The sequence below is a fragment of the Acidicapsa ligni genome, assembly GCF_025685655.1.
GTDB classification, from domain to species: Bacteria; Acidobacteriota; Terriglobia; order Terriglobales; family Acidobacteriaceae; genus Acidicapsa; species Acidicapsa ligni.
The window spans coordinates 1-57671 of sequence record NZ_JAGSYG010000001.1; the positions used below are offsets into that span (position 1 = coordinate 1).

A 57671-nucleotide genomic window follows, 5' to 3' on the forward strand; every position below is an offset into this window, starting at 1 on the left:
GAACGGAACGTGTTCTTCGGGTTGTGCTTCGACAACACCTTCGTGATCGCTGCCGTCAACGTCGTCTTGCCATGATCAATGTGACCAATCGTCCCTACGTTTACGTGCGGCTTAGAACGGTCAAATTTTTCCTTCGCCATCTTGATTCCCTCTCGTTCCTCTGCTTGAGATCTTAATTTGCAATTCCGGTCAGGCTACTGATTCGTATTTTCCGACCCTTGATCCTCTGGCTTTTTGTACACATGAGGATTTTCAACAATACCCTTTTTGAAGACCTTGCGAATTCCCTGTCGAAGAGCTATGTCCCCCTGAAGCACCAGATCCCTCACCGGCTGCTCAGGTCGGCCTCGAAACGAAGTCACATGAAAATATTCGTGATCTTCAAGCGGCCTAGCCGAAAAGTAATAATTAGAGACACAACAGCGACTGCGATCGACCTTAATCTGATTGACCGAATGCCACGATTTCTCGTGCGTGGCCATCAGCACCAACCTGTTAAACCTACTCACAACTTCCCGAGGCTCACCCTTCGGACCATCATCCCAAAGCTCCAGATTACCGCCAGACTCGTGGGTCCAATCCGGGGAGACATAGTACAGCAGATTGAGAACCCGATATGCCTGGCGATTCTTGTCATGCGAGTTGTCCAGATGAGGATTTAGAAAATTATCCTTACCCATTAAGCTGATCCCGCCAGCATACAAATGCTCATCTGGTTCCATTTCCCGGATTCCAGTTATCTCTTCCACCAACTTCAACACTCCGGGTTGCTGGAAAGCGTAAACGACTTCCTCCAGCAGCGGATTGTATTGGTTCATCTGTGCTGCAACGTACTTGTACTCCCGCAAACTTTTTTTGAGCATCATCGAACTCTTATCCGGAAATGCGGCGAATATTCGATCCGCTTCCTCCTCCGGAAGAAGGCCGTCAATCGCGCAGCTCTGGACCCGATGGCTGTGAAACTCCGCCTGAAGACGATCCTTTTCTTCGGCTAACCGCCTTCCGATGATCGCGCCATACTCAATACGATTCACACTCTGCTCCAAACCAACTTCACGATTCCAAAAAATGCAGGACAGCACAAAACCATCAATAGTACGCGTAAACCTTCAAAAACCTTTGCCGCAGCTCTACTGGAATCTTCTCGATGCGAGCCAGGTACTTCTCGCGGATCAATGCCTGATCGCTCATCGGAAGAGCCTTGTACAGATCCGGACCGTCCTTGCCCAACAGGCCTTTGTCCAGAATCAACTCAAACTGGCGAACGCGCAGTTTTTTTGCTGCTACGGTCGACAGGAAAAGGTCGGCGCGATTGGTAGCACAGGCTGCGTCAATGCGCGAAGCCAACTGCTGAAATCCCTGCTCATTCTGAACCGCAAACAATGCCTGCTCGAACATCAATCTTTTCCTTACCACTTACAAAATCTGATGAGCGAATCCGGCCCTCGGGCCAGCCGCTAAACTCTGGAGCGGGAGACCGGGATCGAACCGGCGACCAACAGCTTGGAAGGCTGTGACTCTACCACTGAGTTACTCCCGCAAATACAGCTTTTAGCTTCCAGCCGTAACTCTTCACTTCACCTCGCCGGATCAAGCTACCGCTCGAAACTACCGGCTGGAAGTTGAGAGTCAGCAGCTATCCGCTGAAACTCTGGAGCTGATGACCGGGATTGAACCGGTGACCTCTCCCTTACCAAGGGAGTGCTCTACCATCTGAGCTACATCAGCCCTACTTAAACCTGCTACTTGCCGCTGCCCCGCCGGATTTTATCTGCCTCCCGGGCCATTATGGTCCGGAAAACAAATGTTCCGATGACGAACAACGGAATCCATCGCATTTCAATCTGCCGACCAAAGACGAAGGCTGTGCCCTCACCAAAGGTAAACCAGATTATCACTGCCAGGACGCCGAACATTGCCATTGCAATCAAGAATTTCCGGTCCCGCTTCTGGACCAGCCTTACTTCCGGATCCGGCTCACTCAACATCCTGTAAAACCCTCAACGTACTGGTGCACAGGGAAGGATTCGAACCTTCGTAGTCCCAAAGGACGGCAGATTTACAGTCTGCTGCCATTAACCACTCGGCCACCTGTGCCCATCTTCTAATCCACCTTGCAACCCCCATTTTTGGCGCATCCGTAGGCATCCGGAAATCTCCGGTGATGTCGGAGTAACGCCTCTGGGGGTTCACCGCGGAGGACTGGATTTACTTAACTGAGCGTTTATTTAACCTGCTCCGCAAAGCAACCCATAAAACAAAATCAACAACTTACTGCCTCAGGCGGCTCCCGCGCCGTGATTGAGTGGAGCTGGCGAAGGGATTTGAACCCCCGACCCTCTGATTACAAATCAGATGCTCTACCAGCTGAGCTACGCCAGCCCAATTCACCAAAACATCGGTGACCTGAAACCTGGGCCGGTCCTAGGACAGGGCGGACACACCCGCTCCTGCCGCTCTCACGGCACAGAAGTCAAGATTAGCACAGGGCCACGGGTGGGGCAAACTGCACGCCTGGCACGAATGAATTTTGTGGCGCAGCGGCATGGCCATAATTCGCAGAGGGTTTATTTCACGCCTCATTTCGCGCCTTATTCGCACCAGTATCGGTGCAGATTCAATGCTTTAACCCTGCTATCTGGCTCTTCAGCTTTTATCGGAGGCAATTTTAGGCGGTAGATAAAATTGCCTCCGTCTCAGATAAAACATAGAATTCGTTGACCATCCCGTTTCGCATTTTGATTGGAGCAAAACTTGAAGCTGACGAAGTCATGCTTGCCTGTGCTGGTGTCGCTTATGGCGACCTCTTTGGTTGCACAACAAACAACAGCAGTCGCTGGAGCGCCTGCAACGCAAACGGCAGTATCTGCAGGTGTAGCTCAGCCTCACACGTTGCTGGACGGCACTCCCGTTAAACTCCGGCTGAATCAGACCATCTCTTCATCCGACGCCAAGATCAACCAGGAAATTCCGTTTGACGTTGTGGAGGACATCAAGGTCGACGACACAGTTGTTTTGCCCAAGGGAGCCACGGCGATCGGAACAGTAACCGAGGTCGATCATAAGAAAAGCATGGGCAGGGCGGGCAAATTGAATATCAGCATTTCGTACGCGAGGCTTAGCGATAACGAAAAAGTGGCTCTGCGCGCGACAAAAGATACCAAGGGAGGTGGGCATGTCGGCGCGATGACGGGCGCGATCGTAGCAACCTCGATCATCTTCTTTCCTGCTGCTCCACTCTTCCTGTTTATTCACGGGAAGGACATCACGATCCCGCAGGGAACGGAGATTACGTCTTTTGTTGAAGGGGACATGCATTTGGACATGTCAAAATTTGGCGTGGCGGCTTCGCAGGCTGTTTTGGCAGCGCCGGCGGCCGTACAGCCAAGCCTCACAATTGATTCGGCTCCATCGGGAGCAGATATTCAGATCGATGGTGCGTTCGTCGGCAACACTCCTTCGACAGTGAGTGTTGGCGTAGGAAGCCATGACATTTCGGTAACAAAGAAGGGCTTCTCAGACTGGACGAAGAAGTTGAATGTAACAGGCGGCAAGATCAACCTGAATGCCGATTTAGAAGCGCTACCGACGAAGTAAGATCCTCCATGCGCGAGGCTGACCGGCGACTGCATTTCGCCTTTTGCCTGAGCCAGTATTGAGCCTTCCGGTGCAGGTAACGCCATGCGGGATGGTAGTGTAATCCTGACGGCCACTCATGCTTAAACGCACTCGTAGAACCCTCTGGATCGTGGCTGCTGTGCTGGTGATTCTGGCAGCAGCCATCTATCTGCGCTTTAAAGCTCCACCCGAAGCAGCACGCCTGCTGCCTGAGTCTGACGGCATTGTCTATGTGAATCTGCGCCCACTGCGGGCTGTGTTGCATAAGAGCCTTAAGCCGGTTGTTCGCGCGCCTGAATACCAGTCCTTTATCGACGCTACGGGCATCGACTGGGAGCGCGATCTTGAGGAAGCCGCGGTTGCTCTGCATCGAATGAGCAATCCCAATGGGTCGAACGGGCTGGTGGCTTACTCGATGGTGCTGGAGGGCAAGGTCGATGGAAAGCGTCTCGCGGCCTACCTGGCGGCGCATGCTGCGAGCACAGAAAACTACGACGGGCATACCATCTTCAGCCTGCCGAGCGAGGGGCGCACGGTCCGCGTTGTGCAGATTGGCTATGACATGATTGCCATCTCCAACGCACCGAGCACGGAGCAGATTCACTCGATCCTCGATCGGCATCGTACTGCAGCGCTTCCCTTTTCAGGGTCTACGCTGCTGGCGGAGCATTACTCCGAAATGCCGCTGCTTTCGGTTGCGTGGGGCATGGGTCAGATTGGCCTCCCTTTCAGTGAGAGCGGCAGCCTGCGTGTGCTGGGGATGGACTTGCCCCTGGCTGCGGATACGACCTTTCTTGCTTCTATTCACTGGGCTGGCTCGCTCAAGCTGCGCGTGGTTGAGATCGCACCCACGGAGGCGACGGCCATCAGCCAGACTGCGAATCTGAATCTCCTGCTCAGCGTGGCCCAGGCAGCGACTGCCGGCCTCGCCGACAATCCGGCGAATAACGGCCTGAAGGAAGTGCTGCATACCGCCCAGATCACACAACAGCACAATCGCGTGATTGCCAACGCAACACTGCCTCAGAATCTGCCGGTCGAGCTGTTGGATGGGGGCGGCTCTGAATCCGGCTCTGGCGGGCCTCGGTAGCCTCTGCCTGATGGACGCAAAAAGGCCACGCTGCATGCGTGGCCTTTTTGCGTCTGGGATTAACCCTTGATGGTTAGGATGCTTACGGGTTATTTGCCTTGAATAACCGAGGCAGAAGCTGGAGCAGAGGCTGGTAGATTGTTGGCTTCCATCTCGGCAAAGGTTGAGCGCAGGTACTTGTGCGGGTTTACCGGCACGTTGTTGATGCGAACTTCGTAGTGCAAATGCGGCCCGGTGGAACGGCCCGTCTGCCCGACGTACCCAATGATCTGGCCGCGTGCGACGTGCTGCCCTGGGATTACGATCATTCCGGAAAGATGCGCATAAACCGTGCGCACTCCGTGGCCGTGATCGACGATGACTTCGTGTCCGTAGCCGTTGACGGCCTCTGCGGAATCCACCTGACCATCTCCGGTTGCGCGTACTACGGTGCCGGTAGGAGCGGAAATATCGAGTCCGGCATGGAAAGCACCTTCTCCGTTGAAGGGATCCTGACGCTCTCCGAATGTTGAGGTTACGCGTCCCTCAACCGGCCATAAGGAGGGCGCATCCGCAACCTGCGTCCAATCGCTCAGCCCTGAGGAGGCGTCTGCGCCGAATCCACCTTCCAGCGCGCGGGAAACACGGCCTGACAGGGCCTGGGCGCGGAGGGTATAGAACTGATCCAGCGAAAGCTTGACCTGCTGCTGATTTACATCGTCAGTCGTAGCTAGCGTAGTTGGAGTAGCAGAAGACGCTGCGACTGCGGTTGAGTGCTTTCCGAGTGGCAAGTTCTGCTTGAGTCCGTAGATGGCAGTTACTTCGCTGGCTAGAGCGCCGAGAGATGCTACCTGCACATCCCGCTCGTGGGCGACCTCGGCCATCTGCTGATAGTTTTTGCGCAGGGTCTCGCGTTCCTGTCGAATCTGGTTGAAGCTCTCTGTCTTCAACAACATGCGAGTATAAGAACCGGCCAGGCCCACGATGGTAAACGCACCCACCAGAGCGGCCGCTACGAACCCATATACATATTGGACGGGAAGCGAGATCTTGCGTACGCGGCCATCTTCATCCCGGGCTACAAAAAGAATGTAATAACGCTTACGGAGCATCCACTTTCCTCAAAGCCTTCCGTGATTCCGTCTTCCAGAACGGCTTCTCGGAACAAATTTTATCCCGCTCCAGACTGAAACCGGACATGGGCGGGTACAGATCAAGCGTAACGCGATCTCGTACACTTAATTGTAGACGAATCAGCAACGAATTTCGTTCTCGCGGCATCCAATTTGACCGCCACCTGACATCAAAGCCGTTACCAGCGTTCCGATCATTGCGATCAATCGACAGTTCAGCTCACAGATAAAGCGGTGTTTCGAACCCAATATACCGCGTAAATGGTGCAATTTAAATGAGTAAGCGCAAGGATTCATCTTCACAGCCCGGCAAACCGGCGGGAGAACTCGCTCTCCTGGCTCAAATTCGCAAACGTGCTGCTGGAATTCCTCATCGGGGCGTGCGGTTGGGTATTGGCGACGACTGCGCTCTTTTGCGGCTGCGAGCCGACGAAGAGCTGGCCCTCACCACAGATCTCTCCATTGAAGGCAGGCATTTTCGCTTGAACTGGCATCCAGCGGAGTCGGTTGGACATCGCACGCTGGCCCGGGGATTGAGCGATCTGGCCGCCATGGGAGCGCGTCCGGTGGCGGCATTCCTGTCCCTCGGCTTGCCTCGCGATCTGACGCAGTCCGCGGATGGAGCGTCTTCGTGGGTGGAGCGCTTTCTCGACGGCCTGCTTGCTCTCGCCAAGGAACACGGCGTACCGCTTGCCGGAGGCGATCTGGCTGAGTCGCCCATCGCTCTTGCGGATATCGTGTTGACCGGCGCGGTACCGAAAGAGCAGGCGCTGCTGCGCTCTGGCGCCAGACCGGGCGATCGTATCTACGTCACCGGCTCGCTGGGCGGGTCAGCAGCCGAGTTTGCAGCGTTGGCGCGGGCTCCGCAGAGCTTTGCAAGTCACACTCGGGCGACGGGGGATTCACCCCATCCCCATCTCTATCCTCAGCCGCGCATCGCGCAGGGGTTGTTGCTGCGCAAACGCGGCCTGGCATCCGCAGCGATGGACATCAGCGATGGAATCTCGACCGATCTGGCCCATCTTTGCAAGGAGTCGGGTGTCGCCGCGGAAGTGGATGCCGCGGCGCTGCCGCTTGGGTCCGGAAGAACTGGCCATGGGGCAACTTTGGAGATGGCGCTGCATGGCGGCGAAGACTACGAGTTGCTCTTCACTGCGCCCGAGTCGACGAAGATTCCCGGCAGGATTGACGGTGTCGCAGTTACTGCGATTGGCCGCATACTGCCTGCGCGTAAAGGACGAGCGCGGGTCACACTGCGAACAGGAAAAAACTCCCAGCCACTTGAACCGCATGGCTGGGAGCATTTTTCCTAAGACTTAGCGTGAGATTTAACGTCAGATTCAGCGTCGTTTACGGCAGCTCGAAATCATCGTCCTCTGAGCCTATGGGTTGACCCGGCGGAGTAGCCAGCGCTGGCGGCGCGGCGAACTTCTCCGGGTCTTTGCGAAAGCGCTCGATCTCGTCAATTGCCGCTGCCCAGTGGGCATTGGAGCTTGCAGAAGCTGCGTCTTTTGCCTGGATGTGCAGCCATGCCTCAAGTACGCCGACCTGCGCCAATGCCTCGGCTCGCGCCTGCGCGGAAGCCTGCTTGTCGGCAGAGAGCTCCAGCAGGTGACTCAGGATTACGGAGTCCACAGTAAACTGCGTCTGCCCGGCCGGGCCCTCAAGGCGCGGCGATTCCCATGTGGCTTTCAATGTTTGCCCGATCACCTCATCCAGCCCTGGCGACTTCGGATTCTCCGCGTGATACTCGACCAGCCGACTGGCGCGCGCAGGTTCGAAGAGCAACGAAGCCGTCAACTCCGCCGAGGCCTCCACTGCCCCCTGGGGATCAAACGTCAGGCCGGTATGTCCTTCAAAGGATTCGCGTGTTGTTGGATATCCTGGCGGGCGTGGCGGCAGTTGCGCGAGCAGCTCGGCGGGAAGCGTCAGAGCCTGCGGATCTAGCGTTTTCAGCACGGCGCTGAGCGCTTTACGCTGCCGCTCGGGAGTGAGCTTTTCTGTGACCATGCCGCCATCGCCGCGCACGGCATAGCGATAATCGAGTCCACCGATCAGCTTGGCTGCTGCTTCTGTTTGATAGCGGTGCAGCAGGTAGAGCGGCACCAGAGTATCTTCCAACTGCGACATTGGCTCGCCGGGGCGGACTGCATCGGCGCCGAATCGCGCGAGAGCCGCTTTGCGAATCGCCAAGATCCGCTCCAGTTCGGCGGATGCATCGGGCCCGTTATCCCATAGATGTCCGTAAGGATTTGCGCTGCCCAGTGGCCGCGAGTCCTCGTCGGTGATGAAGCGCAGCCCTTCTGCTTCGTTTTGACGGAGCAGCTTATCGAGCGCTGGCGCCTCGGCGGTGCCTGGTGCAAACTCCGAGTAGCCAAAGCGGATCGCGGCCTTGTCCCATGCGCCGATGCCGACTGCGTACGCCTTGTCCAGGGTAGGTTTGCCACTCGCATCGAGCGTGATCAATGGGTGGGGATAGTCCATCACGGATGTTCCCTGCCCCAGGGAAGACGCGGCGAAATTATGTTGCAGGCCGAGCGTGTGCCCGACCTCATGCGCTGCCAGTTGTCGGGTGCGGGCCAGGACCATCTGCTCCATCTCGGGAGGAATCGGCTTGCCGTCCAGGTACGGGGCAAGCAACGCCTCGGCAATGCGATAGTCCTGCCGCGCACGCAGGCTGCCGAGCGTGACTTGCCCTTTGATAATCTCGCCGGTGCGCGGATCGGTCACGGCCGCGCCATAGCTCCATCCGCGCGATGCACGATGCACCCACTGGATCATGTTGTAGCGAATATCCATCGGGTCTGCGCCCTCGGGCAGCACCTCTACGTGAAAGGCATTCCTGAAGCCGGCCGCTTCGAAGGCTTCACTCCACCAGCGTGCGCCCTCAACCAGAGCAGAGCGAATTGGCTCGGGAGCGCCGCGGTCCACATAGTACGTAAGCGGCTTTACGGGCTCGCTCACAGCGGCATTGGGATCGCGCTTCTCCAAGCGATGGCGTACGAGCAGGCTCTGATCCATGCGCTCATTCAGAGGAACGGAGTAGTCGCGATACTGAAGGGAAAAGAAGCCGGAGCGCGGGTCGTACATGCGCGGCTTGTATTTGTCGTCCGGCAGTTCGATCAATGAGGTGTGTTCGCGCAGAGTTATGGCATGAGGATCGGGTGTCACCTCGGCGACGTATTGTCCGTGTGGCGAGCCATCGGCGGCAAAGGTCAGGATTGATTCAACCTCAGTGTTTTTGGGGAAGTTTTTGGTGTTGTCCAGCGTGATTGCGCTGCGGCTGGCATCGACGTGATAACTCCCCTGCTTTGCGTCCTGCAGACGTTCGGCGACTCCGTGAGCATCGCGTAAAAAGAAGTCGGTTGCATCCACGAGCAGGATGCCTTTGTCTTCGGCCTCGACCTTGAAACCCCATAGAACGGACTCGGCGAACGATTCCTTTACCGCGATGCGCTCCGCGGGATCTGCGGCGCTGGAGCGATAGGTCAGGTTCGGCGCGACTAGCAGAACTTTGGGCCCGACGCGGGTGAAATGAACAACGCGGCCTTCTCCCAACTGACCACGATCGAGCCCTATGTCATTCGATCCGAGCCCATACGGCAGTTGGTCGAGCAGCAGAAAATCCTTTCCGCTTTCGGGGATTTCAAGATATAGCTTGCCGCTCTTTTCATCCCAATCCAGCGGGAACAATCCGTCTTTGCGATCGAGACCGGCGATTTTCTGAGCGAGTGTTTGTGGTGCGTCTGCGGCTGGTGCGTTCACAGCAGAAGCCAGGGATAGAAAAATCATCAAGGGCGCAGCGAGCAGGCTGGCAGAGCGCTGAAACATGAAAACCTCACTCCAATTGGACTAGGTGCAGACTAGCGCATTTGACTCATGCATAAGCGCTTTTTCCCAAACGACTCTCTGCCGGGGCCGCTTGAGGATGGCGGGTAGACGGTTCGAAAATTCATAGAAAACGGGGCCGGAAAGCTATCCATGACTATCCCGAGTGTGCCTGACGGCTTATTCTTTAGGAGGACGGTGACGATGAGCACACAGGCAGAGATAGACGAGCTTTTTAAACAGACGCTCGAAGGCGATTACGACGACGAGGACGACGAAGGTGGTCCGTGGGAAGCCATCAGCGAGCTGCAGGCAATCGCCAGCCGAGAGGTTTTCGACAAGGCAGTGCAGTGGTGCCGCAACAACAAGCCCGCGAAGCGACGGCGGGGCGTGGATATTCTCGCTCAGCTTGGCAAGACGGAAGATCATCCGGATGTTGTCTTTGCAGATGAGACGTATGACGTTGTCGTGGGCGTTCTTGAGGACGAGCTGGACCTGGAGGTTATCGACTCCTGCCTGGTTGCGCTTGGCCATCTTGGCAACCCGGCGGCGGTGCCGCTCATTCTGGAACAACGGGGCAACTCCGACCCGGATGTACGTTTTGCCGTGGCCTTTGGGCTTAGCTGTTTTGCCGACCATCCGGACGCGGTTCGCGTGCTGTTGCAGCTCATGGAAGATCCCGATCCGGATATCCGCGATTGGGCTACCTTTGGCCTTGGGGTGCAGGGCAATGCCGATACACCGGAGATTCGCAAGGCCCTGATTGAGCGCCTTGACGACGGCAATCCGGACACGCGCGAAGAGGCTGTGGCTGGACTGGGCAAGCGCAAGGAACTACGCGTGCTGCCCGATCTGATTGAGCTGCTGCAGCAGGAGGAAGTTTCCTACGGCGTGGTTGAGGCTGCATGCAATCTGCTCGATCTGCCTGAGATCAATGAGGAGTGGGGCGCTGACGAATACATCGAGGCTCTCTCCGAACGCTACGCAAAAGAACTGGAACGCTATAGTTAGTCGATCTAAATGCTCCACTGCACCGCACTGTCGATGCGGTGTAGTGGAGGGTTGAGCAAAAGATTAAGCAGGGGGGCCAGGCAATGATTGCACCTATATTTGACGGCACCTTTGCACATAGCTGGACTGCCGAGATACTGCCCAATCGGCCGATGATTCTGCCCAGCCGCCACTATGTTTATCCTGGGCAGGTCGAGGAAGTGGAGCTGGGTGCGCTGGAGATTCTGGTGCAACCTGGGGCAGGCGAGCAGCCGCTGCTGGCGACTTGTGCACTTGGCTTCAAAGACCCGGCTGCGCCTTCGGGAATTTGGGCTATGCCTCATCCGGATTGGCTTTGCGCCATTTCGGGCGGCTATGCGTACCTGATCAACGTGGGCAATCCACGCGAGTTTACGATGCTTCGTTATCGTCCGGTGTTGAAGGTTTTATGTTATTTGCCGGATGACCTGCATTCGTCGCCGGGCGGTTTGCTTCTGTTTATCGGGCACCACTCCATCCTGGCCTGGGGACGCGATGGGGAAGCATGGGAATCGGATCGACTCTCCTGGGAGGGCGTTACGATCGACCGCATCGAGGAGAATATCCTTCATGGTCAGGGCTGGGATTTGATGACCGACAAGGATTTGCCTTTTGCGCTGGATCTCACCAGCGGCAGGCGTGTTTAAGGGATCGATTTTCATTCATTGAATTTTATGTATTTCGCAAATGAGCTCTGCTAGCCTCTACACCTAGGCGCCAAGGAGCGCACCTAATTATGCCTAACGTTACTGGCCGTGCTTTCCAGGTGACCGCAGCGGGCGGTCCTTTCGAACTTATTCAGCGAGTCTTTCCTGAACCGGGCCCTGGCCATGTACGCATTCGCGTACAAGCCTGTGGAGTCTGTCATAGCGATACTGTGACCAAGTTTGGCGCTTTTCCTGGAATCTCTTATCCGCGTGTGCCGGGGCATGAAGTTGCCGGTGTGATCGATGAGATCGGAGCGGACGTACCAGTCTTCAAGATCGGGCAACGGGTGGGCCTGGGCTGGCATGGTGGGCACTGCAACTATTGCAATCCCTGCCGTCGCGGCGATTTCATCCTCTGCGAGAACCAGCAGATTGCCGGCGTTTCCTACGATGGCGGATATGCAGACTACGTGATTGCTCCGGCGAACGCGTTGGCGAAGGTTCCTGACGATCTTGCGGATGTCGATGCCGCGCCGCTGATGTGCGCTGGAATTACGACATTCAACTCTCTGCGCAAGAGTGGAGCGCGCCCCGGAGATCTTGTTGCGGTATTGGGAATTGGCGGACTGGGACATCTTGGCGTGCAGTTTGCCGCTAAATCGGGTTTTCCTACGGTGGCTATCGCGCGCGGAGAAGACAAGGCTTCGCTGGCAAAGGAGCTGGGGGCGCATATCTACATCGACAGCACAACTCAGAATCCTGCGGAAGAGTTGCAGAAATTGGGTGGGGCGGTCGTGATTCTCTCGACGCTGACGGATGCGCCTTCTCTGGCTGCCGCAGTGGGTGGGCTGGCAACGAATGGCGAGCTGCTGATTGTGGGGATTCCGTTGAAGCCGTTTGAAGTTTCTGCTGTGCCGCTGGTACTGGGGCGTCGGCGTATCCAGGGATTTCCATCGGGCACGGGCATGGACTCAGAAGATACGCTCAATTTCAGCGCGCTCACGGGGGTAAGGCCGAAGATCGAGACTTATTCGCTGGATAAGGCTCCTGAGGCTTTTGACCGCATGATGAGCGGCAAAGCGCGGTTCCGCGTGGTTCTTACAACCGGGGCGTAACGTTTCGAATAAACGACTTATAACTGTCGGGCCTTCCTGCTGAATTTCTGGTGGGAAGGCCCGATCGTTTTGGATTACACTCGGCTTCGATGGATTATGAATGATGGATAACGAACGCGTCCGGGCCTTTTGCATGGGGTTGCCGCATGTCACTGAAACGGTGAACTGGGGGCATCATCTCGTCTACTGGGTGGGCGACAAGGCCATCGGCGGCAAGATGTTTGCCATGACGAATCTGGACGGAATCGGGACGGGCGTTTTGTGGTTTCATTGCGGCGGGGAGCGCTTTCATGAGTTGCTGGAAACCGAAGGGATTATTCCCGCTCCGTACCTGGCTAAAGCATATTGGGTGACTCTCGAAGGCTGGGATATGCTGCGTTCGCGTGCGATTGAGGAAGAGCTGCGACAGGCTCATGCGCTGATTTACGAGAAGCTTCCGAAGCGCGTCAAGACGGTTCTAGCGATGCCGGAGAAGGAGCGTAACAAGCTCATTCGTGAACGCAGGAAGCTGTTGGCGGATAAGGAAAAGCAGAAAAACTAGCCTCGCGTGTGGGATGTTCCGGCGGTATGGAACTGACGTTCTCGATTTCACGTACTATTTCACGTACTTCGGGATAAGGATATTGCAGAGGCGTCCTCTGAGGACATTTACGGAAAGAAGTGCGTTATGGTCAAGTTTCTTTTGTGGTGTGTCCTGCTGGTTTTTTGCTGGCCGTTGGCGTTGGTTGCGTTGATTCTGTACCCCATCGTCTGGCTTCTGCTGCTGCCCTTCCGGCTGGTTGGAATCGCGGTGGAAGGCGTGCTTGGACTGGTGAGTGGAATCATCCTGTTGCCGGGGCGGCTGCTTCGCGCGATCTGATTTTCACGCCTGGATGGCAGGAATAAGAAGATAGGTTTGCTTCCGTCTGGCTTGCTGCTATAGCGTGGGCCTATGCATGGTGTTTCCCTCGATCTCAATAACAAAGTAGCGTTGATTACAGGCGGCTCGCGAGGAATTGGCGCGGAGACGGTGCGGCTGTTTGCCGCAGCCGGAGCGCGTGTGGCTTTCAATTACCGCAGCGCACGCGAGCGGGCTGAAGCCGTGTCGGAAGCGAATGGCGGACCAGGGCGCTGCGTGGCTTTTGAGCAGGAGCTGAGCACTCCGGCGCATGGCCGGGCGCTGGTGGAGTCTACGGTTGCAGCCTTTGACCGGCTGGATATTCTGGTGGTGAATCATGGCATCTGGCCGCCTCACGATGCTCCGATTGCCGAGATGGCGGAGAGCCAATGGAGAGAGACGCTGGCGGTGAATCTGGACTCCGTTTTTGGGCTGGTGCAGGCGGCGGTGCGACAGATGCAAGGGCAGGGCAAGGCTGGGTCCGGTGCGACGGGTGCGAGGGGACACATCGTGCTGATCAGCTCCACAGCCGGGCAGCGCGGTGAGGCGAACCATGCGGATTATGCAGTGACCAAAGGGGCATTGATCAGTCTGACAAAGAGCCTGTCGAGCGAGTTGGCGCCTTCTGGAATTCTGGTGAATTGCGTGGCTCCGGGGTGGGTTGCTACGGAGATGTCGGCGGCTACGTTGAACCATCCTGAAGCTGGGCCAAAGGCGGCCTCGGGGATTCCGCTTGGCCGCGCGGCGACGGTGAATGAGATTGCGGGACCGGTGCTGTTTTTGTGTACTCCGCTGGCGGGGTTTATCAGTGGTGAGGTACTGAATGTCAATGGTGGGGCTGTGCTCGTAGGATAGGCGGGTGAGGTCGATGACAGGAATGTCCAAAGTGTCGGCTGTGCTGATTGCACTTCTGCTGGGGGCGACGGCGATCTACGCTGCGCATAAGCCTGAGGATGAAGCTGCCAAGAATGCAGGGCAGGCTCGGGCTGCCCTGGATGCCATGGTCAAGGCGCTGGGTGGCGATGCGTGGCTGCATATGCAGAACCGCGAGATGCAGGGACGCTCTGCGGCTTTCTACCAGGGCAAGCCTTCGGGTGAGACTACGGAGTACTGGGAGATTCACACCTGGCCGGATAAGGATCGCATCGAGTATACGAAGCATCGCGATGTAGTTCAGATTTATACGGGGCAGGAGGGTTGGGAGATTCTCTATAACGGCAAGAAACAGTTGCCGAAGGAACAGGTCGAGGACTATCTTCGCCGCCGTGACCACTCGATTGAGACGGTAATCAAGCAGTGGCTGAACGATCCGCAAACGATTTTGATCTATGAGGGGCAGCGGCTGGCGGAAAGACATATGGCGGAGCAGGTCACGCTGATCTCGGCTAAGAATGAAGCGGTAACTATCCAGACGGATGTGCAGACGCATCTGCCGCTGCGGCGGACCTTTCAATGGCGTGACCCGGTTTACAAGGATAAGAACGAGGACGCAGAGGAATACGACAACTATCGTCCGGTAGATGGCTTCCCTACTCCGTATAACATCACGCGGTTCAAAAACGGAGATATGGTGAACCAGCGATTTTTATTCAAGGCTATTTATAACCAGCAACTGCCTGCGGATGAGTTCGATATAGATGCTACGGCGGCAAAGATCGTGAAGAAATAAAGTAAAGTACCGAACTCGTGCCCCAGGAAGGGTGCGTTTTGCCGGTTTTCTACAACTTTAGTGACGGCAGCTACAGGTACGTGGGATGCCCAGAGTAATCAAAGCGTAGGTACTCTGAAACCATTCTGATCGTTCCAAGAGGAAATTCCCCCTTCGTTACGTGAATTCGGTTAGTTGGACATACACATTCCATAGGCATTCTCTGTGAGCGTCGAAAGGGTTGTTTCATGAAACCGGTAACACAACAGACGCTCGGAGAGGAATTTTTCTTCCAGTCGCTCGAGTATGGTTTTCACCATGATCTGATCACAAGCCTGCCGAACTACGTCTCGTTTCGAAAGTCGTTGAAGCAGATGCTGGGCAATGCGGCGGCGGCGGGGCAGGAGATCGCTGTGCTGTGGATCGACGTGCTGAACCTGCGACGTGAGTATTCCATTGGGGGCGATGAGGGAGCGGAGCGTCTGATCCGCACGGTAGCTGATTCGTTGCGTCCGTGGGTGAATGGCGGAGAGCTCATCAGCAGGTACAGCGACCAATGTTTTGTAATCGCACTTAGAAGCGACGATCGTATTGAAGCGCGGCTGAATTGGATTGTTGAAGAGGCTTCGCATCTGCATATACGCGGTTCTGAAGGGAAGCCGGAGATCGCTGCCGGAGTGGCTTTCTTTCCCGAGGATGCGAATTCGTCTGAGGATCTGATTCGTTTTGCAAGTGTGGCTGCAGTCTCTGCCGCTGGAACGCGAGGCCGCTACGCAGTGCCGTTTCAACCAGAGATGAATGTTGCCCTGCTACAGGAACGAAGCCTCGAAAAGGATCTTCGCATTGCCTTGCATGAGCATCAACTCACGCTGGTGTATCAGCCTCAGATCGATCTTAGGACCGGAGATATTTTGGGCGTGGAGGGACTGACGCGGTGGGATCATCCGACACGCGGACCTGTCTCACCGACGCAGTTTATTCCGGTTGCGGAGCGATCGAATCTCATTCATGAAATCTTTGCGCATTCTCTGCGACGCCTGCTGATCGATGCTGCGAGCTGGCGAGCTGCCGGAGTGACGATGCCTTCTGTGGCGGTGAATGCTTCGGCTGCAAACGTACGCCAGGAAGACTTTGTATCGATTGTCGAGCGGGAGCTGGCCGCGAATCCGTTGGGGCACAATACGCAGTTGGACATCGAGATGACTGAATCTCTTTTGATGGACGATGAAGACTTGTTCAGCGAACGGCTCAAGGGATTGCGAGCTATTGGAGTCAATGTATCTCTGGATGACTTTGGCACGCGTTACACGGGCTTTAACGCGCTCAAGGGACTGCCGCTGAACACGATGAAGATCGATAAGTGTTTTGTACACGGGGTGGATCGCTCTGCGCAGGCGCAGTCGCTATGCCAGACGATTGTGGTGATGGCCAGGCAGTTGAACCTGAAGACGATTGCCGAGGGGGTTGAAGATTTTGGGGAGCTTCGTGCATTGCGAGAGATCGGCTGCAATGCCGGGCAGGGTTACCTGTTTCAGAAGCCTGTTCCTTCGGATCAGCTTTTGCGGTTTGTGCATGAGTGGCCGGAGCGTAAAAAGCAGGGCAAGTTTGCATGTGAGTTTCTCGATGTGGACGTGAATCTGCAGAATGCACCCAACACTTTTTCCGGCATCGTTTAGCAACCTTCTGCAATTGAAAACCCGGCACGATTGTGTGTCCCTTCCCTACTTCTCTGTCGGCTTTCCCTTCTACTTCCCCGTCGACTTTCCTGTCGACTTCCTTATCGTGCCGTGAAGTACGGACCTGGCGCTTGCGGGCTCGATGGCAGCCGCCATTTATAATTCCCTATTGCGCCGGTGGGCGCAGTAATCTGCCATTGGAGCCGCGTATGACGCCGGAAATCAAGACTCTCGATATTGGGCAGATCATGGAGTTTTTGCCGCATCGCTACCCGTTTTTACTGATCGACCGGGTGGTTGGATTTGAGCGCTCCAAACGGATCATTGCTCTTAAAAACGTAACCATCAATGAGCCATTTTTCAACGGACATTTCCCTGGCTATCCAATCATGCCGGGAGTGCTGGTGGTGGAGGCGATGGCCCAGGCTGGCTGCATTTTGCTGCTGTCAGAAGTGGCAGACCGGGAACAAAAGCTGGTGGTGTTTACCGGCATAGAGAAGGCCAAGTTTCGCCGACCGATTACGCCGGGGGATCAACTGCGCATCGAGGTCGATGTGCTGTCGTTCCGCCCACGCGCGGGGCGCATGGAAGGCAAGGCGTACGTGGATGGCAAGCTGGCCTGCGAGGCTACGCTGACCTGCGCGGTGGTGCCACGGCAACGCAGAGCGGGGCCAGCTGAGGGCAGTTCCTCGGAGGCTGAGCCAGCCGCGGAAGCGGTGACTGCGGAGTGAGCATTCATCCAAGCGCGGTTATCGCTGCGGGGGCGGTTGTGCCGGAGTCCTGCACAGTGGGGCCTTTTTGCACCATCGGGCCGGACGTTGTGCTGGGAGAGGACTGCAATCTGATCTCGCACGTGGTGATCGATGGTCATACAGGGCTTGGCGCGCGGAACACCGTTCATGCGTTCACGTCGATTGGGGTTTCGCCCCAGGATTTGAAGTACCAGGGCGAGCCTACCGAAACGACGATCGGGGACGACAATACGATTCGCGAATGTGTCACGGTCTCGCGCGGGACGACCAAGGGCGGGGGCGTTACGACGATTGGCTCGGGATGCCTGATTATGGCTTACGTTCACATTGGGCATGACAGTCATGTGGGGAGCAATTGCATTCTGGCGAATGCGGCTACGCTGGCCGGGCATGTGATCGTCGAGGACTATGCGACCGTGGGTGCGTTCAGCCCGGTGCATCAGTTCTGCACGGTGGGCGCACATGCGTATATTGGCGGCGGAACGATTGTTACGCAGGATGTGCTGCCTTATTCGCTGACTTCATCGAGGCGCGAGAACAAGGCTTTCGGGATTAACAAGGTTGGTCTTTCGCGGCGGGGGTTTTCTCCGGAGCGGTTGCAACTGCTGCAGAAAGCCTATCGTTTGCTGCTTGCAGCGAAGCTGAATACCAGCAGCGCCCTGGAAAAGCTTAAAGAGCTGGAGCAGTTGCCGGAGATAGAAATCAGCTCGCGCGAGGATCTCGGATACCTGATTTCGTTTATCGAGCGCAGTCAGCGCGGAGTGATCAAGTAGCCGTGCCTTCTGAATTGAAGCTGGGGCTTATTGCCGGGAATGGCCGGTTTCCTTTTCTACTGCTGGATGCTGCGCGTGCCGAGGGACGGCAGGTGGTGGTCGCGGCGATCAAGGAAGAGACCGATCCGGAGATCAATGAGCGGGCTGCGCGGGATGTGGGCATTACGGTGCATTGGCTCTCGCTGGGTGAGCTGTCTAAATTGATTGAGACATTTCAGCGCGCCGGTGTTCGCCATGCGGTGATGGCCGGGCAGGTGAAGCACAAACAGATTTTTTCGAGCATTCGCCCGGACTGGCGCCTGGCGAAGCTGTTGCTGAATCTGCGAACGCGCAATACGGATGTACTGCTGGGCGCGGTGGCGAAGGTGCTGGGCGATGAAGGAATCGAGTTGATCTCTTCGACGGCCTTCCTGGAGCCGCTGCTGGCGCAGGAGGGCGTACTGACGGACCGCTCGCCGAACGAAGAAGAGCGCAAGGACATCGAATACGGGCTGACGGTTGCTACGGGGCTGGCCAGCTTCGATATCGGGCAGACGGTGGTGGTGGCCGCGCAAGCCTGTGTGGCCGTAGAGGCCATGGAAGGCACGGACGCGTCGATTGAGCGGGCGGGTGAGCTGATGCGTACCCTGAATTCCGAGGACGCGCAGGACGCTGCTTCTACGCTGCGGCGCAGCCTCACCGTGATCAAGTTGCCCAAACCCAGGCAGGATATGCGCTTTGATGTGCCAGTGATTGGGGAGCGCACGCTGGAGACGATGATCCGCGCCGGGGCGAGCTGCCTGGCGATTGAGGCGGGGCGTACACTCATCTTCGACAGGGAGTTCCTGGTTCGCAGAGCTGCAGATGCGGGGATCGCGATTGTTGCTGTTGCTCCGCGCATGACCCTATGATGTGCCGGTGACCGAAGTGCCGTGACAAAGAGCTGTGACAAAGAAATGACAATCTTAACCGCATCCTGAGACCGGGCTGTAACGTCTTCTAAGCCTGTCGACTCATATGTTCAGCACGCTGTTGTCTGGGCATGTAGTCCGGGCGCTTTCGGTCGTTATCTGTTTCACACTTCCACCCTTCGGAGGATTCAAGCCATGAAGAAATTCGCACTGCTTTCGCTTTCCGCGGCACTGTTGTTGTCTGCTGCCGTTCTACCAGCCCATGCTGGTGATGCTTTGCAAGCCGGGACTACCGCGCCGGGCTTTACGCTGCCCTCGCAGGACAATACGCCCATCAGCCTCGCTGAGTACAAGGGCAAGTGGGTCGTACTGTACTTTTACCCGAAGGATTTCACTGGCGGCTGCACACTTGAGGCGCATAACTTCCAGCGCGATCTGGACAAGTTCAAGGCCGCGAATGCGGTGGTTCTTGGCGTGAGCCTGGATACGACCGAGAGCCACAAGGGCTTTTGCACCAAGGAGAGCCTGACCTTTAAACTGCTCGCCGACCCGACGCACAAGGTTGTGGATGCTTACGGCGTGCCGGTAAAGACATTTGAAAATCCGAAGACGCATGAGCCGGTCACGATTGCTTTGCGGCAGACCTTTCTGATCGATCCTTCGGGCAAGGTAGTCAAGACATGGCCGAATGTCGACGACGATCTGAAGAACCACAGCACGAATGTACTTGCAGCTATCGAGGCGGGCGGAAAGTAACCTCTGCTGCAACTGATTCAAGAGTGGCCATGCTGCTCGCTTTCTTCGCCGGGGACGGCAAGAGGCGGACGGCATGGCCAAAATTATTGGGCGCATATTTGTACTTGCCCGTTCCCGCCAAAATAATCGCAGACGCAAAAAAGCCCGGCGATCGAGAAAATCTCGGCCGGGCCCTTTTGCTTGCCTGGTACTACATGGATTGGTTAGGGTTGCTTACTTTGCTGCTGCCTTCTTGGCAACGGCCTTCTTTGCAGGAGCCTTCTTCGCAACTGCCTTCTTCGCGGGAGCCTTCTTTGCAACGGCCTTCTTCGCCGGTGCCTTCTTGGCTACAGCCTTCTTCGCTACGGCCTTCTTTGCAACTGCCTTCTTAGCCGGAGCCTTCTTCGCAACGGCCTTTTTCGCCGGCGCCTTTACTGCCTTCTTTGCTGCTTTCTTGACTGCCAAAGTTGTACCTCTCTTCGTTGGTTTGCTGGTGCTCTTGCCGACCGCAGCTTTTTTCACTGCGACCTTGCCGCCGCTCCTGGCACCAGTACTGCTCGTCTTTGCGGCAGACTTCTTCGTGGCCTTTTTCGCCACAATCTTTTTGGCTGCGGTCTTCTTGACCGGAGCAGCCTTCTTGGCCGGAGCCTTTTTGGCAACGGCTTTCTTGGCTGGGGCTTTCTTCGCAACAGCCTTTTTAGCCGCTGCTTTTTTCGCCGGTGCTTTTGTGGCTGCGGACTTCTTTGCAGGAGCCTTTTTCGCAACTGCCTTCTTCGCCGGAGCTTTTTTCGCCGGCGCCGGAGCCGACACGAGAACGGCAATCGGCTCTTCAACCACGATCGCTTCGATGATTTCTATTACGCTGCTCTGGACGCTTTCTTCTTCTTCGTCTTCGAGTTCGATTTCCTGCGCGGGGTTTACTTCGGTTGGTGCTGCGTTGTCGTCGAAGTCACTGCTTGCGTACATCCGGATCACTTCTGCCATGCCTTTTGCCTCCAGCGTATCCACGCTGTTTAAGTTTGTGCGGGTGCTTCACGCAAGGTTTGCGCGCATTCGCCTTCGGCGCACATTGTAGCAATAGCTTGCACGGAATTTCCAGCGATGACAAGTATGTAAGTAGCTACTTCTGTATATTTTTCTTCTTTGTACTTTTGGGAGTTTTGCTGCCCTTTTTGGAATCGCCCTGTTTATGCGCCTCTGACGCACTTTGCGTCTTGTTCGAGGACTTTGCGACTGTCTTCTTTATTGAATAATTTTCTTTCTTATTTGCTGCTTGCTTGCCTGAAGACTGCTCTGCGCCACCATACTTTGAGGCTTTGCCGTGAGCTGGAATGCTCTGCTTAGCGCCTTGCGTAGAGCGGTGATTACGATCGCGCGAATGCGGCGCGAGGTGTACGGGTTCGGTGACGCGAATGCGCTGGCCTGCGGCTACACTCGCTCCGATGCCGTGATTCCAACGACGCAAATCTTCGAGCGAAACACCGAAGCGGTCGGCTATGGTGACCAGCGTATCGCCTCTGCGCGCCCTGTAAACATCGGTGCGAGCGGCAGGTGCTGAAGGAAGAGGAACAGGAATCACGAGCGCTTCGACGCCATCGAGTGAATCGTCGGCGTGGAGTTGATTGACCGTCGCCAACTGGTCTGCACTGACGTGGAAGGTGCGGGCGATGCTGGCGAGTGTGTCTTCGCTGGACACGCGATGGTAGCGCCATTGCGCGCGGCGATCTTCCGGGATCTCGGAGATGCGCTGCTCATAGATCGCTGCGGTTCCAGAAGGAACGTGGAGATCGAAGGGCGACTCGAGCAGCGATGGAGGGGGCGTGGCGAGCCGCAGCAGGCTTGGATTGAGTAGAGCCAGCTCTTGTGGATCCGAGCCGACAATGTCGGCTACCAATCGCAGATCGACGGAGTAATTGATTTTGACCGTGTCGTAGGTGATCGGCGGATCAAGCTGTACGTCATCGAATCCGTACTGCGTGGGATTTTTAGAGATGATGATGGCCGCGATAATTTCCGGCACGTAATCCTTGGTTTGCGCGGGAAGATTATTGCGTTTGTAGAGCTCCCAAAAATCGGCATAGCCGGTCTTTTGCACGGCCTGCTGCACGCGGCCTGTGCCCCAGTTGTAGCCGGCCATTGCCAGGTACCAATCCCCCAACTGGTTGTAGATGAATTTCATATATTTGGCCGTGGCGTGGGTGGACTTCTCGGGGTCGAAGCGCTCGTCCACATAGGCGTTGCTGGCCAGCCCGTAATACTTGTCGTGAGGCATGAACTGCCACATGCCGCCGGCGCCTGAGCTGTGATTGACGACCTGCGGCTGAAAGGCGGATTCGGCAACAGCCAGATAAATGAGATCCTGCGGAACGCCCTCTTCAGCCATGACGCGCTGGATCATCGCCTTGTAGCGGCCCGAACGCTGGAGGGAATGCTTCAGCGTATTGTGGCCCTTTTGCGTATTGGCGAAAAAGTTGATGTAGCTGGCGACATAGTCGTTGATCACGAGCGGGATGTCGGATTTGGTGGTGACGAGCTCAGCCTTGGCCTTGGCGACGAGGTTGGGGTCTACTTCAAAAGTGACATCGTTGGCCACGTCGGCGGGTGTGGGTTCGATTGCCGGAGCGAAGCCGTTGCCGCGCTTCAGGGCGTCCATCTCGAGAGCGTTAACGGCGTCGAGGATGCGATTGAATTCGTCATCGAGTTGAGGGTCTGCCTTGATGTCGAGGCCGCTGGCGAGCATGGAGTCCACGGCGGTGTCGAAGTCTTTCTTAGCCTGTACCAGCTGCCCCTGACGGTAGTGCGTCTGGCCGCTTTGAAACGACTGCTCTACCCTGGCGATCAACTGCTGCGTATGCTGCTGCGCTGGCGTGAGCACTGCTGCGGGGCCGGCAGGCCTGGATGCTGGCTGCGGAGCAGGCTGTTGCAGCGCCGGGGCAGCGGCTTGTGCTCCACCAGTGGAGGGTTGAGCCGTGGTCGGCGTTGCCGGGCAGCCGGACAGGCCAAGAACAAGCACTCCAAGAGCGAGCAGCAACGACACTGTGGATGCCGAGGGCATGTGTGCTGTGCGACCGAAAATGCGCGTTTGAGCGATACCCATCGGTACAATATCCATCTGGATCCATCGGGACAGGACAACCTATAAAAATTAGACGTGCCACCAGGTGGTTTCATTGAACCGGGTCGCAGAGCATCAGACACTTTCCCGATGATAAGCTATGAACTTAGGGACAATCTCGCTGCAACTTGCGAATCTCCCTTTGTGACGTCTTCTCATGGATTCAAGCCTTCTCCGAAATTTCGCGATCATTGCCCATATCGACCACGGTAAGTCGACGCTCTCAGACCGTTTGCTGGAGATGACCGGCTCCCTTACTGCGCGTGAAATGCAGGCGCAGGTGCTCGATGCCATGGATCTCGAGCGCGAGCGCGGCATCACCATCAAGGCTCATGCCGTGCGCATGATGTACACGGCGAAGAACGGCATCACGTATCAGCTCAACCTGATCGACACTCCGGGTCACGTTGATTTCAGCTACGAGGTGTCGCGCTCTTTGGCCTCCTGCGAGGGCGCGCTGCTCGTTGTGGATGCGAGCCAGGGGGTGGAGGCCCAGACGCTGGCGAACGCCTTCCTGGCCATCAGCGGCGGCCTGGAAATCATTCCGATCATCAACAAGATCGACCTGCCTTCCGCGGACATTACGCGCACGCAGGAAGCTATCGAGCAGGCCGTTGGTTTGGACGCGACGGATGCTATTCCGGTGAGCGCGAAGACGGGTTTGGGCGTTGGAGACATACTGGAAGCGATTGTGCATCGGTTGCCGCCGCCAAAGGGCGACATCGATGCTCCGCTGCAGGCGCTGATTTTTGATTCCTGGTTCGATCCATACCGCGGCGTGGTGGTACTTGCCCGCGTGGTCAACGGACGCATGAAACAGGGACAGAAGATTCGTTTCATGTCGAATGGCCGCACGTTTCTTATCGATACGCTGGGTGTGCTGACCCCTAAGCCTGTTCCCATAGCCGAGTTGACTGCAGGCGAAGTCGGTTTCTTCACGGCGACGATCAAGAACGTGGCTGATACGAAGATTGGCGATACGGTTACGGACGATGAGCATCCGGCGGCAGAGCAACTACCCGGCTTCATGGAAATCATGCCGATGGTCTTTGCGGGCCTCTACACGGTCGATTCGCATGAACACACACTGCTGCGCGATGCGCTGGAGAAGCTGCGGCTGAATGATTCGTCGTTCTTCTTCGAGCCGGAAAGTTCTGTTGCGCTCGGCTTTGGCTTTCGTTGCGGGTTTCTCGGGCTGCTGCACATGGAGATCATCCAGGAGCGCATCGAGCGCGAGTACAACCTGGACCTGATCACGACCGCGCCTGGCGTGCGTTACAGAATCACGCTGACGAGCGGTGAAGTGGTCGAAGTCGAGAATCCTTCACGCTGGCCTGAGCCTACGAACATTGAGACGATTGAAGAACCGATCATCAACGCGATGATTCTCACCAACGAGGAGTATGTCGGCGGCATTCTCAAGCTGGTTGAAGAAAAGCGTGGGCGACAGAAGAACTTTGAGTATGTGACTCCGACGCGCGTGATGTTGACGTACGAATTGCCACTGAATGAGATCGTGCTCGACTTCTATGATCGGCTCAAGTCGGTCTCACGCGGCTATGCTTCGCTGGATTATCAGCTGGCGGGCATGTGGGAGTCGCCGATGGTGAAGATGGATATCCTGGTGTCGGGAGAGCCGGTCGATGCTTTGTCCATCATTGTGCATCGCGAGTTTGCCTATGAGCGCGGCAAAGCGCTGGTTTCAAAGATGCGCGAGCTAATTCCGCGGCAACAGTTTGAGGTCGCTATTCAGGCTGCGATCGGAGCAAAGATCGTAGCTCGTGAAACGGTCGTCGCGCTTCGAAAAAATGTGATTGCAAAATGTTATGGCGGAGACATCAGCCGAAAGCGTAAGCTGCTTGACAAGCAAAAAGAGGGCAAAAAGCGGATGAAGCGGATCGGCAAAGTCGACATTCCGCAGGAAGCATTTCTTGCCGTTTTGCGGGTTGGCGAGGATACGCAGTCGTAGCACATCCTATGTGCAATACGGCTCAATCTCGCCATTGGCAGTCATCGTCTATTCACATGCATCTGTGGAAACCTTTTGGGCAAGCAAAAAATGCGCGAGCCTGCACTCATCAAAAAAACTTTGGTACCGTTCCCATAAATTTTGTTGATTAATAAAGGCTTATAACCTTAACCAAAAAATGCTGGGTATTGGCAATAGGTTAATGGGGAAAATTTTCGCTTTTTTGCCAAAAAGAATCCACAGAATTTTCCACAGGTCGGGCTGGGGTATTTCTTAATTTTCCCGTTTGATAATTCAGCCGGATTTGAAATGATTTTCGTAAATTGCGGGAATGTTACGGAATGAGCATTTTTATATAGGCAACCGGGTAATTGGGCGGGTGGCGATCTGTAACCCGATAACGCCAAACAGCCCCGAGGTTCCGGGGCTGTTTGGGGTAATGACCCTGCCGTTGAGTTAGTTCTTGGGGGCAGCGGCCGGAGCCTTCCGCGTAGCTGCAGGCCGAGGGGCCTGTCCTGCTTCGGGAGCATTCGGCTGTGCAGGAGGTGCAGGTACGCCGGACTTGGTGTTGTAGGCCAGGATGATCGGCTGCGTGATGTTGGTGGACTCTGCTGCCCACAGAACCGGGCTCTGCTGCTGGCTCACATCAACTACGAGCGTGAAACCCTGCTCCTGAGCGTAAGAGGAAACCACTTCGTAGACCTTGGAAGCCAGGGTGTTGTACATATCCTGGATTTCCTGCTGGAAGTCATTCTGCGCGTCTTCGGCGGCGCGCTGAAGCTGCTTGGTCTTTTCGTCGATGGTCTTGGCGCGGCTGGAGCTTTCTGCCGGTGTAAGCTTATCGCCCTGGGCCTGCAATGCCTTCTTCAGGCCTTCTATTTCGTCGTTCTGGGCCTTGAGTTGAGCGCGCTTGGGCTCGAATTTCTTCTGGAGATCAGCGAAGTTGCGCTGGCCTTCATTGGTTTGGGCTACCGCTACCTGAAACGCGAGTACTGCTACCTTGGCCGGGATCGCAGAGACGGTTACAGCAGCTGGTGCGGCCGGTGTTTGGGCAGCGGCGTTCAAGGCAGTCGGAACAAAGCCTGAAGCCAGAAGGGCAAGTGCAAGAGTACGCTTCATTTGAATCGGAGACTCCTTCGATATTCCTGATGTGTGCCCGCATTCCTTCGGGGAAGCAAGACATTGCTTCCTGTTCAACCTCTCGAGTCTTTACGGGAATCTCTCTGGCCGAAGGGCAAGAGCGGAACTGGAGTAAGACGCGGACAGAGACGTCAGCAGGAACTATAAAGGATTATAGGAGCGGGGATGGGGTTGGTCAAACGTTCGGAGCGTAAAAATCCCAGTAAATACAAGGATTTTTGCAATATTTAAGGACCGTGCAAACCCTACTGCTGTATTGTGTCTGATCGCGGCGCATAAATTTACAGGGGCTGCCTGAATTGGCAGCCCCTGTGGTTGGTCTTGCCATGAACCTGGCGCTAGAAGGTCGTCGATACTGTCAGACGAAATTCCTTACGAGGTTCGCGTAACTGGTATTGCGAGCCGTAAAGCTGGATGGCCTGGGCATAGGAGTAATCGCCTGCGCCGCCCGGTGGGAACATTTCACGCGTGATCAAGTGCTGACCTGGATCGATACGCTGGAGACGCAGCGGGTTGAAGGCGTAGTAGACGCGGATTGGAGCGTTGATGATAGGAGCCAGTACCTGCAGCTCCGCGCCGGTAGACATGCGTGGCACGAAGTTGGTACCAGTCAACGGGCGAATCAGGTCGTTGAACTTGATCTGCACGCCGCCCACGCAGGCGCCGTTGTTATAGACAGGGCAACCATAGAGTGGAGCGTTGAGACTGGCTGCTCCTTCAGGACTCTGCTTGAGCTGCGTTTTGGATAGCGCAGCGTCGATGCCGAAGTCATTGAAGAAAGCAAAAGTGACAGGTCCCATGATGGGGATGCGGTACTCAATGTTGTTGGTGAAGTTGGTATCGCCGCCCACAGACACGATGCTGTAGACCGGCAGAGGAACCTGGATGCACTGGTTCAACTGCGGATTGTTAGGATCGCGCGGAACGCACTGTCCATCAGGGTTGGTCAGATTGAACAGGATGCGATTTGGAATATAGGCGTAGGGCGTGGTGCTGCGAACTTCGAAGCCACGCAGATCGCCTTCGCCGCCGGCGTAAAAGCGGTTGTTTGGCGGTGCTACATCGCCACCAAAGCCCTGGATGTACTTCAACTCGGTGCGTATGCCTAAGACATTTCGACCGTCGGGAGAAGGGAAGAAATTCTTCATCGGCATGAAGCGCTTGTAGGCGACCGCGGGGAAGACATAGCGGACGTTTCCGCCGATACCGGCAACCTGCAGCACTGCGGAAAATTCCTGACCACTGCGCGGGCGCTGTGGATTATTGATGGTGTTGTAGATGTAGCTGAGCGAGGCTGAGCTGTTGATGATGCCATCCAGCGCATTCTGTCCCTGAATACCGGAACGGAAGTTGATGGTCTGGAAGAGATTCTGCGAAGCAGTACTGAACGCTGTGATCGACGAGCGCGTCAAAGAGTAAGTGAAACCTACGCGCTGGAAGTTATGCTTCGGAAGCGGGTAGCTGACGGAGGCGTTCAGACCTGTCGAGGTGTTGTTGTAGTTCTGCACCAGCGATTGTTGCTGCGTGGTGAGATTGGCAGCCTGGCCCGATGCGCCAGCAGCGTTCTTTGCCGCGTTGTAATCCGTCTTGGTATTGAAGAGCTGGAATCCCAGATTCAACGGACGATTGCGGAGGTAAGGCTGCGTAAAGCCAAAGAGGAACTGGCGATTTACGTTGCCGAGATTGGCCTGCAGGCTGAGTGTTTCGCCCAGACCGAGGAAGTTGTTGGTCTGATAGTTGAGACCGAGGAAAGCGCCTTGCAGACCGGAAACGCCGCCGTTCAGGCCGATTGAGTTCTTGCCCTTTTCCTTGACCTTGAGCAGCAGGTCGACAGTACCGGCTTCGGTATCCTGATGAGCTTCGGAGTCCTGGTCCACCTTGAGAGGATCGAAGTAATCGAGCTGGTTGAGGCGAAGCAAGCTGTACTCCCAGAGTTGGGAGTTGTAGACCTGGCCTTCTTGCAGCAGCAGTTCGCGGCGGATGACACGATCGCGGGTGAGCGTGTTGCCCTGAATCTCGATACGGCCGACGTAGAAGGGCTTGCCTTCATCGATATCGATATCGAAGGAGACGGTCTTCTTTGCATCGTCGAAGTTGGCCTTGGGAATGGCTCCGAAGTTGATGTAGCCGAGCTGCCCGTAGGCCTTCTTGAGGTTATCGAGGCCCTTGCCCATCAAGGTGGAGTTGAAATACTCCCCATCTTTAAGAGCAAAGGTTCCACGCAGCGCACGGACGTTCTTGACGGCCTTGTTGCCGGTGAAGTTGATGCCGCTCAGGCGATAACGATCGCCTTCTTCAACGGGCATGAGGATGTCGATCCGCTTGCCCTTGTTGGGGCGGAAGGTAATCAGCGAAAGGCCGCCCTGATCGCGAATCTGCGTACGCGGCTCTTCGACGGCGGCGTTGTAGTAACCCTTGTCGCGATACGCGAAACGAACACGCTCTGCGTCTTCTTCAAGCTTGGTGCTATCGAAGGTCTTGGCGAAGAGGTTTTCAAAGATCAGCGAGTAGGGAATGCCGACCGGGCGCAGGTTCTTCATGGCGCGGCGAAGAACAAGGCTGCTGATGTGCTGGTTGCCGACAAACTTGATATTGCCAACCTTGACCGTCGGGCCTTCCTTGATATTGAAGATGACCTGCACGGAGGCCGGAGGAATGTTCTTTACCTCGGGCGTGATCGTGGCGAACTGGTGACCATGCTCGGCGAGCAGCTCTCTGAGCACAGTGACGGCGCGCAGGATCTTGGTGGCGTCGTACTGGCCCTCGACGGAGAACGGAACCTTTTCTTTCTTGTAGCGATCCAGTACGTCGGACTGGGTAACTGAGTTCAGTCCGTTGTACTTGATCTCGCGGATGTTTGGCTTTTCCCGAAGATAGATGTTCAGGATGACGCCCTTCTCCGAGTCCTCGCGCTCGATGCGCAGGTCTTCGAAGTAACCCGTGTTCCACAGTGAGTTGAAGTCTCGCTCGGTCGATGCGGGATCGTATGTGTCGCCTGGATGGGTGAACAGGCGGGCAAGAACCGTTTCCTTAGGAATGCGGCGATTGCCGATCACGCGAATCTGATCGATGGTATTGGATTGTGCAACGGCGAATGTGCCGGAGATCACAAGCAGCAGTGCCGCGAACACCCGGACCATCCCAAAACGACGGAGGCCGGCACCGTAGCCATTGAGGCTGCGGAATCGGGTTCGCCCGAAGTTCGCCACTGCGATACTCTGCGGCGAGCAACTGGACGGAGATGGTGCATGGTTCGACTTGACGGGAAAAATAAGCACACCCTCACTGCTGAAAAATCGGTTCCTGATCGACGCCTGATCAACGAAAGTCTGATTATATTGCGCCACACCAGTCGTTCCCAAATGGGTTCAATCTGATGTGCCCCTTAACTTTCCAGCTCCGACTCGATCCGGTATGCTTCTTGCCATTCGTCCCACTCAATTCGCAGAACATTGGGCTTGCAACACACCTGACAATCTTCCACGTAGGTTTGCCGGCGACCTGCCGACTCGTCCACGATGGTTTCGTTCCACTCCCCGCAACCTGCACATTGAAAACCTGCATCGCTGGGCACGTGGGTTACTCCTGCATTTACCGTTTCCAGTCTATCGGAAGCGGGCCGGGTTCGCCTTGCATCACTACGTCAAACCGAACGGGAGCTGCATCTTTTTAGACGTATGATGTAGATTCTCGTGAGGTCTGCTCCATGACAGATGCAATTCGACGGCGAATTTACGATTATTCTGCTGCTTCTCTTAGTGGAGATGACATTCCACTGGCCCAGTATGAGGGCGAGGTACTGGTGATCGTCAATACTGCCAGCAAGTGCGGTTTCACGCCGCAGTACGCGGGTCTCGAAGGACTTTATAAACAATATATAGATCGCGGCGTTGTGATTCTGGGATTCCCCTGCAACCAGTTCGGGGGACAGGAGCCGGGTACATCGGCAGAGATTGCGCAGTTCTGCGAACTCAATTATGGCGTGAGCTTTCCCATCTTTGCCAAAATCGACGTGAACGGGCCGAATGCTCACCCGCTCTACAAATTTCTCAAGCAGGAGAAGCCGGGAATCCTGGGAGTGGTTGGCTTGAGCGCAATCAAATGGAACTTCACCAAGTTTCTGATCGATCGCGAGGGCAAGGTGGTGGGGCGATATGGTTCCAGCACGGCGCCTGCGGATCTTGCCGCGGCCATAGAGAAGCTGCTTTAAATAACAGCTCCAGCCCTTCGCCCAGACGCGCCTGGGGCCTGCAGCGCTCGATGGGGCCCGTTAGCAGGATGATTACCTGCCCGGCGGAATTTCACCGATTGGAAAATCCGCTGCTGTATTTTCTCCGGCAACGCCTATACTGCAACTTGGGCTACTGAAGAGTTTCCATCCCGTTCGAAAACCCCTTCGGAGGATAGGATGGCCACACAATCCGCCAAGCAGCACGCGGCATCCACTGTTGAGATTCCTGACAGACTCTACTTTCGCATTGGCGATGTTGCACGCATCTGTGGAGTAGAGCCGTACGTGCTTCGATTCTGGGAGACTCAGTTCCCCAGCCTCAAACCCAACAAGGGCGGCACAGGGCAGCGACTGTACCGGCGTCGCGAAGTGGAGCTGGCGCTGCGCATCAAGCAGCTTGTCCACGAAGAGGGATACACGCTGGCCGGGGCACGGCAGGCCTTGGAGTCTGCTCCGCGCACGCGAACCGTAAAGCAGGCGACTGCATCCGTTAGCGAAGAAAATGCCCAGCAAAGGCTGGATGCCGTAACCGCAGCCATCGGGCGCGCACGGGCGGAGCTCCGGGAACTGGCGAGCCAACTGGCGGTACCGCATCCGAGTGCATCGCGACGACGGCCACGGCTGGGCAGCTTCCAGGTCTCATCCGAGTCGCTGTTCCCTTCCTAGGCTTTGATCCTGTGAATGTTCCCATTTTTGCGAGAGTCACTTTTTTTGCGAGATTGAAATATCTTAATTTGAGTAACTTTGGTAATATGGAATTTATCCCAGCGGCGAATCGGCTTACTCTTGCAAGAAGCCATTGCGAAGTCAGATCATAGAATTCCTCAAAATAGCCGACTTTTTGCGATCAACCCGATATCAGTGACACCTTTTCAGGACCGAAACGAGCCCTCTTATGAACTGCCCTTATTGCGGTACGTCTAAATTCCGGACATCCCGGCTGCGGCTGACAGATGCTCCTCGCCTGGCGCTTCTGCGGTTCCCTGTACGCTGCCGCCTTTGCCGCGAACGCTTTTACGTCGGAATCTCCCTGGCGCTCAATTTGCTGCAGGCTCAGCGCACCCGCCAAAGAGAAGAAACAGCTATGCGGCTTGCAAAGTTCAAGACCAAATAAAGAGAAAAAACTCCTGGCTTAAGAACGTCGGCGAGATTACTGCGCCATCAGGCCTCTAAGCAACAGGTTTGTGTCAAAAACAAAAGGCACCCATTCGTGGGCGCCTTTTTGCTTTTGGTCAATGAGTCATGAATCAATGGTCGGGACGGGCAGATTCGAACTGCCGACCCCTCGCACCCCAAGCGAGTGCTCTACCAGGCTGAGCCACGTCCCGACACAGTACAGCCGACCCGGAACGAGTCAGCGTGGGGTTACATCTTCAGTTTACACGAGCTTGCGGCTGCGTGAACCCCGAGCGCAGAGAATGCAGAACTAGCGCGATGGCGGAACATACTCGGCAGGCAGGGCTGCGCCGTCGCCGAAGAAAAACTCCTGCATCTGCTCCACGAGAAAGCTCTGCGCCTGCGGTGTCCAGGGCTGCAGACGGTACTCGTTCAGCAGCATCTTCTGACGCTCGGCCCACTCGGCCCAGGCTGCCTTGGAAACGCTCTTGTAAATCTTCTGTCCAAACTCGGAATCGAAAGGCGGCTCGTCGAGGCCTTCCATCTCCTTTTTGTTGCGTACGCAAAAAACCATGTGTGCCATTTGTTCTGAGCTCCTGAATTGATTGTAGGGGATGTCTGTTTAAAGTGATCTCCCGAACAAGGACATTCCCCTATTGCGATACGTTTTATTGCTGAATGACCAGCTTTTTCGTAGAAGAGATACAAGCCATTTGCATCGCTCCACTCTGCTCAGGTTCTAGCGGGCAAACTTCGAAATCACCGTATATTCGAACGTACCTTTGATTTGCGTCAAATAGCCGTTTGAGATTAGGAGGCATTTGCGGATCTTCGTTATCGAGTTCGGACAACTTTCCGGGACCGCTCAAAATGCCGTAGAGATGCCTGGTGCCTATCGGCCATAGCCTGAAAGCTGGTGTTCCATTGCTTTCAGACAAACGTCCATGCACCCATCTACAGGACTGAGCAACCTCAGGCGTCTTACAAAGAATGATTCTATAAGCGGGCTTGTGCGCCGCTGCCAGAGAAGCCGGGAAGAGGCAAATGGCGAAAAGGTACCCGAAAGCAATTCGGCGCATGGGGCCACTATAGCTCAAATTTATATGTCCCCATAGCTAGTTAAATATGCGAATTGAAGATACCCAATGCTTGATAAGCTATTTCCGCCTGCGGCCTTTATCGGCAAACTTGCGCTTCCCTGCCGGGCGAACTTCTTTCTTGGCCGCCTTGGCATGTTTGGGCTTGACCGGGGGTTTGGGAGCAGGCTTGCCCGCCTTCTTGCCTGACTTTTTGAGAGCAGCGGGCAGGCGTGGTTCGATGAGGGCGAATTGGAGTTTGCGTTCCAGAGCCAGTACGCGATCGAGGATTACTTTTACCTGTTCCCCGGCGCGGTAGATGCGGCCGGTGTGTGCGCCGACGATTTCGCGGGTATTTTCGCGATAGGTGTAGCGGTCATCGATGAGGGTTTCGATGGGCACAAGGCCCTCGACGAACAGGTCTTTGAGTTCGACAAAGAGGCCGTACTTTGCAGGATTGAGAATCATAGCGTCGAACTCTTCGCCGACGCGATCCTGCATGAAGCGGACTTTTTTCCACTCCACCAGTTCGCGCTCTGCTTCGGCGGCGCGGCGCTCGGTGATGCTGGTTTCAGAGGCGATGGCGGCTAGTTCGGCTTCCGAAATGGGTGGCTCACCGGGGAAGGTCGGGGTTGGGAAGGCCGGGGTGGCCTTGGCGGTCTCGCCGGGCTTACGCAGGTCGCGGATGCCGAACTTTTTGCCGAGGTTTTCCTGGGCCTGTCCCTCGTTTGTATGCGACCAGGGAGAGCTGTGGCGATCCTCGGCAAGAGTGCCGAGCGCCGTGACTCCCGAGCGCAGCAGCGATTTGGTGATGCGATGCACGATGAGGTCGGGATAGCGGCGGATAGGCGAGGTGAAGTGCGTATAACTGGGCGCAGCGAGCGCGAAGTGCCCCTCGTTGACCTCGGAGTAGCGTGCCTGTTTGAGCGAGCGCAGCATGAGATAGCTCAAAATGCGCTCCTCCGGCTTGCCGGCGATGCGTGCGCTCAGCTTCTGGTACATGCGCGGTGTGACCGCGATGTCCTCGGGGACTTCGTATGTCCTGGCGTCGCGTTCGTTGCGGCCGCCACGATGCTGCTCGCGACGATCTCCTCGTGGCTGGAATTTCTTTACAGGCAGCGCGCCTAATCCGAGGGAATAGCCAAAGGCAGCAGCAGCATCTTCAAAATCGACGACGCGGCGTGGATCCGGCTTCTCATGGATGCGGTAGATGGAGGGTACGTGCAGATCTTCGAGCCAGGTCGCGACGCACTCATTCGCGGCGAGCATGAACTCTTCAATGAGGCGGTTGGCCCAGGTGCGTTCGGCCTTGGTGACGCCCTCCATCTCGCCTGCGGCGTTGAACTCGATGATGGGTTCGGGCAAGTCAAAGTCGATGCTGCCGCGCGCGCTGCGACGCTTGTTCAGACGGCCTGCAAGCTCACGCATACGCTCGAAATCGGGGACGAGACCTGTGTAGCGTTCGCGGGTGGCTGGGTCGCCTTCGAGGATTTGATGGACCTCGGTGTAGGTCATGCGGGCGGCGGAGCGGATGACGCCTTCTACGATCTCGTAGCTTTCTATTCGCGCATCCTCTGTGAGGCGCATGATGCAGCTCAGGACGAGGCGATCTTCCTTTGGACGCAGGGAGCAGATGCCTGTGGAGAGATCATGCGGAAGCATGGGAATCGCGCGGTCAGGGAAATAAACACTGGTGCCGCGCAGGCGCGCTTCAAGATCGAGATCGGTGCCTGGGCGAACGTATTCTGCTACATCCGCGATGTGGACCTGTAGTTCCCAACCTCCGCCTTCGACCTCTCGAACAAGGATGGCATCATCGAAATCGCGGGCGGTTTCGCCATCGATGGTGACGATGGGGAGATCGCGAAAATCGCGGCGTCGCGCTACTTCTTCAAGATCGAGATGAGCGACTCGCTTTGCTTCAGCGAGAACGTTGTCGGGAAAGATGCGTGGGAGCTGGTGCTTGCGGATGATCATTTCGACATCGACGCCGAAGTCGTCCGGACTGCCCAACACTTCGATAACTTTGCCCATTGCCGGGCGTGTGGGCGTGGGCCAGTTGGTGATTTCAACGTCGACGACGAGACCTTCCAGATCGTCGTAATGCGCGGCTGCGCGGGCTTCGTCCCCGAGGACACGATGCTTGGTGTCAGGCGCGGCTTCGGGTAGCTCTGCGCCCTCGGGAATGAGGATGGGCTGCGACATGCGCGAATCAAAGGGCACAACAAGATGGCCGCGTTGTTCGCCGGGAATGAACGCTCCACGACGCCCTTTTTTGCCGTAGTGAAAGACGCCGACGATGGTGGGGTTGCGACGCTCGAGGATGCGGGCGATGCGGCCCATGCGGCGGCCGTCGCTTTTCGGAGGCCCGACCTCGACGAGAACCTGATCGCCCTGCATGGCGCCGTTGATTTCGTTGGGTGGAATGAAAATATCGTCATCCCCCGTGGGGGATTTCGCACCCTGACCGGGAAGCAGGCGGACGAAGCCGAAGCCATCTCGGTGGAGATCGAGGCGGCCTGCGGCGAGGTTTTCGCGCGTCTGGCCAGCCCGGTTCTGCTCTTGCGCAACGATTGCCCAGTGTTCGCGATCGACTTTAACGAGTTCGCCACGGGTGGTCATGCGATCGAGTTGTTCGAGCAGCTCGCGGCGCTGGCGGCCGCCACCCATGCCGAGTTCGCGTACGAGTTGCTTATAACCAGCCTTTTGCCCGGCTGCGCGGCTGATGTGACGATGGAGTTCCCGGTCGGTCATAACTTCCAGAGTAGGTCATTCCGCTGTTTTCTGTTTATAAGGAGAAAAAAAATGCCCTTTCGCGAGGCTTCTGAGCGCGCGTTTTGATCCATAAACCGTTTTGGTTCACTGTTCCTTTTTGAACATTTATGACACGGGGAATTAACTCGGCATCTGATTCTTTAGATCCTCTAAAAATTGCTACGCCGATGGAGGTTAAAGATGAACGCTAAGATACAGGATCAGCATCCCCCTCGAAATGCAGAGCAAGTTAACGACAGCTTGTACGGTGCTGTTAAGGATGAGGTGCAACACGAAGTTGCACATATGCGGGATTCAAAGACGCCGGTAGATCCGACTCAGAGCGATGTACTGGTTCAAAAGCATGTAAATGGGTTGGTTATGACCCTGTTTGCGCTTGTCGCCGTGATCCTGCTGGCGGCGATCACGATCATCGCGCTTCACGGACATTCTTGATTTCTCTGCTTTTGCGACTATCTATAACTTGCCTCTAAGTGCCTATCTCGCGAGGGTTAGCGGGATGGTGCACTGTGCTGTTTTATACACGCCATTGCCTGCTTTGAGTCACCATGTTACTGCTTTGTCGTGGAGAAACCAGAGGGTGCCCCTATGCGGCTACAATCTCTACAAGCCAGATGTTCGATGCAGTGAAAGCAGATCCAGGAAAGACCTTCTATTGGTAACGCACCTGCTTCATCCGTCTTATTCCGAAATTCGGACAGGAAAGGAAGTCAGCGAAATCGTATGTGGAAACCTAATCAGCCAGGAAATAATTCTCCGACCCCCACCCCAGAGCCCGCACGTCCAGCAGCTACACCCGCCCCAACCTACGAGCCACCAGCGCGTGCAGCGGCACCGACTGGCGATCAGGCAACGATCGGCAAAGGTCTAGTGATCAAGGGCGAAATCAGTGGCTCTGAGTCGCTCTTTGTTGACGGAAAAGTTGAAGGCACTATTAATCTCCCCGGTAACCGCGTCACTGTTGGCCGCAATGGCCAGGTAGCGGCAAATATAACTTCACGTGAGATCGTCGTTCTGGGCAAAGTTCGCGGCAATGTTATCGCTACCGATCGCGTGGACATTCGCAGTGAAGGCGCACTTACAGGCGATGTAACAGCGGCGCGCATCAGCATTGAAGACGGCGCGTTCTTCAAGGGCGGCATCGACATTCGCAAGCCGGATTCCAAGGCCGGTGCTCCCGCAACCTCTGCAGCAGAGCCGGTGAAAGCCTAAAAGCCTTCCCGCTGGATTGAAAACATCCGTTGTTGAGGCGCAGGTAAGAGCCATCGTGCGCGGTGGCTCTTATTGTGTTTTAGCCGCGTTTCAGCTGCATTTTAGCTGCATTTTAGAGATGTCCCATTCTCGCCAGTCCGACTAGCCAGCCCTGCGAACGAGTCCCAGGCGGGTCAGCGCCATTCTAGGCAGCGCAGAGCCGAGCCGGTCGAGCAGTCCTCCAGCGACCGCGAGCCAGATTGCGCCGCCGACGATGAGCTCTGCCAGATCGATCCAGCGGTTGTGTCCTGGCACCACTCTGCCGGCAGCAGTTACCGCCAGCCAGACGACGGCGCCGCCGATTGCTCCGGCGACGACACAGCGGCCAAGCTCCCGCACGTCGATGCTGGCGAGGGATACCATGCGCCGCTGATGCAGCAGTACGGCCAGCGAAGCCGTCTGCAGGGCGATGCCGAGGTCAGAGGCTATCGCAAGACCCATTGCGCCGTGGAAGTGGTAAAACGAGGCGTAAATGGGCAACGAAACCAGCGTAACGATAGTGCCCGCAACCATTGGGACCAGCGTGTTGCCTGCCGCGTAAAAGGCACGTGCGTAGATGGCCTGGGCCGACCAGAGAAATAACGAGATCGAAAAGACCGCGAAGAAGACTGCTGTCTGCGACGAGGCTGCGGAATCGAACTTGCCTCCGCGCAGAACGAGATCCACCAGTGCGGGGGCCAGGGCGATCATTCCTGAAGCAGCAAGTATCCCCATAGCCGCGACACGCGAGACGGAATCGGCAACCTCTGTGGCGAATTCATAGCGCTTTTCCTGTGCCCAGAGGCGCGCGAAAAATGGCATGGATGCTGCGCCTGCGGCCTGCGCGAGAACGGCCATCGGCGCGGTGAAGAGTTGCTTGGCGTAGTTCATGACGGAGACTGCACCGTCGGTCTTGGACGCAAAATGGGCGATGATCCAGTTATCCGCTGTAACCAGCGAGATGCCGACCATCAGCGGAATCGACAAGCGCACCCATTCTCGAAAGCCCTCGTCCTGCCAATCGAGGAGGGGGCGATACCGAGTTCCCACGCGCCACGCGCCTATGGCATTGAGAAGAAACGGTCCGACAAATGCCCCTGCGACCGTGCCGATGGCCACCGAAGATACGCCGATCTTTTTGTACAGCAAGACACCGCCGACGATCGTGCCGAGGTTATAGATCAACGGCGTCACAGCTTGAATGCTGAACTGCTTTCGAACCAATAAAACGGCGCCAAAAACACCGCCAGCGAAGAAGCATAACTGGGCTGGAAGGAGGATCCGCGTGAGGCTCACACACAATGCAGCCTTAACTTCATCGAAGCCGGGAAACCATGCGCGGATGAACCATGGAGCGAGCAATTCAGCTATGAGAATGGCGCCTGTAAGCACCAGGACCATCGTAGTGAGAATGACGGAGAGTGATCGTTCTCCCTGCGCTTCGCGGCCTGTGTCCCTGTATCGGGTGAGGATGGTCACGAAGGTGATGGAGGCTGCACCGCCGACGAGAAAATAGGAAATCATGTCGGGCAGCACGAACGCAGCGTTTAACGCATCCGCCTGCATGTCGCGGCCAAAGAGCAACGCAAAATACTTGACCCGCACCAGCCCCATAAGTCGCGAGAGTACAGCCGAAACCATCAGCAGCACCGTCGCGGTATAGGCGGTGTGGCTGTGCGATGGGCGCAGCATCCCCAGCACGCGTGCAAGACGCGACGGCGGCGAGGGACGCGGACCGACGGCGGGAGAGCCGATTTTGTCCTGTTGACTCGCTGGTGGGAGATTGCTCACAGGCTCGATTTTACAGGGGTTGTTGTTTGCCGAGATTTACATTGCACCGTGCTTTTCGCGGGGGAAGTTGCCGGTTAAGGTTCGTGCGGCCTTTTGCCCGATTTGGATTTGCCCTACGGACACATGGGCCAGCTTCAGTGCACAATGGCTGTGCGTGTATGGTTGTGAAAACGGAGCTTTGAATGCGTATCCTGCTGGCTGCTTTTGCCCTATTATCCGGATCGGTCCTAATGTCTAATCCTGTCTATGCCCAGAACATTCACGGCGGCGATCACATCACGCTGCCTCCGCCGCCTGCCACGGAAAAAGTGCCGGTGGTCGATGACTACTTTGGCACCAAGGTCACGGATAACTATCGCTGGCTTGAAGATGCGAAAAGCGCTGAGACGCGTGCTTTTCTCGACAAGCAGATGGCGTACACCGACCACTACCTGAAGCAGGCGAAGGTGCGGCCAGAGATTGCCGACAGCCTCGATGCGCTGATCCATGTCACGAGCTGGTTCACGCCTGTACAGCGCGGGGACAACTTTTTCTTTTCGAAGCGGCTTTCGAGTGAGGAACAGGCTTCTATCTACGTGCGACATGGCTGGCTGGGCGTGAAGGGCGCTGCGCCCAAAGAGGAGCGATTGGTTGATCCGGCCACGCTCAGTCGCGATCCGAATACGTCTGTCTCTCTGTCGGGCATATCGGAAGACGGAACGCTGATGGTGTATGGCGCACGCCAGGGCGGTGCAGACGAGCAGGAGATTCATTTCCTCAACGTGAAAACGCGCAAGCTGCTGGAAGATACGTTGCCTCCAGCACGCTATAACAGTGTGGACCTGGCGCATGATCTTGGTGGCGTGTATTACTCCCGATTTACGCACACGGGATCGCTGGTCTACTTTCACAAATTTGGTACTCGCCCGAGCGCGGACACGTTGCTGTTTGGCAATGAATTTCGTGGCGAGCCGCTGGGCGAAATGGACCTTATCTCCGCAGATGTAACCGAGGATGGTCACTATCTCGAACTCCAGATCAGCCGCGGTGTTCCTGCCCGGCGCGAAGATATTGTCTTTCGCGATCTGCGCAAGCCGGGTGCTCCGTTTGAGGTGCTGGTGTGGGGATTCGACTCGAGATTTTCGTCGATGTATGCGCACGGTGACTGGTATGTTCGCACCGACTACAACGCGCCGAATGGCCGCATTCTAAAGGCGAATCCAGGTGTTGCTCCAGAGGCATGGGAGACGGTTGTTCCCGAGGGCGCGAATGTCATCGACGACGCGAGCATTGTTGGCAATAAGCTGTTCATTCATCGACTGCATGATGTGAAATCCGAGACCGGTATTTACACGCTGCAAGGCAAGGCCGCGGGAACGATTGCTTACTCGGGCATAGGTTCCGCTTCAGGACTCAGCGGTGAAGTGACCGATCGTTATGGCTTCTATAGTTTTCAGTCGTTCATCCAGCCGCCAACGATTTATCGCTACGACACGATGACCGGCAAGCAGGAGGTCTTTGCGCAGCCGAAGACTCCCTTTGAATCGGATCAATATGAGTTGAAACAGGTCTTCTACCAGTCCAAGGATGGCACTCGCATCCCCATGTTTATTGCGGGTAAAAAAGGACTGCAGATGGATGGATCGCGGCGGTTGTTGATGACCGGGTATGGCGGTTTTAATCTCAGCGAAACTGCGGAATGGAATCCACTGTTTGCCGCATGGATGGAGCAGGGAGGCTGGTTTGCGCTGCCAAATCTGCGTGCGGGCGGCGAGTACGGAGAGTCGTGGCATAAGCAGGGAATGTTTGAAAAGAAGCAGAATGTCTTCGATGATTTTTACTCTGCGGCGGAATATCTGATCACCAATCACTACACTTCGTCGGCACATTTTGCCATCACCGGGCGCTCGAATGGCGGTCTGTTGATGGGCGCGGCAATGACGCAGCGGCCTGATCTCTTTGGCGCGATCTGGTGCGGCTATCCTCTGCTGGATATGCTGCGCTATCAGAAGTTTTTGCTGGGGCGCCTGTGGACAACGGAGTACGGCTCCGCAGAGAACGAAAAGCAATTCGCCTATATCGAAAAGTATTCGCCTTATCAGAACGTCGAGCAGGGTAAGGCTTATCCAGCGATCATGTTCTTCACCGGGGACAGCGATACACGCGTCGATCCGCTGCACGCGCGAAAGATGACTCCGATGATGCAGGCTGCGAGTTCGAGCGGACGACCCATTCTGCTGCACTACAGCCTCAAGAGCGGGCATAGCGCTGGAGTATCCGCTGCGCAATTGATTGACGATTATGCGGATCAACTGGCGTTTCTATGGACTGAGACAGGCGGCGGCAAGTAAGGTCTAGTAACTTCAGGTGCGAAAAAGCAACCACCTGTTCCCGAAAGCGGAGAAGCCAGTCGACGTTCGTTATCGGGAAAGAGATAGATTGCGCAATTGCTTTTTGCCTCATGGTTGCAGGAGTCGAGGGGCTATCCTGCGGCCATGCGTCGAACTGTAGCGGCATCCGATCCTCCCCTTGAGAACTTCTCCAGTTTGCTGGAGAGGCTGGCCCAGCGAGTGAACACGTTGGAGGATGAGGGCAATCTCGAAGACAATTTCGAGGGCCGACTCGACGGCAAGCTGGGCACCGCCGGGACACGTGTCTCTACGCCTGCGTTGCGTTCCTCCTCTGGCACCCGATTGAAGCCGATAGATCCTCTGCCGACGAGCGAGCGGCAACGGAAGCAGGAGGGGATATCCCTCAGCTACGAACAGGCGCTGCGAGCCCATTCGCGATATCGCCCCACTTCTGATTCGATCCTTCCAGTGAATTCAACTGCTGCTGCCGGTACGATGCGTTCGCAGCATTCGCAGGCCAGAAACGAGACGCAGCCGGTGGGGAAAGCTTCCCCAGCGCCCCAGCCATTGCAGGCAGGAAAAAGAGGGGTGAAGAAGCAGACCAAAACCGCGAAATACAAGACTGGAAGACGTATAGCCGGATCCGATCCGTCGCCTCTGGCTCAACCAAAAGGCCGCGCTGATAAATGGAGCACGATGGCGAGCAAAACAGCGGCCAAGACTGCGATCAAAACAGCGAGCAAGACAGCCGAGCCGGCTGAAATCGTGCGTGCCGAGCGCGAGCTTGCGGTGATACGGTCTGCGGATAATCGCATGCAGACTCAACGGACTACTGCGGTTTCTGCACGGCTTAGTCTTGAGGAGTCTATCCGTTTGCGAAGCCGTGCGGCAGAATCAGGAATGTCGGTACCGGCATATTTGCGATCGTGCGTGTTGGAGGCAGACGAACTGCGGACCCAGGTGAAACAGGCGCTGATTGCAATGCGCGCTCAGTCACTGGAATCCGCACCGCGACAGTTGGCGACCCCACCAGTCGCGCAGGGAAATGCTGGTCCGGGGAGGCTCTTGTTCAAGTTTGCAGCCTTCTTTTTCGGTGACCGAAATCTGCTTCGACGCAGTGCGTGACTTGAACTCATAAATGCGTATGCAAGGTGTTTCGGGCAGAGATATGCGAGGAAATGCCCACAGGGGGCAACTTCTATTTGCAGAATTTATTTATGGATAGTTAGAAAAGTTAATCCGTTTCAGTCCGCCTGGCCCAGGTGGACTGAGATCAGGCGGACTGAAACGGGAAACAGCGTATTTATTTTTTAGACACCACTGTGGCGCTTCCGGAGCCATAGTAGCTGCCGCTACCGCCGTAGCCTTTACCCCCATAATACTTTCGGTAATTGCCATAGCCACCGTAGTAGGTGTCCGAGTGCGGCAGGGCGTTGACGACTATGCCGGTTTGCTTTCCAGGATATTTAGCCAGATCCTGGCGAATCCTGCGCAAGGCTCGCTTTTGTGCAACACCGATGCGAACAACGATGAGCAGAGTATCGCAGTGGGAGGCGACGATCAGCGCGTCCGTGACCAGCAAGACGGGCGGCGTATCGATCAGGACATAGTCGTAATGATCACGAGCCCATGTCAGCAGCTCTTCCAGACGCCCCTGCCCGAGCAGCTCAGAGGGGAATGGCGGAACCTCTTGCACCGTGATCACGTCGAGCCCGGTCACTTCCGGTACCTTCTGGATGCACTCTTCCGGAAAGACGGTCGTATCGCTTAGGAAACGGCTCAATCCTGGCTGATCCGTGGCGGGCAGCTTGAGTCTCTGCGCGATCGTAGGCTTGCGCAGATCGGCGTCGATCAGCAGAACGCGCTTGGACTGCGTCGCCAGAACTACCGCCAGGTTTAGAGAAGTTGTGGACTTTCCTTCACCCGGTCCGCAACTGGTCAGTGAGATGACGCGATGCTTCTGGCTGACAGGCATGAGCGTTATGGCCGTTCGCAGAAGACGGTAGGCCTCGGTGCCTGCCGAGCGTGGCGCGAGCAGCGTCACGAGAGGCAGAATCTCGTCCGAGATGCGCATTTCCGCCAGATCTTCTTTGTACTCCGGAACGGAAGCGAGAATCGGAAGAGGCAGAGCGTCTTCGATCTGATCGACAGTCTGCACTGTATCGCTGTTCATCACGATAATTCCGACGATCAGCAGTGCAACGAGGAGGCCTGCGGCTGTACCCGCCATAGCATCGACACGCACGTTGGGATAGGATTTGATGCCCGGAACCTGCGCCGTGGAGAAGCGATTCAGCTCCTGCGACTGCATGCCGGCCTGAATGGCGCCTGTTCCCATTGCCGTGAGGAGCACGTTATAGAGAGTCTGATCGCTGATGTACTGAGCTTTCAAAATCTCGTAGCGGACGGTGTCCGGTGCTCGTCCTTCGGATTCCTTCTGCAATGTCTGAAGGCGATCCGAAATGCTCTGCTCAGATTTCTGCGCACGCTCCAGGTTTTCGGCAGCGCCCTTGAGCGCTTTGGAACGAATATCGAGCTGGCTGCGCTTAAGGCTGGCAAGTTGAGCCTGGGCTTGCTGGAGGGGTTGATAGTTCGGCCCGTATTTGTCTTCCAGAGCTGAGACCTGGGCTTCTGTGGAAGCGATTTCCGACTGGATTCCATTCAATGCGCCAGCTCCCGGCACATCGGAGGAGATGCTCGCGTCGGGATGGTTGACCATGTTCTGGTATTCCGCTTGCGCGATAAACCGGTCGCCCTGGACTTTAACCCGCTCTGAGAGCAAGCCGGTCATTTCGCTCAACAGGAGACTGGAATCAGAGGTTGCGCTCTGAGCAAGGATTCCGAGCTTGGCCTCAGCATTCAAGAGGTCATTTTGCTCGGTTTGAATCTTACCTTTGAGTGCATCCGTCTGGGTGGTCATGTACCCGGTGATGTCTTTGGTGCTGCGATATCGCTGCTCGAAACTCTCCTCGAGATATGTATCGACGAGCGTGTTGACGACAACTGCGGCGAGCGCGGGGCTTCTGCTGCGAAATTTGATCGACAGCAGTTCCGACTTTGGCACCTGCGAGACGCTCAGCGAGGCTTCAAACCTCTGGACGAGCTGATCGCGCTGCACTGGATTTTCGAGATCTGCCGGGGTTGGTCCGTTGAAGATGAGGTTCTTCTGCAGACCCAGCTTGCGCATGGTCAGCACGGCCACGTTGGGATTCTGAAACCCGATAATCTGGGTCATCATCTTCAGTCCATACTCATCGCTTGGTCCGCCAGATCCAATGCTGATGGAGCTGTGCTGGTCGAGATGGACAAAGGTTTCCGCATCATACTGAGGAGTTTGAAACTTCGCCCAGATCGTCGCCAATGTCCCGCCAAGAAGTGCCAAGCCGAGCAGATACACGCCGTACTTACGCATTATGCGCGTAATATCTGAAATGTTAATCGAGCTCTCGGAGAGTTTATTCGTTGTCGATTGGGGATTTGTCGTCACGCAGACCTCATCAAAAATTCATCAGCCACAGTATCCTGGCTGGTGTTGTCAGGGTAAAAATAAGCACCCAGAATAAAGGAGTAACCAATCATGACCTGAGTACAACTCATGGTTGCATTCCTGGTCAGATCGGATTGGTACGTTTGAAGTAAAAGGAAGAATGAGAGCGGTAACACATGCGGCGAAGAGCCTGTACGAACAATGCGAATGGCCAGAAACACCATCCCAAAGGCAAAACAGATTCGGAGCAATACGTAGGTCAAGCCTACAGGCGTACCTAACTCCATCACATTACGAATGATATCTGTTTCCGAAAGCTGATACGTAAAGCTGTACGAATCCGCATTGCCTGAGTGAGAGGCATCCACACCCATGCCAACTCCAGCACCGATCAAGCTGAATTTGGGATCTGTTGCGAATCCGATAAACCCATCCAGCACACGCTTTTTGCCATCCTCAACGTATTGGTCGCCGGTAAATCGATCGGCAATGATATTGAACTCTGCCGGCGAAATTACATAGGTCATCCCGGCGGTCACGGGTAACAAAAGACAGATGCCTGCGACTGCCAGAATTGCGCGGGTAGAACCAAGAATGATCGCGCCCAGCATAGCTCCAAGCAGATCGAGGCCTGCCATGACGATCACACCTCGCGAGCCGGAGACGAGATGGCATAGATTTACCGCAACGGTGCATATGATCAGCACCCACGTTTTCTGCACGGATCGCCTATGACGGGGCAGGAGCCACTCTCCCAGGCAGAGAGCGACCGCCATGGCCACCCACAGGCCATAAAACGTTCCGAAGTTGAATGTTCCGGAAACGCGAGCGACCTCTGAACCAGGGAGACCGAAGGCCTCGCCCTGGGATGTTCTATTGACCCATGCGCCTGTTGGCGATTTGGCTTGCGCGACCGCCAGCAAGCACATGGGGATACTGAGCATCAGGTTCCACCAGACAAAATTTTTCCGATGTTTTGCTGTAAGGCAGGCGGGAAAAACCAGCAGCATCGGGATATAGAGCAGGTAGTTATGAAGGCCAACAAGAGCAACAAAAACAGGAAGTCCGGGGACAACAATCTGAACTAATGCCTGCAGGATGATCATCACGCTCAGCACGATGACGACGAGCATCAGATAGGTCCGCATGAAGAGGCCCGACCAGATGGCATACGCATATGACATCAGAATCGGAATATCCTGCAGCAGGTACAACGCTGTTACGCCGGGGAAAATCCATTTTCGGATAGCGCCGGTGAAGACGATAGTCCAAAATGAGGCAAAAAAAAGGCCCGCGAGGATGCGGACCGACCGGATTTCATCCGGTTGGTCCATCGATACCTCTGTCACATATTGGAGGGCAGTTGCCACTGATCAACCGTTTCCTTGCAACCGGGCAGTTTAGTAGTTTTTGAGTTCGCCTGCCGCATAAACGCTGCTGATGGCCGTCGAGAATATGTTATTCGTTTGCAGACGAATATAGCTGGACGGGACATAGATGATGTCGTCCGCGTGGATAAGCGGATCCGCAACTTCACCGTTGGACAACTTTAGCTGGTCAACAATGATTTCTTCCCGCTTGCCGTTGACAGTCCGCAGAATGTGCATCTTGGAGCGCTTGGCAATCGCCGTAACGCCACCGGCCTGCGCCAGAGCCTGTAGCAGCGTGAGGTTATTGGTCACGCCGATACCTCCAACTGTCGGGCTGGCTGTACCGACGTTAATTGCGCCGCCGAGAGGAAAGATTCCGGGACGGTTGACTTCGCCAGCCACAAAATACACTCCCAGACGGCTTACGTTCAGGATGTCTCCAGGCTGCACCATTGCGTTCAATGTGGCTGGCGAGGGCGAATCAGGATCGTATTCCAGAGAAGTCGGCATCTGCTCGCTGTGATGAAGAATCGTCAGATGATGCGAGGCGAGGCCTGTAATGCCGCCTACTTGACCCATGATGAAAGAGACCGGGGCTGGGGCATAGATCGGGAGCGCCTTGGGGCTTTTTACTTCTCCCAGCACCTGGACCGTCATATTGACTGCAGATACAACATCGACGGAAACGGTTGGCCGCTTTACAATTCCTTTTTCGACCAATGATCCTTCAATTGCACGTTCGACTGCTGCCGGGGACATTCCCTCGACCGGAACCTTGCCTGCGTATGGCAGGTGAAGGCTTCCATCCTCAGCCACATGCAGATGCAGAGGTCCCCCACCAATATCGGGGAAATCAAACATGCGCACATCGATCTGGTCGCCCGGTGCCAGTCCCGGTGGAACAAACTTTGCTTCCGGGGCTGCTGCTTCTTGAGCCCAAAATGGGCATGGAAGCATCAATAAACCTGTAAGGAGAATGTTTGTCAGTTTCACTGGGGGTCTGTCACCTGTATTCGTATCAAAAGTGTTGCGGTAATCCGTCGGCAAAGAAGTAACCAGTTCGGGTGTGTTCAAACTCTCCGATGGGTCAATACCTACGCTCTAATGCCTACTGTAAAGATATCATGCAGCCTGTGCTTGGCATGCAGATAAAACCTGTGTTTACTGTATCGCATCCAGATGTGGAGGGATTTTCATTCTGGATTCACGGTTAGTTTTTTTGATATTTACCGACTATCTTCATACTGCGTTCATACCTGTCAGGATATGGGTTGATCGACACAGAAGTCCTTCCGCCAAGGCGAGATTGAGGGTTCAAGCCCAGCAAAAATGCCTCCGCTGGGTTTATGATGCTCCCACCACATTTATATGAAAACTCAACGCGCCATCATAATTGGCGCAGGTCCGGCAGGCCTTACGGTCGCGCTTGAACTCCTGCGTAGAACGGGCATCCAACCGATCGTTCTTGAGGCCTCAAGCGTCATTGGCGGCATCAGTAGAACTGTGAATTACAAAGGTAACCGGATGGACATCGGAGGTCACCGGTTTTTTTCGAAATCAGACCGGGTGATGCAGTGGTGGCTTGATCTTATGCCCATGGAAACTGGGCGGACAGAAGGCGGCCAACTCCGATACAAGGGGCAGCAGCGCAGCCTGCCGGTCGCCTCGACGGCGCAAATCCGGGAAGAAATTCAGAGCGAAAATGACGACGCAGATCTGGTGATGCTCCTGCGCCAGCGGAAGAGCCGAATCTATTTTCTTCGCAGATTTTTCGACTACCCGATTCGGCTGACGGCAGACACCTTGCTGCAACTTGGGCTGCTGCGCACATGCAAAGCGGGGTTGAGCTATCTTCGGGCGGCTTTGCTTCCTCGCCGTGAGGAGCACACGCTGGAGGATTTTCTAATCAACCGCTTTGGCTGGCAGCTCTACCATCTTTTTTTTGAGTCCTACACGGAGAAAGTCTGGGGAGTTCCCTGCAATCGGATCAGTGCGGAGTGGGGCGCACAGCGTATCAAAGGCCTTTCTTTGCGGGGCATTGTTGTGCATTTCATGAAAAAGAATTTCAGACGCATAAATGTACGACGCAGAACCTCGGCATCGCCTGAAGCGATTGCGCAGAAAAATACGGAAACTTCCCTGATCGAGCAGTTCCTTTATCCAAAGCTTGGTCCGGGGCAGTTGTGGGAGCATGTCGCGAGCCTTATCCAGCAGGCGGGCGGCGAGTTGCACTTTGAGATTTCCGTGGATCGGCTCGTCATTTCTGGGAATCGCGTATTGGCTGTCGAGGCCATTGGAGCCGATGGGCAACGGATCACCTTTCCCGGGGATTTTGTTTTCTCCACCATGCCGGTCCAGGAACTGATGCGTGCGTTTTCCGCGCCGGTACCGAAGGAGATTCTCGCTGTGAGCGAGGGGCTGGTTTATCGCGACTTCATTACCGTGGGACTGCTCGCCTCGAAGCTTGCAGTGCATGAGAAAGACGGGAGTCCGCTGAAAGACAATTGGATTTATATCCAGGAGCCGGACGTCCAGGTTGGCCGTGTGCAGATCTTCAATAACTGGAGTCCGGCGATGGTTGCAGATTCCTCTACCAGTTGGATTGGCCTCGAATACTTTTGCTACGAAACGGATGCTCTATGGAAGATGAGCGACGAGGAGATTACTGCCCTAGCCAGCGAGGAGATTGCGCGTATCGGAATTCTGCGCGCCGAAGATATTCTCGATTCTCACGTTGTGCGAATGCCGAAGACCTATCCAGCTTACTTTGGGACATACGATCAGTTCGATCGCATCCGCGACTATACGGATAGCTTTGAAAATCTATTTCTCATCGGTCGAAATGGAATGCATAAATACAACAATCAGGATCACTCCATGCTGACAGCAATGACCGCCGTCGATAACATCGTGCAGGGCATTACTGACAAAGCAAACTTGTGGAAGATCAATACTGAGATGGAATACAACGAAGAGAAGTGAGATTGCCAGAGAGGCGGTCAAGCGCCTCTGTACGCCGAATGCGGCAGATGCTTCGAAGCATCTGCCGCATTCGGCGTACAGAGAGATGGGGCTACGAACGTTGTTGCGAGGCTAGGAACGTTGTTGCAAGACTAGAGCGCCCATGCCGGAGCATTGCCAAGAAGTGCCGCGCCGGAGAACGCAATCGGTCCGTCCCATGCCGGGATCAGGAAACCGGTGACGGGATGAGCCTGTGCTCCAGGGCCCTTGTGGTGATGGTGACGAAGAGTGGTTTCAACCTGGCGGAGCGCTTCTCCTTTTTCCATCCGGGTCTGGCGTTCCCAGAACAGAATGAATCCCTGGCCACATACACTGCAACGGGTCTCTACGGATGATTCGGCGCTCTTGCACAGTACTTGCATTGGGTCTCTCCTCTTGCCTGCGAATGTTTTCCGGCTACTCATTCAAGGTAGCCAGATGTCCGATTCGTGAACATTCCTCTTGTGGTTTCGACAAATCTCTTTCGCGCGATCTGCTTCCCACCTTTTGGGGATGCCGTTCAAAAGTAGCTCATTCGATGCGATAGTGCGCTCATGAGCAAAGGCGTTTCTCGACTTCTAGCCCCTCGCCCGACTATCCTGAGTTGTTATCCACGCTCTCATCCGTCGTAGTTCAGGCAAATCAGAGCCGATATCGCAAACCCATTCCCGAACAAAGTGAAGTCAGGAAACAACAACTCATGAGCTCGAAGATCATCTCCGTCCACCTGCCCGACGGCGCTGTCCGCGAAGTACCTGCGGGCACCACGCCTTACGACATCGCCTTCGCCATCTCGCCTCGTCTCGCCGCTGCTTCCGTAGTCGCGCGCCTGACTCCTGTGGAGACGACGGGCACTACGGCGGGTGAGGATGAGGCCGAGAGCGACGCCGCGATGTATGCGGCGGGCGATGCGGCCGCGCCACGCCTCGTGGATCTCTCCACTCCGCTGAATGAAGACACTCGTCTCGCGCTCCTGACTGAAAAGGATCCGGAGACGCTCAAAGTGGTTCGTCACTCGGCGGCCCACGTGATGGCGACTGCGGTTCTGGAGTTGTTTCCCGAGACGAAGCTGGGCCACGGACCGGCCACCGATCAGGGATTCTTCTATGACTTCTATCGCGAAAAGCCGTTCACGCCGGACGACCTGGTTGCCATTGAAGCGAAGATGGCTGAGGTGATCGCGCGGGATGACAAGTTCGTCCGTGAAGCGGAGCCGCGCGAAGATGCGCTCGCCGATTTTGAACGCGATGGCGACTTCATGAAGACGCACTTCGTTACGAAGTTTACGCAGCCGGGAGACTTGGTCAGCTTTTACCGCAATGGCAGCTTTGTCGATTTCTGCCGTGGACCGCATGTGCCTTCCACCGGTCGCGTCAAGGCCGTAAAGGTGACCAATCTTGCGGGTGCCTACTGGCTGGGAGATGAGAAGAATCCCCAGTTGCAGCGCGTCTATGGCACTGCGTTCTTTTCGCAAAAGGATCTCGATGCGCACTTCGCTCGGCTCGAAGAGGCTGCGCGCCGTGACCATCGCCTGCTAGGCAAGCAACTGGATCTATTCAGTATCCAGGAAGTTGCAGGAGCCGGCCTGATCTTCTGGCATCCAAAGGGAGCCATGATTCGCAAGATCATGGAGGACTGGATGCGCGATGAGTGCATACGCCGTGGCTATTCGCTGGTCTATACACCGCATGTCATGCGCCGTGAGCTATGGAAGATCAGCGGGCATGAGGGTTTCTACTCGGGCAACATGTATACGCCGATGGAGCTGGACGACGCCGAGTACCGGCTCAAGCCGATGAACTGCCCCGGCCACATTCTGATCTACAAGAACTCTCCCAAGAGCTATCGCGATCTACCGGTTCGCCTCGCCGAACTGGGCAATGTGTATCGCTACGAGCGCTCAGGCACGATGCATGGACTGTTGCGTGTACGTGGCTTTACGCAGGATGATGCGCATATCTTCTGCACTCCGGGCCAGATCGAGGACGAGGTTGTTGCCTGTATCGACTTTGCCGATGCGGTGCTCAAGACCTTTGGCTTTGCTGAATTCAAGGTTGAGCTTTCCACATGGGATCCGAGCGATCGTGCGCACTATGCGGGCAGCGACGATCACTGGCAACTGGCAATCAGTTCGCTGGAAAGCGCGCTGAATCGCAGGAACATTCCGTTCAAGACGATCAAGGGCGAAGCGGCTTTTTACGGGCCGAAGATCGACTTCAAACTGGTGGATGTTCTCGGGCGCTTGTGGCAGCTATCGACGGTACAGTTCGACTTCAATCTTCCGGCACGTTTTGAACTCGAATACGTTGGCGAGGATGGCGAAAAGCATCAGCCAGTGATGGTTCATCGTGCGCTGTATGGCTCGGTGGAGCGCTTCTTTGGCGTGCTGATTGAGCATTATGCCGGGGCGTTTCCGTTGTGGCTTGCGCCGGTGCAGGTTGGCCTGGTGCCGATCAGCGAACGCCATCACGAGTACGCACGCCAGGTAAAGGCTGAGCTGGAAGCGGTAGGGCTACGTGTCGAAATCGACGATCGCAATGAGAAGATGAACGGCAAGATTCGCGACTTCGCCAACCAGAAGACTCCGTATGTACTGATCATGGGCGACAAGGAAGCGGAGGCTCATGCGGTGAGTGTGCGCACTCGCGGCAAGGGCGATCAGGGGTCAATTGGCGTGGTGGAGTTTGTCGCGAAGTGCGAAGAGCTGATCAAAACGCGGTCGATGGACTTGTAAAGAACCGTAAGAAAAAATCCGCAGTTGAACGATTGAAGGGAGGACTCATTGGGTTGAGTCCTCTTTTCAATCGTTCACAGGAATAGCCCTGGCTAAAGCCGCCTGCATTACAAAATATCCGGTAAGGGTTGGGTGAACTCCGTCTACAAAGTAGTCGGGGTGCCCGATCAACGGTGTGTAGTAATCGACGAGTTTATATTGATGCTCTTTGGCAAAATTCGCGATTGCCTGATTCATCACTACTACTTCAGAGTCCATACCTTGAATCGGCGGAATGAGGCAGAGCACAACATCCATGCCTTGTTTTTCCGCCTGAGAAGCCATCGATCCTATATTGGTGATGGCAGTCGCAGCTTCGCTGTCAATTGGGCCAGTTGAACGAAGAACATCGTTCGTACCGCCTAAGATCACGAGTGCTTTATAGTCATGGCCGAGAACCTGCTCAGGAAATCGGACGGCCATCATAGCAGTGGTATTGCCCGAAACCCCAAGATTAGTTCGCGGTAGCCACCACCGAAATGTAATTGAGTCGCCCATGAAGGCGATCCTGGAATTTGCCTGAGAGCCACTGGAACATCCAGTGAATCCCACGGCAAGAAACAGCACTGCGCACCATGCGGCCCGCGATCGCAAGTATGACTATATCCCCATGCCAAATTCAGTAGTAGCATGCGAACCGGCGTTGGTATAGAAGTCGTACGGGGTACGATGATTGAACTTGTAGCGATTGCGCAACTCACGGCCGACAAACAGGCTGACTGCGGCGATGCCTAATCCGACCGACACCCACCCGATGGCGCGCAATGCGGCGTGGCTGTTGGATACGGTGAGGTCTTCTACTTCTTTCTCTGGCATGGGAACATGCCCTCCCTGCTATTGATAACTCAAATGATAACGCACATCAACCTACGACTGTCCAGCGGGATACTGCTCCATTTCGGTGTACTGAAGGTGTTCCCAGGGGAGCTATTGCTGGGCACTATAGCTGGGCAATCCGGGAGAGCCAGCGCTGCTTCGCTTCGGCGGGCAAAAAGCTCGACTGAAAGGAATTTGCGGCGAGCTGCTTTAGTTCTTCGCGGGTGAATCCCTGGATTTCATACGCCAGACGATACTCATTTTCGACCGAAGAGCCGAAGAAGGCCGGATCGTCGGAGTTGAGCGTAACCATCAGGCCCGCGTCCAGATATGCGCGCAAAGGATGCTCCGAAAACGATGGGCAGACGCCGGTACGCATATTCGAGCTGGGATTGAGTTCCAGCGGCGTCTGGCGCCTTCGCAGCTCGGCAATGAGCTCTGGATCGCGGATGGCCGACAGCGCGTGTCCCAGCCGCTCTGAGCCGATCGAGAGAGCCTCCCAGATGGCCTCGGGGCCGGTCGTTTCGCCTGCATGGTTGGTCAGGCGCAGACCGCTTGCCGCTGCCTCCGCGTACATCGCACGGAAGGGCTCCGAAGCCGCGACGCGCTCGTCGCCTCCGAGGCCGATTCCAATGATCGAAGGGTACTGCTGGCGCATCTTCGCCGCGAGACGGAAGACCCGCTCTGCCTCAGGCACGCTGAAGTGGCGAACTGCGTCGAAGATCCAATAAAGGGTGACACCGAAGTCACGCTCGCCACGTTCGCGGGCACGTTCCAGGCCGGCGAAGATCTTCTCGAAGAGTTGCGGATCGGCTGCATCCTCTTCTTTGCGCCAGAAATAAACCACCCCGACCGAGATATATACCTCCGCGTGGACGACGCCCTGCACGGCAAGCTGCTCGATCATGCGGTAGGCGGCCAGCTCGTACTCGTCCGCACCGCGAAGCCGCCGGGTGACCGCTTTGAAGGCCAGAAGGAAGCCAGAAAAGTCGGTGTATTGATACAGAGCTTCCGCGTCTTCGAGCGTCATTGGCTCGGCGTCGGTGCGCTGGCTCAGCTTCACCAGCGTGGCTGGCTCAATCGTGCCTTCCAGATGCAGATGCAGTTCTGCCTTGGGCAGCTTTTGGATGAAGTCCTGAAGATCGTACGTCATATCGACTAGCGTACCTTGGCGAACTCTGAGCGGTGACGGCTGTAGAAGAAATAGATTCCCAATCCGATGACAAGCCAGATAAAGAATCGGAACCAGGTGATGATGGGCAGGCCGCACATTAGCAAGATGCAGAAGAAAATGCTCAGTACCGGGATAACCGGACCACCCGGTACACGGAAGCCACGTCGGCGCTCAGGCTCGCGATAACGAAGCACCAGCACGCCGATGGACACCAGCATGAAAGCGAAGAGAGTACCGATGTTCGAGAGGTCGGCCAGCAGTTCGATATCGAAAAGCCCCGACGGGATGGCTACGAGAAATCCGGCGACCCACGTCGAGAAGGATGGCGTACGAAAGACCGGATGGACACGGCTGAAGATCCTGGGCAATAGACCGTCGCGAGACATTGAAAACCAGACGCGTGATTGCCCGAGCTGATACACCAACAGCGACGAAATCATGCCCATGAGTGCGCCGATCAGCACGACCAGCCGAATCCAATGCAGCGGATGCCCGCCGGGGAGATGCGAAAGCTTCTTGAGAGCGTTCACTACTGGGGCGGCATCGTCCACCATGGACTGCCAGGGAACCAGCCCGGTAAGGCAGATTGCCACCGCCAGGTACAGCACGGTACAGACAATCAGCGTTGTGATGATTCCAATCGGCAGATCGCGCTGGGGTTGCTTGCATTCCTCTGCGGCAGTCGAAACCGAATCAAAACCGATGTAGGTGAAAAAGATAATGGAGCCGCCGGTAAGAATTCCCGAGACGCCGTGGGGAGCGTAGGGATGCCAGTTGCCGGGATGAATGTAGCCGAGCGCGGCAAACACAAAGACGAGAATGGCCCCAATCTTGATGAGCACCATTGCGTTGTTTGCTTTCGCCGACTCCTGAATTCCCCGCACCAGCAGCACGGTAAGCAGCAGCACCACCAGGAAGGCGGGAATGTTGAAGCCAAAATGCCAGCCGGGATTGTAGAGGGTGTTGCCTTGCAGATCCGTCAGTCCGTCGGAGAGATAGGCCGGTGAGATCCACCGCGCGGAGGGATGGAGGCCGAACCAGTCCAGCAGGTCCACTACGTGCGCGGCAAAGCCAACACTGACCGTCATGTTTGACCCGGCATACTCCAGGATCAGATCCCAGCCGATGATCCACGCGACGAGTTCCCCCAGCGTCGCATACGCATAGGTGTAAGCGGAGCCGGCGATGGGAATCATGGAGGCGAGTTCAGCGTAGCAAAGGCCCGTCAGCCCGCAGACGAAGGCGACGAGAATCAGCGAAATGGCGATAGCAGGGCCTGCGCCGGGCCGACCGCCCAGTGCGGAGTGGTGCAAAAGAAAATCCGCGACGGGTATTTTGGACCAATCGGCGACACTGGCCTTGCTGCCGGAGATAGCGGTCCCTATGACCGTAAAAATCCCCGAACCGATCACAGCACCGATCCCAAGCGCGGTCAGCGACCAGGGGCCGAGGGTCTTTTTGAGGCAGTTTTCAGGATTCTCGGAATCCTTAATCAGCTTGTCGATGGACTTGCGGGAAAGCAGTTGGCTTGCCAGGGGGAACGCTCCTCAGCCCTGAAGTTCATCTTAAGATGCAACCGTGCACAAGTAAACATAGCTTGTAGTTCGCCCGAAATATAAACCAATCGAGTGAGGAGACGGTGGGTTTCCATAACCGCTCTGGAAACCCACTACCAACTAGCCGACTACTTCCGCTTAGCCTGTCCGCGTGCTGCTTTCTTGAGCTTCTGCTTGTTTTCGCCGCGTGCGCCGGTGCGGGGTGCCTTGGGAGCGGCCTTCTTACGTGCAGCCCGCTTGATCTTTTTCCGTTCGAGGACGTCTTCTACTGCCTTTGTGTTTGCCATGTTCTCTCTTTTCTTTTTTTGAATTTCCTGGGGTTCTGAATCTGTTCGAGTGCGGCCAATCCGGGTTCACCGGAGACTTTTCGGCGACGCCTGCACCGCGCAAAGGGCTATAGCTTCTCCAGTTGCGCGAACTTCTCGATCAGCTTCTTTACCCCAAATCGAGCAAAGTGTACTGTCAGTTTCGCATCTTCTCCGTCTCCTTCGCGGAGAATTACGGTTCCTTCGCCATATTTTCCATGGCGAACCCGACTTCCCTTCTTCAAACCAGCCGCTCCGGAGACCTCTGGAACCTCCAGTTTAGGCTTGGAAAAGCTGCTGCCGCCTGCTCGCCCACCAAAAAACTGGGCGATATTGTCGATAGAATCCGGCTCTTTTTCCGAAGATTTGCTTCCAGTGGTTGCAGCGGGCTTACGCTGCGGCGGCCAGACTGTGGGCTTATTAGGCGGATAAGGCGTCGCCTTGAGGTGGCCATATTTGCCTGCAGGCGCACGACCGGGAGCAGTCCCGGAGGCGCTGCCGCTCTGGTCTTCGTCTTCGTAACTGTAGTGGCCGCTTTCAAAATCGCTATTGCTGCCGCCGCCGCCATAACCGCTGCGATAGCCCGATCCGTATCCGCTACGCGAGCTCTCGCCCCCAAAAGGACGCCCAAGATTCTCGATCAGCCGCCCTGGAATCTCTTCCAGAAAGCGTGACGGCGTGCTGGCCTCTGGCGCGTCATTGCCGTAGCGTCGACGATACTGCGCCCGCGTAATGACCAGCGTATCCATTGCGCGGGTCATGCCGACATAGCAAAGCCTTCGCTCCTCTTCCAGACCATTGGGATCGGTCAGCGTGCGGGAATGCGGGAACAATCCCTCTTCAAGTCCGGTGAGAAAGACGAGCGGAAACTCCAGCCCCTTGGCCGCGTGCAGGCTCATCAGCGTGACGCGCGAGTCTTCATTGAACTTGTCCGTATCTGAAACCAGGGCCGCGTGATCGAGGAAGTCGCTCAGCGTCTCGCCACGCTCTTCCGCATCCTGCGCCGCGTTGGCCAGTTCCTTCAGGTTTTCTATTCGGCTCACAGCTTCGGGCGAACCCTCCTGCTCAAGCACGCGAATATACCCGCTGCGATCGATGATGAAGCGAATCAGCTCCGGCAGAGTTCCCCGATCGCCCGGCTTGCGAAAGGCCGCGTCATTGGCTGAATCAAAGTAACTCGCAGTACCGCCGGATGTAGCTGCTGCGGCTCGCCTTTCCGCAGTGCGGCGGGCAGAGATGGCGGCCTGCTTATCCTCATTGCTCTTGCTGAACGGCGAGAGCATGGCCAGATCGAAGGCAGGCGCTGCGGAACTCTCTCCAGCAGGTTCTACTTCGCCCTCGGCACCGAAATCAAAATTAGTACCTTCGCCGCCGTCCGCCTCGCCAAAGTCGAAGCTGGTGTTCTCTCCAAACGAGAAATCCGCATCCACCGCTGCCTCAGGCTCGGCCTCAGCGATATCTCCAGCACCAGCCAGATCTTCGGCTAATTTGCCCGCAAAATCGGGATCCAGAATCGCGCGCGCGTCGGTAATCAGGCGGCGAAATCCCTCAAGCGCAACGCATGCTCTTGCAGGAACAAGCTGGTTCTTGATTGCATGGCCAATTGCATCCCACGTCGAGATTCCTGTTTCGAGCGCCAGCCGCTCCAGCGTCTCCAGAGTCGTCTTGCCAATGCCCCGTGTCGGGACATTGACCACCCGCTGCAGGGCAACCGAATCATGCGGATTCTGCACCAGTTTGAGATAACTCAGCAGGTCGCGGATTTCCGCGCGCTCATAAAAGCTGAAGCCGCCGACCATGGTGTATTTGATCGCGTAACGGCGCAGCGCTTCCTCAACGAGACGTGATTGCGAATTGGTGCGATACAGCACCGCGCATTTTGGAACTTCCCTGCCAGGCGTCGTATCCGAACCCGCCTCGCGCAGATATTTGTTGATCCTGTCGGCAATAAAAAGCGCTTCGTTCTCGCCATCGGGAGCTTCGTAATAACCAACCATCGCTCCGCCGTCGCGTTCGGTCCAGAGAGTCTTGCCCTTGCGCTGAGCGTTGTTTGCTACCACGGCGCCTGCGGCTTCAAGAATCACCTGCGTGGACCGATAATTCTGCTCCAGGCGAATGATCTTCGCATTGGGAAAATCCTGCTCAAACTCCAGGATGTTGCGAATGTCGGCGCCGCGCCAGCTATAGATGCTCTGGTCCTCATCGCCAACGGCGCACACATTTTTGCGCTCACCCGCGAGCATCTTCATCAACTCATATTGCGGACGATTCGTATCCTGATATTCGTCCACCAGAAGGTATTTGTAGCGACGCTGGTAGCGTTCGCGAACTTCGCTCGAAGACTTCAGCAGACGCACTGTTTCAAGCAGCAGATCGTCGAAGTCCAACGCGTTGTTCTTCTGCATCTCCTTGCGATAGCTCTCGTAGATATGCGCGATGCGCTCGCTGCCCGGGTCGGTGGAACCGAGGTAGTACTCCTGCGGATCGATCATGTGGCTTTTGGCCCACGAAATCCGACCGAGTACGGTGCGCGGCGTAAGCTGCTTCGTATCCAGCCCCATGCGCTTCATGATCGCCTTGACGATCGACTGCTGATCATTTTCGTCATAAATGGCGAAAGTGCGCGT

Annotated in this window: 48 protein-coding genes and 5 tRNA genes (1 of these 53 running past the window's edge); 24 read left to right on the forward strand and 29 right to left on the reverse strand. The window is 56.0% G+C overall.

The window, feature by feature from the left end:
* From OHL19_RS00005 to OHL19_RS00040, 8 genes are all read right to left on the reverse strand, one after another.
* The coding region (locus OHL19_RS00005) for a GTP-binding protein (RefSeq protein ID WP_263356783.1) at positions 1-140 on the reverse strand (140 nt) is incomplete at its 3' end.
* Positions 141-194: 54 nt separating this feature from the next.
* Entirely contained in the window at positions 195-1034 is an 840-nt protein-coding gene (locus OHL19_RS00010; protein ID WP_263355507.1) for a 2OG-Fe(II) oxygenase, read from the reverse strand.
* Between the two features lie 55 nt (positions 1035-1089).
* A complete protein-coding gene (locus OHL19_RS00015) occupies positions 1090-1398 on the reverse strand; it encodes a hypothetical protein (protein WP_263355508.1) in 309 nt (102 codons plus the stop codon).
* Positions 1399-1465: 67 nt separating this feature from the next.
* A tRNA-Gly gene (locus OHL19_RS00020) sits at positions 1466-1540 on the reverse strand.
* 112 nt (positions 1541-1652) lie between these two features.
* Positions 1653-1728, reverse strand: a tRNA-Thr gene (locus OHL19_RS00025).
* A 14-nt stretch (positions 1729-1742) separates the two neighbouring features.
* Positions 1743-1988: a hypothetical protein gene (locus OHL19_RS00030; RefSeq protein WP_263355509.1), complete on the reverse strand. Its 246-nt coding sequence runs from the start codon at positions 1986-1988 to the stop codon at positions 1743-1745.
* Between the two features lie 21 nt (positions 1989-2009).
* Positions 2010-2097: transfer RNA gene (locus OHL19_RS00035), tRNA-Tyr, on the reverse strand.
* Positions 2098-2306: 209 nt separating this feature from the next.
* Positions 2307-2382: transfer RNA gene (locus OHL19_RS00040), tRNA-Thr, on the reverse strand.
* Between the two features lie 414 nt (positions 2383-2796).
* Here OHL19_RS00040 and OHL19_RS00045 point away from each other — a divergent pair.
* Positions 2797-3597, forward strand: a complete 801-nt coding sequence (locus tag OHL19_RS00045; protein WP_263355511.1) for a PEGA domain-containing protein — start codon at positions 2797-2799, stop codon at positions 3595-3597.
* Between the two features lie 118 nt (positions 3598-3715).
* A complete protein-coding gene (locus OHL19_RS00050; RefSeq protein ID WP_263355512.1) occupies positions 3716-4708 on the forward strand; it encodes a hypothetical protein in 993 nt (330 codons plus the stop codon).
* An 89-nt stretch (positions 4709-4797) separates the two neighbouring features.
* Here the strand turns inward: OHL19_RS00050 and OHL19_RS00055 are convergent, their stop codons facing one another.
* Positions 4798-5799, reverse strand: coding sequence for a M23 family metallopeptidase (locus OHL19_RS00055; protein ID WP_263355513.1), 1002 nt, complete (start codon positions 5797-5799; stop codon positions 4798-4800).
* A gap of 296 nt (positions 5800-6095) precedes the next feature.
* Between OHL19_RS00055 and thiL the strand changes: the two genes are divergently transcribed.
* Positions 6096-7133: a thiamine-phosphate kinase gene (gene thiL / locus OHL19_RS00060; RefSeq protein WP_263355514.1), complete on the forward strand. Its 1038-nt coding sequence runs from the start codon at positions 6096-6098 to the stop codon at positions 7131-7133.
* A 37-nt stretch (positions 7134-7170) separates the two neighbouring features.
* Here thiL and OHL19_RS00065 read toward each other — a convergent pair whose 3' ends face one another.
* A complete protein-coding gene (locus OHL19_RS00065; protein WP_263355515.1) occupies positions 7171-9651 on the reverse strand; it encodes a zinc-dependent metalloprotease in 2481 nt (826 codons plus the stop codon).
* 201 nt (positions 9652-9852) lie between these two features.
* Here OHL19_RS00065 and OHL19_RS00070 point away from each other — a divergent pair, with 201 nt between their 5' ends.
* The 12 genes from OHL19_RS00070 (at position 9853) to OHL19_RS00125 (ending at position 19811) form a co-directional block, all read left to right on the forward strand.
* Positions 9853-10659 (forward strand): HEAT repeat domain-containing protein, encoded by an 807-nt coding sequence (locus OHL19_RS00070; RefSeq protein WP_263355516.1) that lies wholly within the window; start codon positions 9853-9855, stop codon positions 10657-10659.
* An 83-nt stretch (positions 10660-10742) separates the two neighbouring features.
* Positions 10743-11324 (forward strand): hypothetical protein, encoded by a 582-nt coding sequence (locus OHL19_RS00075; protein ID WP_263355517.1) that lies wholly within the window; start codon positions 10743-10745, stop codon positions 11322-11324.
* 89 nt (positions 11325-11413) lie between these two features.
* Entirely contained in the window at positions 11414-12439 is a 1026-nt protein-coding gene (locus OHL19_RS00080; protein WP_263355519.1) for an alcohol dehydrogenase, read from the forward strand.
* A gap of 100 nt (positions 12440-12539) precedes the next feature.
* Positions 12540-12980: an MmcQ/YjbR family DNA-binding protein gene (locus OHL19_RS00085; RefSeq protein ID WP_263355520.1), complete on the forward strand. Its 441-nt coding sequence runs from the start codon at positions 12540-12542 to the stop codon at positions 12978-12980.
* A gap of 126 nt (positions 12981-13106) precedes the next feature.
* Positions 13107-13298: a hypothetical protein gene (locus OHL19_RS00090; RefSeq protein ID WP_263355521.1), complete on the forward strand. Its 192-nt coding sequence runs from the start codon at positions 13107-13109 to the stop codon at positions 13296-13298.
* 72 nt (positions 13299-13370) lie between these two features.
* Positions 13371-14171, forward strand: coding sequence for an SDR family NAD(P)-dependent oxidoreductase (locus OHL19_RS00095; protein WP_263355522.1), 801 nt, complete (start codon positions 13371-13373; stop codon positions 14169-14171).
* A 4-nt stretch (positions 14172-14175) separates the two neighbouring features.
* Complete coding sequence (locus OHL19_RS00100; RefSeq protein WP_263355523.1) at positions 14176-14985, forward strand: hypothetical protein; 810 nt, start codon at positions 14176-14178, stop codon at positions 14983-14985.
* A gap of 227 nt (positions 14986-15212) precedes the next feature.
* Positions 15213-16640, forward strand: coding sequence for a putative bifunctional diguanylate cyclase/phosphodiesterase (locus OHL19_RS00105; protein ID WP_263355524.1), 1428 nt, complete (start codon positions 15213-15215; stop codon positions 16638-16640).
* 209 nt (positions 16641-16849) lie between these two features.
* Positions 16850-17371 (forward strand): 3-hydroxyacyl-ACP dehydratase FabZ, encoded by a 522-nt coding sequence (gene fabZ / locus OHL19_RS00110; RefSeq protein ID WP_263355525.1) that lies wholly within the window; start codon positions 16850-16852, stop codon positions 17369-17371.
* Entirely contained in the window at positions 17368-18165 is a 798-nt protein-coding gene (gene lpxA / locus OHL19_RS00115; protein ID WP_263355527.1) for an acyl-ACP--UDP-N-acetylglucosamine O-acyltransferase, read from the forward strand. Before fabZ ends, lpxA begins: the two co-directional genes overlap by 4 nt.
* A 2-nt stretch (positions 18166-18167) precedes the next feature.
* A complete protein-coding gene (locus tag OHL19_RS00120) occupies positions 18168-19055 on the forward strand; it encodes an LpxI family protein (RefSeq protein WP_263355528.1) in 888 nt (295 codons plus the stop codon).
* A gap of 195 nt (positions 19056-19250) precedes the next feature.
* Complete coding sequence (locus tag OHL19_RS00125) at positions 19251-19811, forward strand: peroxiredoxin (RefSeq protein ID WP_263355529.1); 561 nt, start codon at positions 19251-19253, stop codon at positions 19809-19811.
* A gap of 213 nt (positions 19812-20024) precedes the next feature.
* Here the strand turns inward: OHL19_RS00125 and OHL19_RS00130 are convergent, their stop codons facing one another.
* Positions 20025-20774, reverse strand: a complete 750-nt coding sequence (locus OHL19_RS00130; protein WP_263355530.1) for a histone H1-like repetitive region-containing protein — start codon at positions 20772-20774, stop codon at positions 20025-20027.
* 136 nt (positions 20775-20910) lie between these two features.
* The gene (locus OHL19_RS00135; protein ID WP_263355531.1) at positions 20911-22887 is read right to left on the reverse strand and encodes a transglycosylase SLT domain-containing protein; all 1977 of its coding nucleotides are present in this window, start codon (positions 22885-22887) and stop codon (positions 20911-20913) included.
* A 175-nt stretch (positions 22888-23062) separates the two neighbouring features.
* Here OHL19_RS00135 and lepA point away from each other — a divergent pair, with 175 nt between their 5' ends.
* Positions 23063-24874: a translation elongation factor 4 gene (gene lepA, locus OHL19_RS00140; protein WP_263355533.1), complete on the forward strand. Its 1812-nt coding sequence runs from the start codon at positions 23063-23065 to the stop codon at positions 24872-24874.
* Between the two features lie 456 nt (positions 24875-25330).
* On the opposite strand, the gene OHL19_RS00145 is transcribed toward lepA, so the two are convergent.
* From OHL19_RS00145 to OHL19_RS00155, 3 genes are all read right to left on the reverse strand, one after another.
* Complete coding sequence (locus tag OHL19_RS00145) at positions 25331-25993, reverse strand: OmpH family outer membrane protein (RefSeq protein ID WP_263355534.1); 663 nt, start codon at positions 25991-25993, stop codon at positions 25331-25333.
* 359 nt (positions 25994-26352) lie between these two features.
* Positions 26353-29292 (reverse strand): outer membrane protein assembly factor BamA, encoded by a 2940-nt coding sequence (gene bamA, locus OHL19_RS00150; RefSeq protein ID WP_317890530.1) that lies wholly within the window; start codon positions 29290-29292, stop codon positions 26353-26355.
* Between the two features lie 107 nt (positions 29293-29399).
* Entirely contained in the window at positions 29400-29588 is a 189-nt protein-coding gene (locus tag OHL19_RS00155) for a CPXCG motif-containing cysteine-rich protein (RefSeq protein WP_263355535.1), read from the reverse strand.
* Positions 29589-29720: 132 nt separating this feature from the next.
* Here OHL19_RS00155 and OHL19_RS00160 point away from each other — a divergent pair, with 132 nt between their 5' ends.
* Positions 29721-30224, forward strand: coding sequence for a glutathione peroxidase (locus OHL19_RS00160; RefSeq protein ID WP_263355536.1), 504 nt, complete (start codon positions 29721-29723; stop codon positions 30222-30224).
* 198 nt (positions 30225-30422) lie between these two features.
* Complete coding sequence (locus OHL19_RS00165; protein ID WP_263355537.1) at positions 30423-30911, forward strand: MerR family transcriptional regulator; 489 nt, start codon at positions 30423-30425, stop codon at positions 30909-30911.
* Between the two features lie 585 nt (positions 30912-31496).
* On the opposite strand, the gene OHL19_RS00170 is transcribed toward OHL19_RS00165, so the two are convergent.
* The 3 genes from OHL19_RS00170 to OHL19_RS00180 all read right to left on the reverse strand — a co-directional run bounded on the left by OHL19_RS00170 (position 31497) and on the right by OHL19_RS00180 (position 35191).
* A tRNA-Pro gene (locus OHL19_RS00170) sits at positions 31497-31573 on the reverse strand.
* Between the two features lie 98 nt (positions 31574-31671).
* The gene (locus tag OHL19_RS00175) at positions 31672-31944 is read right to left on the reverse strand and encodes an oxidative damage protection protein (protein ID WP_263355538.1); all 273 of its coding nucleotides are present in this window, start codon (positions 31942-31944) and stop codon (positions 31672-31674) included.
* Between the two features lie 574 nt (positions 31945-32518).
* Positions 32519-35191, reverse strand: coding sequence for a ribonuclease R family protein (locus OHL19_RS00180; protein ID WP_263355539.1), 2673 nt, complete (start codon positions 35189-35191; stop codon positions 32519-32521).
* Between the two features lie 201 nt (positions 35192-35392).
* On the opposite strand from OHL19_RS00180, the gene OHL19_RS00185 reads away from it, so the two are divergent.
* Positions 35393-35647, forward strand: coding sequence for a hypothetical protein (locus OHL19_RS00185; protein WP_263355540.1), 255 nt, complete (start codon positions 35393-35395; stop codon positions 35645-35647).
* Positions 35648-35935: 288 nt separating this feature from the next.
* Positions 35936-36424, forward strand: a complete 489-nt coding sequence (locus OHL19_RS00190; RefSeq protein ID WP_263355541.1) for a bactofilin family protein — start codon at positions 35936-35938, stop codon at positions 36422-36424.
* A gap of 141 nt (positions 36425-36565) precedes the next feature.
* On the opposite strand, the gene murJ is transcribed toward OHL19_RS00190, so the two are convergent.
* Positions 36566-38233, reverse strand: a complete 1668-nt coding sequence (murJ, locus tag OHL19_RS00195; RefSeq protein WP_263355542.1) for a murein biosynthesis integral membrane protein MurJ — start codon at positions 38231-38233, stop codon at positions 36566-36568.
* A 230-nt stretch (positions 38234-38463) separates the two neighbouring features.
* On the opposite strand from murJ, the gene OHL19_RS00200 reads away from it, so the two are divergent.
* The gene (locus tag OHL19_RS00200; RefSeq protein WP_263355543.1) at positions 38464-40563 is read left to right on the forward strand and encodes a prolyl oligopeptidase family serine peptidase; all 2100 of its coding nucleotides are present in this window, start codon (positions 38464-38466) and stop codon (positions 40561-40563) included.
* A gap of 144 nt (positions 40564-40707) precedes the next feature.
* On the forward strand, positions 40708-41688 hold the full coding sequence (locus OHL19_RS00205; RefSeq protein WP_263355545.1) for a plasmid mobilization protein: 981 nt from the start codon (positions 40708-40710) through the stop codon (positions 41686-41688).
* A gap of 178 nt (positions 41689-41866) precedes the next feature.
* Here the strand turns inward: OHL19_RS00205 and OHL19_RS00210 are convergent, their stop codons facing one another.
* Genes OHL19_RS00210 through OHL19_RS00220 form a run of 3 tightly spaced genes read right to left on the reverse strand, consistent with a single transcriptional unit; the run spans position 41867 to position 46413 of the window.
* Positions 41867-44050: a polysaccharide biosynthesis tyrosine autokinase gene (locus OHL19_RS00210; protein ID WP_263355546.1), complete on the reverse strand. Its 2184-nt coding sequence runs from the start codon at positions 44048-44050 to the stop codon at positions 41867-41869.
* A complete protein-coding gene (locus tag OHL19_RS00215) occupies positions 44047-45420 on the reverse strand; it encodes a hypothetical protein (protein ID WP_263355547.1) in 1374 nt (457 codons plus the stop codon). Before OHL19_RS00215 ends, OHL19_RS00210 begins: the two co-directional genes overlap by 4 nt.
* 30 nt (positions 45421-45450) lie before the next feature.
* Positions 45451-46413, reverse strand: coding sequence for a polysaccharide biosynthesis/export family protein (locus tag OHL19_RS00220; RefSeq protein ID WP_263355548.1), 963 nt, complete (start codon positions 46411-46413; stop codon positions 45451-45453).
* 375 nt (positions 46414-46788) lie between these two features.
* Here OHL19_RS00220 and OHL19_RS00225 point away from each other — a divergent pair, with 375 nt between their 5' ends.
* Positions 46789-48402, forward strand: coding sequence for an NAD(P)/FAD-dependent oxidoreductase (locus OHL19_RS00225; RefSeq protein WP_263355549.1), 1614 nt, complete (start codon positions 46789-46791; stop codon positions 48400-48402).
* A 131-nt stretch (positions 48403-48533) separates the two neighbouring features.
* On the opposite strand, the gene OHL19_RS00230 is transcribed toward OHL19_RS00225, so the two are convergent.
* A complete protein-coding gene (locus OHL19_RS00230) occupies positions 48534-48803 on the reverse strand; it encodes a hypothetical protein (protein ID WP_263355550.1) in 270 nt (89 codons plus the stop codon).
* A 317-nt stretch (positions 48804-49120) separates the two neighbouring features.
* Here OHL19_RS00230 and thrS point away from each other — a divergent pair, with 317 nt between their 5' ends.
* A complete protein-coding gene (thrS, locus tag OHL19_RS00235; protein ID WP_263355551.1) occupies positions 49121-51154 on the forward strand; it encodes a threonine--tRNA ligase in 2034 nt (677 codons plus the stop codon).
* A 66-nt stretch (positions 51155-51220) separates the two neighbouring features.
* Here thrS and OHL19_RS00240 read toward each other — a convergent pair whose 3' ends face one another.
* The 6 genes from OHL19_RS00240 to OHL19_RS00265 form a co-directional block, all read right to left on the reverse strand.
* On the reverse strand, positions 51221-51691 hold the full coding sequence (locus OHL19_RS00240) for a GDSL-type esterase/lipase family protein (RefSeq protein WP_263355553.1): 471 nt from the start codon (positions 51689-51691) through the stop codon (positions 51221-51223).
* 102 nt (positions 51692-51793) lie between these two features.
* Positions 51794-52009 carry a hypothetical protein gene (locus tag OHL19_RS00245; RefSeq protein WP_263355554.1) on the reverse strand — a complete coding sequence of 72 codons (216 nt, stop codon included), beginning with the start codon at positions 52007-52009 and terminating at the stop codon, positions 51794-51796.
* Positions 52010-52133: 124 nt separating this feature from the next.
* Positions 52134-53162 carry an adenosine deaminase gene (gene add, locus OHL19_RS00250; RefSeq protein WP_263355555.1) on the reverse strand — a complete coding sequence of 343 codons (1029 nt, stop codon included), beginning with the start codon at positions 53160-53162 and terminating at the stop codon, positions 52134-52136.
* A 5-nt stretch (positions 53163-53167) separates the two neighbouring features.
* A complete protein-coding gene (locus tag OHL19_RS00255; RefSeq protein ID WP_263356785.1) occupies positions 53168-54679 on the reverse strand; it encodes an amino acid permease in 1512 nt (503 codons plus the stop codon).
* Between the two features lie 188 nt (positions 54680-54867).
* Complete coding sequence (locus tag OHL19_RS00260; protein WP_263355557.1) at positions 54868-55026, reverse strand: hypothetical protein; 159 nt, start codon at positions 55024-55026, stop codon at positions 54868-54870.
* Positions 55027-55133: 107 nt separating this feature from the next.
* On the reverse strand, positions 55134-57671 hold the 3' portion of the coding sequence (locus OHL19_RS00265; RefSeq protein WP_263355558.1) for an ATP-dependent helicase. The gene runs 333 nt beyond the window's last position; the window shows 2538 of its 2871 coding nt (coding positions 334-2871); its start codon lies beyond the right edge, outside the window — the gene reads right to left on this strand; it ends in the stop codon at positions 55134-55136.

Excerpts from the sequence above, each read along its gene's own strand:
- OHL19_RS00015 (WP_263355508.1), bottom strand. The coding sequence starts at position 1,398 with ATGTTCGAGCAGGCATTGTTTGCGGTTCAGAATGAGCAGGGATTTCAG.
- OHL19_RS00030 (WP_263355509.1), bottom strand. The coding sequence starts at position 1,988 with ATGTTGAGTGAGCCGGATCCGGAAGTAAGGCTGGTCCAGAAGCGGGAC.
- OHL19_RS00045 (WP_263355511.1), top strand. The coding sequence starts at position 2,797 with ATGGCGACCTCTTTGGTTGCACAACAAACAACAGCAGTCGCTGGAGCG.
- OHL19_RS00050 (WP_263355512.1), top strand. The coding sequence starts at position 3,716 with ATGCTTAAACGCACTCGTAGAACCCTCTGGATCGTGGCTGCTGTGCTG.
- OHL19_RS00055 (WP_263355513.1), bottom strand. The coding sequence starts at position 5,799 with ATGCTCCGTAAGCGTTATTACATTCTTTTTGTAGCCCGGGATGAAGAT.
- thiL (WP_263355514.1), top strand. The coding sequence starts at position 6,096 with ATGAGTAAGCGCAAGGATTCATCTTCACAGCCCGGCAAACCGGCGGGA.
- OHL19_RS00065 (WP_263355515.1), bottom strand. The coding sequence starts at position 9,651 with ATGTTTCAGCGCTCTGCCAGCCTGCTCGCTGCGCCCTTGATGATTTTT.
- OHL19_RS00070 (WP_263355516.1), top strand. The coding sequence starts at position 9,853 with ATGAGCACACAGGCAGAGATAGACGAGCTTTTTAAACAGACGCTCGAA.
- OHL19_RS00075 (WP_263355517.1), top strand. The coding sequence starts at position 10,743 with ATGATTGCACCTATATTTGACGGCACCTTTGCACATAGCTGGACTGCC.
- OHL19_RS00080 (WP_263355519.1), top strand. The coding sequence starts at position 11,414 with ATGCCTAACGTTACTGGCCGTGCTTTCCAGGTGACCGCAGCGGGCGGT.
- OHL19_RS00085 (WP_263355520.1), top strand. The coding sequence starts at position 12,540 with ATGATGGATAACGAACGCGTCCGGGCCTTTTGCATGGGGTTGCCGCAT.
- OHL19_RS00090 (WP_263355521.1), top strand. The coding sequence starts at position 13,107 with ATGGTCAAGTTTCTTTTGTGGTGTGTCCTGCTGGTTTTTTGCTGGCCG.
- OHL19_RS00095 (WP_263355522.1), top strand. The coding sequence starts at position 13,371 with ATGCATGGTGTTTCCCTCGATCTCAATAACAAAGTAGCGTTGATTACA.
- OHL19_RS00105 (WP_263355524.1), top strand. The coding sequence starts at position 15,213 with ATGAAACCGGTAACACAACAGACGCTCGGAGAGGAATTTTTCTTCCAG.
- fabZ (WP_263355525.1), top strand. The coding sequence starts at position 16,850 with ATGACGCCGGAAATCAAGACTCTCGATATTGGGCAGATCATGGAGTTT.
- OHL19_RS00125 (WP_263355529.1), top strand. The coding sequence starts at position 19,251 with ATGAAGAAATTCGCACTGCTTTCGCTTTCCGCGGCACTGTTGTTGTCT.
- OHL19_RS00130 (WP_263355530.1), bottom strand. The coding sequence starts at position 20,774 with ATGGCAGAAGTGATCCGGATGTACGCAAGCAGTGACTTCGACGACAAC.
- OHL19_RS00135 (WP_263355531.1), bottom strand. The coding sequence starts at position 22,887 with ATGGGTATCGCTCAAACGCGCATTTTCGGTCGCACAGCACACATGCCC.
- lepA (WP_263355533.1), top strand. The coding sequence starts at position 23,063 with ATGGATTCAAGCCTTCTCCGAAATTTCGCGATCATTGCCCATATCGAC.
- OHL19_RS00145 (WP_263355534.1), bottom strand. The coding sequence starts at position 25,993 with ATGAAGCGTACTCTTGCACTTGCCCTTCTGGCTTCAGGCTTTGTTCCG.
- OHL19_RS00160 (WP_263355536.1), top strand. The coding sequence starts at position 29,721 with ATGACAGATGCAATTCGACGGCGAATTTACGATTATTCTGCTGCTTCT.
- OHL19_RS00165 (WP_263355537.1), top strand. The coding sequence starts at position 30,423 with ATGGCCACACAATCCGCCAAGCAGCACGCGGCATCCACTGTTGAGATT.
- OHL19_RS00175 (WP_263355538.1), bottom strand. The coding sequence starts at position 31,944 with ATGGCACACATGGTTTTTTGCGTACGCAACAAAAAGGAGATGGAAGGC.
- OHL19_RS00180 (WP_263355539.1), bottom strand. The coding sequence starts at position 35,191 with ATGACCGACCGGGAACTCCATCGTCACATCAGCCGCGCAGCCGGGCAA.
- OHL19_RS00185 (WP_263355540.1), top strand. The coding sequence starts at position 35,393 with ATGAACGCTAAGATACAGGATCAGCATCCCCCTCGAAATGCAGAGCAA.
- OHL19_RS00190 (WP_263355541.1), top strand. The coding sequence starts at position 35,936 with ATGTGGAAACCTAATCAGCCAGGAAATAATTCTCCGACCCCCACCCCA.
- OHL19_RS00200 (WP_263355543.1), top strand. The coding sequence starts at position 38,464 with ATGTCTAATCCTGTCTATGCCCAGAACATTCACGGCGGCGATCACATC.
- OHL19_RS00205 (WP_263355545.1), top strand. The coding sequence starts at position 40,708 with ATGCGTCGAACTGTAGCGGCATCCGATCCTCCCCTTGAGAACTTCTCC.
- OHL19_RS00225 (WP_263355549.1), top strand. The coding sequence starts at position 46,789 with ATGAAAACTCAACGCGCCATCATAATTGGCGCAGGTCCGGCAGGCCTT.
- OHL19_RS00230 (WP_263355550.1), bottom strand. The coding sequence starts at position 48,803 with ATGCAAGTACTGTGCAAGAGCGCCGAATCATCCGTAGAGACCCGTTGC.
- thrS (WP_263355551.1), top strand. The coding sequence starts at position 49,121 with ATGAGCTCGAAGATCATCTCCGTCCACCTGCCCGACGGCGCTGTCCGC.
- OHL19_RS00240 (WP_263355553.1), bottom strand. The coding sequence starts at position 51,691 with ATGGGCGACTCAATTACATTTCGGTGGTGGCTACCGCGAACTAATCTT.
- OHL19_RS00245 (WP_263355554.1), bottom strand. The coding sequence starts at position 52,009 with ATGCCAGAGAAAGAAGTAGAAGACCTCACCGTATCCAACAGCCACGCC.
- add (WP_263355555.1), bottom strand. The coding sequence starts at position 53,162 with ATGACGTACGATCTTCAGGACTTCATCCAAAAGCTGCCCAAGGCAGAA.
- OHL19_RS00260 (WP_263355557.1), bottom strand. The coding sequence starts at position 55,026 with ATGGCAAACACAAAGGCAGTAGAAGACGTCCTCGAACGGAAAAAGATC.